The organism is Hymenobacter sp. R533113 (assembly GCF_056835965.1).
In genome coordinates this window covers 111521-166827 of record NZ_JAKWBD010000013.1, presented here as the reverse complement: position 1 = coordinate 166827, position 55307 = coordinate 111521, and the positions used below count along the sequence as shown (strand labels likewise).

General features: G+C 56.0%; 54 protein-coding genes and 4 pseudogenes (1 of these 58 cut by a window edge). 25 read left to right on the top strand and 33 right to left on the bottom strand.

What is annotated here, in order from left to right:
* Nucleotides 1-207, bottom strand: a pseudogene (locus MKZ35_RS09645) (metallophosphoesterase family protein) (it extends 287 nt beyond the left edge of the window).
* Nucleotides 208-438: 231 nt separating this feature from the next.
* On the opposite strand from MKZ35_RS09645, the gene MKZ35_RS09640 reads away from it, so the two are divergent.
* Genes MKZ35_RS09640 through MKZ35_RS09630 form a run of 3 tightly spaced genes read left to right on the top strand, consistent with a single transcriptional unit; the run spans nt 439 to nt 1644 of the window.
* Nucleotides 439-681 (top strand): hypothetical protein, encoded by a 243-nt coding sequence (locus tag MKZ35_RS09640; RefSeq protein ID WP_482513037.1) that lies wholly within the window; start codon nt 439-441, stop codon nt 679-681.
* Nucleotides 682-710: 29 nt separating this feature from the next.
* Nucleotides 711-1139, top strand: a complete 429-nt coding sequence (locus MKZ35_RS09635) for an NUDIX hydrolase (protein WP_482513036.1) — start codon at nt 711-713, stop codon at nt 1137-1139.
* A 22-nt stretch (nt 1140-1161) separates the two neighbouring features.
* Nucleotides 1162-1644, top strand: coding sequence for a hypothetical protein (locus MKZ35_RS09630; RefSeq protein ID WP_482513034.1), 483 nt, complete (start codon nt 1162-1164; stop codon nt 1642-1644).
* Here the strand turns inward: MKZ35_RS09630 and coaD are convergent.
* The 4 genes from coaD to MKZ35_RS09610 all read right to left on the bottom strand — a co-directional run bounded on the left by coaD (nt 1641) and on the right by MKZ35_RS09610 (nt 3787).
* A complete protein-coding gene (coaD, locus tag MKZ35_RS09625; protein WP_482513032.1) occupies nt 1641-2123 on the bottom strand; it encodes a pantetheine-phosphate adenylyltransferase in 483 nt (160 codons plus the stop codon). The genes MKZ35_RS09630 and coaD overlap by 4 nt on opposite strands.
* A 111-nt stretch (nt 2124-2234) precedes the next feature.
* Nucleotides 2235-2816 (bottom strand): DUF3822 family protein, encoded by a 582-nt coding sequence (locus MKZ35_RS09620; RefSeq protein WP_482514729.1) that lies wholly within the window; start codon nt 2814-2816, stop codon nt 2235-2237.
* Nucleotides 2699-3121, bottom strand: a complete 423-nt coding sequence (locus MKZ35_RS09615; protein ID WP_482513031.1) for a DUF3822 family protein — start codon at nt 3119-3121, stop codon at nt 2699-2701. The genes MKZ35_RS09620 and MKZ35_RS09615 overlap by 118 nt, the downstream gene beginning before the upstream one ends.
* A gap of 168 nt (nt 3122-3289) precedes the next feature.
* Nucleotides 3290-3787: an NUDIX domain-containing protein gene (locus MKZ35_RS09610; protein ID WP_482513030.1), complete on the bottom strand. Its 498-nt coding sequence runs from the start codon at nt 3785-3787 to the stop codon at nt 3290-3292.
* A gap of 46 nt (nt 3788-3833) precedes the next feature.
* On the opposite strand from MKZ35_RS09610, the gene MKZ35_RS09605 reads away from it, so the two are divergent.
* The 3 genes from MKZ35_RS09605 to MKZ35_RS09595 all read left to right on the top strand — a co-directional run bounded on the left by MKZ35_RS09605 (nt 3834) and on the right by MKZ35_RS09595 (nt 6482).
* On the top strand, nt 3834-4145 hold the full coding sequence (locus tag MKZ35_RS09605; protein WP_482513029.1) for a PaaI family thioesterase: 312 nt from the start codon (nt 3834-3836) through the stop codon (nt 4143-4145).
* Nucleotides 4146-4422: 277 nt separating this feature from the next.
* Nucleotides 4423-5835: an ATP-dependent DNA helicase gene (locus MKZ35_RS09600; protein WP_482513028.1), complete on the top strand. Its 1413-nt coding sequence runs from the start codon at nt 4423-4425 to the stop codon at nt 5833-5835.
* Between the two features lie 110 nt (nt 5836-5945).
* Nucleotides 5946-6482 carry a DUF1573 domain-containing protein gene (locus MKZ35_RS09595; RefSeq protein ID WP_482513027.1) on the top strand — a complete coding sequence of 179 codons (537 nt, stop codon included), beginning with the start codon at nt 5946-5948 and terminating at the stop codon, nt 6480-6482.
* 87 nt (nt 6483-6569) lie between these two features.
* Here the strand turns inward: MKZ35_RS09595 and MKZ35_RS09590 are convergent, their stop codons facing one another.
* The 5 genes from MKZ35_RS09590 to MKZ35_RS09570 form a co-directional block, all read right to left on the bottom strand.
* Entirely contained in the window at nt 6570-6947 is a 378-nt protein-coding gene (locus MKZ35_RS09590; protein ID WP_133272186.1) for a DUF423 domain-containing protein, read from the bottom strand.
* 115 nt (nt 6948-7062) lie between these two features.
* Complete coding sequence (locus MKZ35_RS09585) at nt 7063-7728, bottom strand: YggS family pyridoxal phosphate-dependent enzyme (protein ID WP_482513026.1); 666 nt, start codon at nt 7726-7728, stop codon at nt 7063-7065.
* A gap of 168 nt (nt 7729-7896) precedes the next feature.
* Entirely contained in the window at nt 7897-8949 is a 1053-nt protein-coding gene (locus tag MKZ35_RS09580) for a vWA domain-containing protein (RefSeq protein ID WP_482513025.1), read from the bottom strand.
* Nucleotides 8950-9026: 77 nt separating this feature from the next.
* Entirely contained in the window at nt 9027-9902 is an 876-nt protein-coding gene (locus MKZ35_RS09575) for a hypothetical protein (protein WP_482513024.1), read from the bottom strand.
* Nucleotides 9903-9999: 97 nt separating this feature from the next.
* The gene (locus MKZ35_RS09570; RefSeq protein ID WP_482513023.1) at nt 10000-10902 is read right to left on the bottom strand and encodes a DUF58 domain-containing protein; all 903 of its coding nucleotides are present in this window, start codon (nt 10900-10902) and stop codon (nt 10000-10002) included.
* A 37-nt stretch (nt 10903-10939) separates the two neighbouring features.
* Between MKZ35_RS09570 and MKZ35_RS09565 the strand changes: the two genes are divergently transcribed.
* Nucleotides 10940-11338 (top strand): DUF4296 domain-containing protein, encoded by a 399-nt coding sequence (locus MKZ35_RS09565; RefSeq protein WP_482513022.1) that lies wholly within the window; start codon nt 10940-10942, stop codon nt 11336-11338.
* Between the two features lie 130 nt (nt 11339-11468).
* Here the strand turns inward: MKZ35_RS09565 and MKZ35_RS09560 are convergent, their stop codons facing one another.
* The 6 genes from MKZ35_RS09560 to egtB form a co-directional block, all read right to left on the bottom strand.
* Nucleotides 11469-11819, bottom strand: a complete 351-nt coding sequence (locus tag MKZ35_RS09560) for a tRNA-binding protein (protein WP_482513021.1) — start codon at nt 11817-11819, stop codon at nt 11469-11471.
* Between the two features lie 21 nt (nt 11820-11840).
* On the bottom strand, nt 11841-12422 hold the full coding sequence (locus MKZ35_RS09555; RefSeq protein WP_482513020.1) for a DUF922 domain-containing protein: 582 nt from the start codon (nt 12420-12422) through the stop codon (nt 11841-11843).
* 113 nt (nt 12423-12535) lie between these two features.
* Complete coding sequence (locus MKZ35_RS09550) at nt 12536-13897, bottom strand: MATE family efflux transporter (protein WP_482513019.1); 1362 nt, start codon at nt 13895-13897, stop codon at nt 12536-12538.
* Between the two features lie 72 nt (nt 13898-13969).
* Nucleotides 13970-15136: a pyridoxal phosphate-dependent aminotransferase gene (locus MKZ35_RS09545; protein ID WP_482513018.1), complete on the bottom strand. Its 1167-nt coding sequence runs from the start codon at nt 15134-15136 to the stop codon at nt 13970-13972.
* Nucleotides 15137-15140: 4 nt separating this feature from the next.
* Complete coding sequence (gene egtD, locus MKZ35_RS09540) at nt 15141-16109, bottom strand: L-histidine N(alpha)-methyltransferase (protein WP_482513017.1); 969 nt, start codon at nt 16107-16109, stop codon at nt 15141-15143.
* Nucleotides 16110-16200: 91 nt separating this feature from the next.
* A complete protein-coding gene (gene egtB / locus MKZ35_RS09535; protein ID WP_482513016.1) occupies nt 16201-17505 on the bottom strand; it encodes an ergothioneine biosynthesis protein EgtB in 1305 nt (434 codons plus the stop codon).
* 389 nt (nt 17506-17894) lie between these two features.
* Here egtB and MKZ35_RS09530 point away from each other — a divergent pair, with 389 nt between their 5' ends.
* From MKZ35_RS09530 to MKZ35_RS09500, 7 genes are all read left to right on the top strand, one after another.
* Entirely contained in the window at nt 17895-18179 is a 285-nt protein-coding gene (locus MKZ35_RS09530) for a KGG domain-containing protein (protein WP_482513015.1), read from the top strand.
* 179 nt (nt 18180-18358) lie between these two features.
* Complete coding sequence (locus MKZ35_RS09525) at nt 18359-19441, top strand: o-succinylbenzoate synthase (RefSeq protein WP_482513013.1); 1083 nt, start codon at nt 18359-18361, stop codon at nt 19439-19441.
* A 69-nt stretch (nt 19442-19510) separates the two neighbouring features.
* Entirely contained in the window at nt 19511-20806 is a 1296-nt protein-coding gene (locus MKZ35_RS09520) for an aspartyl protease family protein (RefSeq protein ID WP_482513011.1), read from the top strand.
* Between the two features lie 128 nt (nt 20807-20934).
* Nucleotides 20935-22095, top strand: a complete 1161-nt coding sequence (locus MKZ35_RS09515) for a lysophospholipid acyltransferase family protein (protein WP_482513010.1) — start codon at nt 20935-20937, stop codon at nt 22093-22095.
* A 122-nt stretch (nt 22096-22217) separates the two neighbouring features.
* Nucleotides 22218-23210 (top strand): alpha/beta hydrolase, encoded by a 993-nt coding sequence (locus tag MKZ35_RS09510; RefSeq protein ID WP_482513008.1) that lies wholly within the window; start codon nt 22218-22220, stop codon nt 23208-23210.
* Between the two features lie 236 nt (nt 23211-23446).
* On the top strand, nt 23447-23977 hold the full coding sequence (locus tag MKZ35_RS09505; protein WP_482513006.1) for a phasin family protein: 531 nt from the start codon (nt 23447-23449) through the stop codon (nt 23975-23977).
* 188 nt (nt 23978-24165) lie between these two features.
* The gene (locus MKZ35_RS09500) at nt 24166-25851 is read left to right on the top strand and encodes an ABC1 kinase family protein (protein ID WP_482513004.1); all 1686 of its coding nucleotides are present in this window, start codon (nt 24166-24168) and stop codon (nt 25849-25851) included.
* Nucleotides 25852-26437: 586 nt separating this feature from the next.
* Here the strand turns inward: MKZ35_RS09500 and MKZ35_RS09495 are convergent.
* Together MKZ35_RS09495 and hppD are read right to left on the bottom strand one after the other, a co-directional pair.
* Nucleotides 26438-28174, bottom strand: coding sequence for a phospho-sugar mutase (locus tag MKZ35_RS09495; RefSeq protein WP_482513002.1), 1737 nt, complete (start codon nt 28172-28174; stop codon nt 26438-26440).
* A 154-nt stretch (nt 28175-28328) separates the two neighbouring features.
* Nucleotides 28329-29462 (bottom strand): 4-hydroxyphenylpyruvate dioxygenase, encoded by a 1134-nt coding sequence (gene hppD, locus MKZ35_RS09490; RefSeq protein WP_482513001.1) that lies wholly within the window; start codon nt 29460-29462, stop codon nt 28329-28331.
* A 180-nt stretch (nt 29463-29642) separates the two neighbouring features.
* Here hppD and MKZ35_RS09485 point away from each other — a divergent pair, with 180 nt between their 5' ends.
* From MKZ35_RS09485 to MKZ35_RS09475, 3 genes are all read left to right on the top strand, one after another.
* Nucleotides 29643-30041 carry a hypothetical protein gene (locus MKZ35_RS09485; RefSeq protein WP_482512999.1) on the top strand — a complete coding sequence of 133 codons (399 nt, stop codon included), beginning with the start codon at nt 29643-29645 and terminating at the stop codon, nt 30039-30041.
* Between the two features lie 130 nt (nt 30042-30171).
* Nucleotides 30172-30528 carry a DUF952 domain-containing protein gene (locus MKZ35_RS09480; protein ID WP_482512997.1) on the top strand — a complete coding sequence of 119 codons (357 nt, stop codon included), beginning with the start codon at nt 30172-30174 and terminating at the stop codon, nt 30526-30528.
* Between the two features lie 77 nt (nt 30529-30605).
* Nucleotides 30606-31349, top strand: coding sequence for a hypothetical protein (locus MKZ35_RS09475; protein WP_482512995.1), 744 nt, complete (start codon nt 30606-30608; stop codon nt 31347-31349).
* Between the two features lie 72 nt (nt 31350-31421).
* On the opposite strand, the gene MKZ35_RS09470 is transcribed toward MKZ35_RS09475, so the two are convergent.
* The 4 genes from MKZ35_RS09470 to MKZ35_RS09455 all read right to left on the bottom strand — a co-directional run bounded on the left by MKZ35_RS09470 (nt 31422) and on the right by MKZ35_RS09455 (nt 37481).
* Complete coding sequence (locus MKZ35_RS09470; RefSeq protein WP_482512994.1) at nt 31422-33113, bottom strand: ABC-F family ATP-binding cassette domain-containing protein; 1692 nt, start codon at nt 33111-33113, stop codon at nt 31422-31424.
* Nucleotides 33091-33321 carry an ATP-binding cassette domain-containing protein gene (locus MKZ35_RS09465; RefSeq protein ID WP_482512993.1) on the bottom strand — a complete coding sequence of 77 codons (231 nt, stop codon included), beginning with the start codon at nt 33319-33321 and terminating at the stop codon, nt 33091-33093. Before MKZ35_RS09465 ends, MKZ35_RS09470 begins: the two co-directional genes overlap by 23 nt.
* A complete protein-coding gene (locus MKZ35_RS09460; protein ID WP_482512992.1) occupies nt 33318-36977 on the bottom strand; it encodes a PAS domain-containing hybrid sensor histidine kinase/response regulator in 3660 nt (1219 codons plus the stop codon). The genes MKZ35_RS09465 and MKZ35_RS09460 overlap by 4 nt, the downstream gene beginning before the upstream one ends.
* 270 nt (nt 36978-37247) lie before the next feature.
* On the bottom strand, nt 37248-37481 hold the full coding sequence (locus MKZ35_RS09455) for a hypothetical protein (RefSeq protein ID WP_482512991.1): 234 nt from the start codon (nt 37479-37481) through the stop codon (nt 37248-37250).
* Nucleotides 37482-37644: 163 nt separating this feature from the next.
* On the opposite strand from MKZ35_RS09455, the pseudogene murI reads away from it, so the two are divergent.
* The 4 genes and pseudogenes from murI (at nt 37645) to MKZ35_RS09435 (ending at nt 41338) form a co-directional block, all read left to right on the top strand.
* Nucleotides 37645-38431: pseudogene (gene murI, locus MKZ35_RS09450) on the top strand (glutamate racemase).
* Nucleotides 38432-38624: 193 nt separating this feature from the next.
* Nucleotides 38625-39284, top strand: coding sequence for a Cj0371 family chemotaxis-regulating polar lipoprotein (locus MKZ35_RS09445; RefSeq protein WP_482512990.1), 660 nt, complete (start codon nt 38625-38627; stop codon nt 39282-39284).
* A gap of 85 nt (nt 39285-39369) precedes the next feature.
* Nucleotides 39370-40548: a glutathionylspermidine synthase family protein gene (locus MKZ35_RS09440; RefSeq protein ID WP_482512989.1), complete on the top strand. Its 1179-nt coding sequence runs from the start codon at nt 39370-39372 to the stop codon at nt 40546-40548.
* A 382-nt stretch (nt 40549-40930) separates the two neighbouring features.
* Complete coding sequence (locus MKZ35_RS09435; protein ID WP_482512988.1) at nt 40931-41338, top strand: TolB family protein; 408 nt, start codon at nt 40931-40933, stop codon at nt 41336-41338.
* 408 nt (nt 41339-41746) lie between these two features.
* Here the strand turns inward: MKZ35_RS09435 and MKZ35_RS09430 are convergent.
* The 9 genes and pseudogenes from MKZ35_RS09430 to MKZ35_RS09390 form a co-directional block, all read right to left on the bottom strand.
* Nucleotides 41747-41956, bottom strand: a pseudogene (locus MKZ35_RS09430) (integrase core domain-containing protein); the annotation flags it as partial.
* Nucleotides 41957-42046: 90 nt separating this feature from the next.
* Complete coding sequence (locus MKZ35_RS09425; protein WP_482514728.1) at nt 42047-42292, bottom strand: DDE-type integrase/transposase/recombinase; 246 nt, start codon at nt 42290-42292, stop codon at nt 42047-42049.
* 412 nt (nt 42293-42704) lie between these two features.
* Nucleotides 42705-42842: a hypothetical protein gene (locus MKZ35_RS09420; protein ID WP_482512987.1), complete on the bottom strand. Its 138-nt coding sequence runs from the start codon at nt 42840-42842 to the stop codon at nt 42705-42707.
* Nucleotides 42843-43461: 619 nt separating this feature from the next.
* Nucleotides 43462-44310 carry an alpha/beta hydrolase gene (locus MKZ35_RS09415; RefSeq protein ID WP_482512986.1) on the bottom strand — a complete coding sequence of 283 codons (849 nt, stop codon included), beginning with the start codon at nt 44308-44310 and terminating at the stop codon, nt 43462-43464.
* 94 nt (nt 44311-44404) lie between these two features.
* Nucleotides 44405-45175 carry a LytR/AlgR family response regulator transcription factor gene (locus tag MKZ35_RS09410; protein WP_482512985.1) on the bottom strand — a complete coding sequence of 257 codons (771 nt, stop codon included), beginning with the start codon at nt 45173-45175 and terminating at the stop codon, nt 44405-44407.
* Nucleotides 45172-46386, bottom strand: coding sequence for a sensor histidine kinase (locus MKZ35_RS09405; protein WP_482512984.1), 1215 nt, complete (start codon nt 46384-46386; stop codon nt 45172-45174). The genes MKZ35_RS09410 and MKZ35_RS09405 overlap by 4 nt, the downstream gene beginning before the upstream one ends.
* Nucleotides 46387-46475: 89 nt before the next feature.
* Nucleotides 46476-46991, bottom strand: coding sequence for a hypothetical protein (locus MKZ35_RS09400; protein ID WP_482512983.1), 516 nt, complete (start codon nt 46989-46991; stop codon nt 46476-46478).
* A gap of 12 nt (nt 46992-47003) precedes the next feature.
* Nucleotides 47004-47618, bottom strand: coding sequence for a hypothetical protein (locus MKZ35_RS09395; RefSeq protein ID WP_482512982.1), 615 nt, complete (start codon nt 47616-47618; stop codon nt 47004-47006).
* Nucleotides 47619-47742: 124 nt separating this feature from the next.
* Nucleotides 47743-49014 (bottom strand): acetyltransferase domain-containing protein, encoded by a 1272-nt coding sequence (locus tag MKZ35_RS09390; RefSeq protein WP_482512981.1) that lies wholly within the window; start codon nt 49012-49014, stop codon nt 47743-47745.
* 320 nt (nt 49015-49334) lie between these two features.
* On the opposite strand from MKZ35_RS09390, the gene MKZ35_RS09385 reads away from it, so the two are divergent.
* From MKZ35_RS09385 to MKZ35_RS09375, 3 genes are all read left to right on the top strand, one after another.
* Nucleotides 49335-50105, top strand: coding sequence for an IS5 family transposase (locus tag MKZ35_RS09385; protein ID WP_482512980.1), 771 nt, complete (start codon nt 49335-49337; stop codon nt 50103-50105).
* A gap of 103 nt (nt 50106-50208) precedes the next feature.
* Nucleotides 50209-51048: a DUF418 domain-containing protein gene (locus tag MKZ35_RS09380; protein WP_482512979.1), complete on the top strand. Its 840-nt coding sequence runs from the start codon at nt 50209-50211 to the stop codon at nt 51046-51048.
* Nucleotides 51049-51213: 165 nt separating this feature from the next.
* Entirely contained in the window at nt 51214-51453 is a 240-nt protein-coding gene (locus MKZ35_RS09375) for an integrase core domain-containing protein (RefSeq protein ID WP_482512978.1), read from the top strand.
* A gap of 50 nt (nt 51454-51503) precedes the next feature.
* On the opposite strand, the gene MKZ35_RS09370 is transcribed toward MKZ35_RS09375, so the two are convergent.
* Nucleotides 51504-52451 (bottom strand): IS630 family transposase, encoded by a 948-nt coding sequence (locus MKZ35_RS09370; RefSeq protein ID WP_482512977.1) that lies wholly within the window; start codon nt 52449-52451, stop codon nt 51504-51506.
* 397 nt (nt 52452-52848) lie between these two features.
* Here MKZ35_RS09370 and MKZ35_RS09365 point away from each other — a divergent pair.
* Nucleotides 52849-53861 (top strand): annotated as a pseudogene (locus tag MKZ35_RS09365) (IS701 family transposase).
* Between the two features lie 24 nt (nt 53862-53885).
* Here the strand turns inward: MKZ35_RS09365 and MKZ35_RS09360 are convergent.
* Complete coding sequence (locus MKZ35_RS09360; protein WP_482512976.1) at nt 53886-54716, bottom strand: IS5 family transposase; 831 nt, start codon at nt 54714-54716, stop codon at nt 53886-53888.
* Nucleotides 54717-55307 lie beyond the last annotated feature (591 nt).

The window sequence follows — 55307 nt, the reverse complement described above, 5'->3', positions numbered from 1 at the left end:
ACTGTACCAGCGGCTGGGTGCGTCGTACATCCTGGCCATCAATGTTGCCGTAAACGCCGCGCAGGGGGCAATTTCCGCCAGCTCCTCGGCTACAGTGGCGGTTCCAAAGTCGCCGGCGTGCCATATTTCGTCGCGGTCGGTAAGGTGGTGGCAAATGCGCTCGTCGAGGTAGCTGTGGGTATCCGAGAGTAAGCCGATTTTCTTCATTCAGAGTAGGGACCGGGTAGGAACGTAGCGGTGTATAGAACGCATAAAACGTTGAATACGGCTCAGAAGTAAACTATAACAGTTGAAACAGCCGGATTCACTAACTCTTAAACATACTACCTCGTATCTTGCCCATCCGTTAAGTAATTTTCGTTTGCGAATATTTATCCGGTGTTTTACGGCAAGCTTTGCCTGATTTTCTCCTTCCGCCCTCTCTTCATATTGCCCCCGATGAATGTGTTCATCAACGACATTCCGCTGATCATCAAGAAGAACAGCGAGAAAGTATACAAGCACCGCTACGACCTGATCCTGAACGCGGAGGATGAATTTATCTCCAAGGATCTGGTAGGCGACGTACTGGTACGTGACGTAACCGACGTGTTCGTCGACCGGTTATTGCGACTGATGGAGGTGAAAAAGCTGAAAAAGCTGACTTCCCTCACCTTACTAGCTCGCAAAAAAAGCGCCTGATTCTGCATCTTAAAGATCAGTTTCGCATCGTGAAAGCAGCCGGGGGCTTGGTGGTAAAGGACGGCATGGTGCTGATGATCTATCGGCTTGGTAAGTGGGATTTGCCTAAGGGTAAACTTAAAAAAGAGGAAGATCCAGCTCTGGGTGCCCTGCGCGAAGTAGAGGAGGAGTGCAACATCAAAATAGAACTGGGCGAGGTGCTACCCAGCACTTGGCACTCGTACGCCTACAATGGCAATAAAATTCTGAAGAAGACGAATTGGTACGTGATGAACTGCCTCGACGATTCGCTCATTAAGCCCCAGGCCGAGGAATATATTGAGGAAGTGCGCTGGATGACACCCCAGGAGGCACTGGCGGTACTATCCGAATCTTACGCTTCTATTACTTTAGTCGTGCGCCACTACCTAAGCGAAAAGGTTGGCACGACCTCTGCCGAGGAAGCTCCCGCGAAGTAGCATCTTCGCTCCGTGGGAGCCTATGCGTATATTTTACCTGTTTATTTTTGCAGTACTGATAATGGGCGCGGGGGCATGTACCCGCTCGCAGCCACCGAGTGAGATAAAGCCCCCCGCCGCACCCCCCGTTACGGTTCCAGTAGCCGTAGACCTGCCTTCTTTGGTCGGCTATTCAATTGAAGAAGTTCGCGAACAGCTTGGCGCACCCCGCGAAACGCAGGTGGAGCCGCCCGTTACGCAACCCAAGCCACGGAATAGCAGGTCGCTTCGTATGAAAGACGAGGGTTGGGTAAATACATTTGAAATCAGCGGCGCTACACTCGTTGTTACTTTCAACGCCCGCACCCGTAAAGTGCGCGATATCGTGATGACCGGTAACAATGAGGAAGAACTCATGCAGCGTGGTAATCTGACCCTGATAGCGCCCGCTTACATCGTGCTGCCGGTATTTGCCCCTGAAGCAGCCACCCAATTGTTGGGCATACGGGTGATAAAACGCCGCTAGGCGCCGGTGGGTGCTGCGTAGGCCGGTAATTTGAAGGGCACAAAGCTGTCTACATTGCCGCCAAAGCGGTGAACCTCCCGAATGATCGTGCTGCTGATGGCTGCTAAGGCAGGTGCCGTAATCAGAAAAACGGTTTCCAGCTCCGGATTCAGGTGGCGATTGGCCTGCGCGATGGTATTCTCATACTCAAAGTCCGTGGTGTTGCGCAGCCCCCGCAATAAGTAGCGGGCACCTGTCTCGCGGGCAAAATCGGCGGTCAAGCCTTTGTAAGAGCACACGGACACGCGTGGCTCATCCCGAAAAATCTCCTCTATGAAAGCCACCATTTGCTCTACGGGCAGGTAGCGACTTTTGCTGCTGTTGTTGCCAATGGCAATAATCACCTCGTCGAATAAATTTGCCCCCCGGCGCACCACATCAAGGTGACCATTGGTAAACGGATCGAAAGAACCGGGAAACAAAGCAATTCGGGTTTTCATGGGGGGCTTATTCAGAGATTTCTCAGATGACGTTTAGCCCGCAGAGGGCGCAGAACTCAGCGCCTTCTGCGAAAACTTCTGCGCCCTCTGCGGGAACCCAACACCTGCGTTTTATTCGCAAAGGTGCAGGCTGTACAACTCGAAGTAGCGGTACTCAAACACTTCATTCAGCCGGTAGCTGTACGACAAATCCAGGGGGCGATTTCCGAACTTGAGGTGGCGAATGTACTTGCGCAAAATAGTAAACAGCTCGGAGTGGTGCATTAAATCGCCCCACAGCACTACTGGGTCCTGATCGGGGTTGAGCTGGAGCTCCTGCATTACCAGAATTGTATAGTAAATCAGGTCTTCAGCTGTGGTGAAGGCAAACGTATTGCAAAACTCGGGGCGCTTACCGCGCACGGCCACAATGGTTACCTCCTGGTGGCCGATACTCAGATACAGGCGCCGGGGAGCGGCTTGCTGACTCTGGTGTACCACTCCTTCGAGCAAAGCGCTCGTCTGATGGATCAGGCGGCCGGTTGGATAAACGCTGCGGAACCATTCAGCCAGAGCTTTTTCGACCGCAAACACGCTCACCATCTCCAACCCCGGATGCGTGTAGTGATGCACGGTTTCGTGGCCAGGATCGAAGGCGTGATGCAATTGTAGGTAACGGCTCTCGTCGCCGGCCCGGAAAAGGGGTTGGGGCAGCTGCGTAAAATGACGGTTCTGCACCGCCAGCCGAACGTGGTTCCAACCCCCTGACCTACTAAATCGTGTTGGGCAGCCAAGGTGCGAAATTGTCCGGCTAGTGACGTGGCTGAGGGCGCGGAGTATTCTTCCAACACCACGAATTTATTGCGGCGCACATCGGCTACGCCCACGCGCAACCCCGCGGGGCTTGCTGTAAGGTAAAGGTTGTAAGTGCCTGGTTGGGCAGCATCGAACGTTTCGTCGCGCAGATCAAGCAGAGAGGTAGGCGACGACGAAGAAAATGTAGAAGAGGAAGCGGACACAGCAGAAAGGGCAGTAAGTGCCAGGTAGGCCGCTAAAGGTAAGAAGGTAAATGATTGAATGGTTAAACTGTCAAATGGCTAAATAGCTAAATAACTGTAGGTAAAATAGTTGATTGCCCAATGCGCTCCCAGAACGACCAGCCATTTAACCCACAGCCATCTAGCCATTTACTTAAATTGGATATGCGGAATGTAAATATCGTCGGGACTGATGATTTGGTGGAGGATGGGGTGAATTTGGGGGAGGGGCATGCCTACCAGCTGCCGGGGCGCGTGGAAAGCCAGCTGCGTAAGCAGCTGCGCGTCAGCGGCATGTTCTGGGTCCGCGCCAAGCCTGGGAATAGCCGCAGCATCAACGGCCTTTACCTCAAAGAATAGCTCCAACGCCTGTAGGTCGTCGCGCCGAAACTCGTGCAGGTGTAAGAAACGGCCTACTTTAATATCCAGCCCGGTTTCTTCCCGAAACTCCCGAACCAAGCATTCCTTTACCGACTCGCCAAAATTCCAGCCGCCGCCCGGCGGTGACCAAAAGGGAGCATTATTGGGCAGCATACCGCGGTGGGCAGTAAGCAGTATGGCACCCTGGTGTATGAGCAGGCCGCAAACGCGCACGCGCACTTGGCCAGTATAGGCGTTGAGCAAATCGGGGTGAAGTTCGGGGGGCATAAATGGATTGGCAGGGCCGCACAAAACGCGGTATCTTTGACTATTGATGCCTCCTACGCAAAACTCCGCCCCAGCGCCCGATTTAGTCGCCCGAATCCGGCAAAAGCTCACCCGCCAACAGTTTATGCACCACATCGGTGCCGACCTTACGCTCATTGAACCCGGCCGTGTCGAAGCCGAACTACCCCTCGAACTTAAGCATCAGCAGCAGCGCGGCTTCGCCCACGGCGGCCTCATCGCCACCATGGCCGATCTGGTAGCCGGCTTTGCCGGCGTCACGCTCATTCCGGACGACTACGGCATGGTGACGGCCGAGCTGAAAGTGTCTTACCTCAATCCGGGTATAGGGAAAAAATAGTAGCCAAAGGCTGGGTGCTGAAAGCCGGCCGCCGCCTGCATTTTTGCGAAGCCGAAGTGTGGTGCGATGACGTGCTGATAGCCAAGGCTAGCGCGACAATGGCGGTGATTGAACCTCAGTGAAGAGTTGTTCTATTATTGAAGCCTTAAAAGGCGGTCATGCAGAGCAGAGCGAAACATCTCGCGCGTTTAGCGGGATTACTAACCTCACGTCAGCACGCGAGATGCTTCGACAAGCTCAGCATGACGTTCTACTTTATCTAGTAACTTATTTACGTATGCTCACCGTCCGCACGCCTTCTGTCCGCGATTATTTTCCTTACGAGCCTACTCAGGACCAGGCGCAGCTTTTCCGGCAACTCGATGAGTTTCTGAAGGACGACCTGCCGGGCCGCAAGGTGTTTGTGTTGCGCGGCTATGCGGGTACAGGCAAAACCACCGTGGTCAGTGCCTTGGTGCAATGGCTGCACCAGCTGGGTCGCAAATACACGCTGATGGCTCCTACGGGCCGCGCGGCGAAGGTGATGAGCGCCTACTCGGGCGTGGCCGCCAGCACCATTCACAAGAAAATCTACCGCCAGACCTCCGGCTCTCCCTCTGAAAGCCTGAGCTTCCAGCGCCAGCCCAACCGCACCGCCGACACGCTCTACATCGTGGATGAGGCCTCCATGATTTCCGACGAGAAAGCCTTCGGGGAAAATGGCTTGCTCGATGACCTGTTGGGCTACGTGTTCGAAAAGCCCACCAACCGCCTCCTGCTGATCGGCGACACGGCCCAGCTGCCACCCGTGGGCCAGCTGCTCAGCCCCGCCCTCGACCCGGAGCTGCTGGCCCACCGTTTCCGCGCCAAAGTAGACTCGGTAGAGCTGCGCCAGGTGATGCGCCAGGCCGAAGAATCAGGGATTCTGGTGAATGCGACCATTCTGCGGGAAGAGTTGCGGGAGGAAAAGCCGCATATCCAGTTTCACACCCGCGGCTACTCCGATATTTTTCCGGTGGGGGGCGAAAAGCTGGAGGACGGGCTGCGGTGGGCCTACAAAAACTTCGGCCACGAGAACACGACCATCATTTGCCGTTCCAACAAGAACGCCAATATGTATAATCAGCACATTCGGCACGCGCTGTTTGGGGCCGAAGAGGAAATTGAGGCTGGCGACTACCTGATGGTGGTGCGCAATAACTATTTCTGGCTGCCTAAAGACTCCGAAATGGGCTTTCTGGCCAACGGCGACTTCGTGCAGGTGAGCAAAATCGTGCGGCGGCAGGAGGAGTTCGGCTTCCGTTTCGCGGACGCCCGTATCCGCTTCGTGGATTACCCCGATGAGGAAGAAATAGAGGTAAAGCTGATGCTGGATACGCTCCACACCGAGTCGCCGGCCCTGCCCGCCGAGCGCAGCAACGCGCTGTATCAGACTATTTCGGCTGATTACGCGCACCTCGGCACCAAGCGTGAGAAAAGCGCCGCTTTACGCAAAGACCCGTATTTGAACGCTTTGCAGGTGAAATTTGCTTATGCCCTTACCTGCCACAAGGCGCAGGGCGGACAGTGGCAGGCCGTATTCGTCGACCACGGCTTTTTGAAAGATGACATGGTAAATGCCGAATTTGCTCGCTGGCTCTATACGGCCATCACGCGCGCTGCTGATCGGTTATTTTTGCTTAATTTCAATAGCAAGCTGCTGGCTGAATAAGGTAAAACCTTGTTAACTAACTTGGGGCAAGTAATTTGTGCTTAGCCTTCCTTTATCTGAAATCGATAACTCAACCTTTTGTACCTCTCAACTCTCTAAGCTTTTCTATCATGAAAAAAGCACTAGTCCTGGCCTTGTCGCTTTCGTTGGCTGGCTTCGCCGCCCAAGCCCAAACAGCGGCCGTAAAGCCCGCCAACGCCCAGCAGAAAGTAGCTGGCCCGCAGATTCAGTTTGAAGAAATGAAGTACGACTTCGGCAGCGTGAAGCAGGGCGACATCGTAGAGCACGTGTTCAAATTCAAGAACGTGGGTACTGCGCCGCTTGTCATTGCTAATATCGGTACTACCTGCGGCTGCACCGTGCCCGACTGGACCAAGGAGCCTATTATGCCCGGCAAATCAGGCACCGTGATAGCCAAGTTCAACAGCGCCGGCAAAATGGGTATGCAGAATAAAGTGCTCACCGTAGAGTCGAACTCAGCCAGTGGAAACACGATGATAGCGCTGGTAGGCGAAATAAAAGACGCTGCAACCGCGACAACCGAAGCTATACCTGCCAAAACCGACGTTTCGACTGGGGAAGGTGATGCCAAGCAGAAAACCAAGATTGGCGATAGCAAAATTAAAGCGAAGCGTAAGTCTTCGTAAGGATTAGCGCACAAAAAAGCCCCCCAGCTGCTTTCGAAAGCAGTTGGGGGCTTTTTTGTGCGCTAATGGCAGAGTGGAATTCCGACCTTATAGCTGGCGGGCTGCCCATAGCAGTCGCAACCAGCCGGCAATCAGCAGTAGGCCGCCAATAGGCGCTACGGCGCCCATTTTGGTGATGCCCGTAAAGCACAGCGTGTAAAGCGAGCCACTGAATAGCAAAATGCCCCCCAGAAACAACCAGGCCGTAAGGCTCAGCCCGCGAATGTCGGGGCGCATGGCCAGCAGAATACCTACGGCCAGCAGCGCCAGGGTATGATAAAACTGATAGCGCACGGCCGTTTCAAATGTATCGAAGCGGCCGGTTTCTTCCAGCATCTTGCGCAAGCCATGTGCCCCGAAGGCGCCGATACCTACGCCCAGAGCGCCAAGCAAAGCCGCGATTTGTAGAATTAAGCGAGCCGTCATACTAAAGGTGGAGTAGGGCGCGTGATACGCGCCCGTCGTTGTTTAAATGTTTTAATAAGCAATTACCGCCCGTCAGTTGTTCAATCAAACAACGATGGGCGCGTGCCACGCGCCCCTACCGGGCGCCGAAAATAGCGCTGCCCACCCGAATAAGCGTGCTGCCTTCTTCAATGGCCAGCTTGTAATCGGCGCTCATTCCCATCGAAATCTCCTTAAACGCGGGCTGGGGGGCAAAATACCGCTGCTTCAGCAACTCAAAGTAACCCCGAAGCTCCCGAAACTCCCGGCGGAGCTGGACCTCATCATTGGTGAAGGTCGCAACGCCCATCACGCCCGTCAGCTGCACGTGCTGTAAGGCGTGAAATGCGTCCGATTGCAGAATTTCTTCCGCTTCAGGCAAGCTCAGGCCTGACTTGGTTTCTTCGGCGGCAATATGAAACTGGAGCAGCCCGTAGATAACACGGTTGTGCTTGGCGGCTTGCTTTTCAATTTCGAGCAGCAGCTTCAGGCTGTCGATACTGTGAATGGTATGTACGAAAGGCGCGATATACTTCACCTTGTTCGTTTGCAGATGACCGATAAGATGCCACTCCACATCGGGGGGCAAATCGGGTTGCTTGGCGGCCATCTCCTGCACTTTATTCTCGCCGAAAAGCCGCGCGCCAGCATCATACACTTCGCGCAGGCGCTCTACCGGATGTGTTTTGGTGACGGCTACCAGGCGGCAGGTAGTGCCCTGCAACTCGCTTTGAACGGCGTGGAAATTATCAGCAATAGACATCTTAGAGAGTATGGTAATTAGCAATCAATGCTGTTTTCAAGACCGTCATGCAGAGCGGAGCGAAGCATCTCGCGTGTTTAGTAGGAGTAGTAATTATCATCAGCACGCGAGATGCTTCGTGACCTCAGCATGACGGCCTAATACTTAATAATGAATAGGCCCCGCGCCTTAGTCTTCTAAAGCATTGGTCAAAAACGTGTTTTTCAACCCCAACCAGACGAGCCACAAACCTATACAGCAAAACAGATACAAGCGGTAATAGTCTTTGGTATTGCGAAAACGGGTCTGTTTAATTTCTGATTTTTCGAACGTATCAATCTGGCGAAATACCCGGCGCAGGCCGGCGTTGTCGGTGGCGCGGAAAAACTGCCCCTCGCCCGCCTGAGCAATCTGGCGCATGGTGGTCTCGTCGAGGCGGGTTTCGACGTAGCGCACCCGGCCAGTTTCATCGGTGCCGTAGGGCACGGTGCCATCCTGACCCAACCCAACCGTATAGATTTTGAGGCCGAATGCGTGCGCCAACTGGGCGGCCGTCAGCGGGTCGAGGTTGCCGGCCGTGTTTTCGCCATCTGAAATAAGGATGATGACTTTCGTGCGGCTGCGGGAGTCGCGCAGGCGGTTGGTGGCTACGCCCAGGGCGGTGCCAATGGCCGTGCCGTCGTTGGCAATCATGCCCAGACGCAGGCCGTCGAGGCTTTCGCGCAGCAAATCGTAATCGGTAGTGAGGGGAGCGAGCGAGTAGGCATCACCGGCAAAAGCCACCAGGCCCAGCCGGTCGCCGATGCGTCCGGCTATAAACTCCCGACCTACCCGCTTGGCAGCCTCCAGCCGGTTGGGCAGCAAATCCTGCAACTCCATGGAGCCCGATACATCCATAACCAGCAGTATATCAATACCCTCGCCAGTTTGCACGACGCGCTCATCCGTACGTTGAGGTCGGGCTAAGGCAACTATCCCGAATGCCAAGCTGAACAGCAGCACGATATCCGGCAGAAAGCGTAGTAAAGCGCTCCAGTCGCGCCGGGCCTGGCCCGCCACGAAAGCTACGTCAAGGCGCGGGCGCCGCCTGTGCACCAATAGCCAACGCACCCCCAACAGCAGCGGCAGGGCCGGAATAAGCAACAGCAGCCGCGGCTCCTGCCAGGTGTAGCTACTCAGCGTGGCATAGCGCAGCCCATCGATTAAAGGAGCCAGAAAGCGTTGCCAGAGCTGTTCAATCATGATTCGTTTTGATTCTTAAATACGGAGGAGATGTGCCAGCTTTATGTAACTCGCCTAAGAAAATCCTCTGGTTAACATCAACTTCTGGCGACCCCACTAAGCAAGGTATAACGCCTATCTGCAAAGTCGCGCAACAAGTCGAAGGCGGTGCTGGTTTCTGTATCGTCTTCGTTAAATTGGTTGCCATATATCAGCCGGTCAGTGATGCGCAGGGCCCGGCTCACCGATACATCGTTCTGATAATAAGCCACAATTTCCCGCGTGGTGAGGCTGTTGATGGTGTTATTTTCGAGAGTTGTGAGGTAGTTTTTCCAAAGCGTAATGGCGCGCTCCATATTTGTGAGGGAGCGCGACAACTCAAACCGCTCGATATGCCGCGCATATTGGGCCAGAAAATACGCGTGGTTTTTTCGCAACTTATACAGCTGATAGCGACGGCGCCAATAGCTGCCAAAGCCAAACCACAACCCTGCCCCCACAAGCGCTGCTATGCCCAGCCCCGCCAGCCAAAATGGGTAGTTGAACGCTTCGTCTACGGGCAGTAAGGTGGTATTCTGCTTCAATACAGGCGTAGTAGGCGGAATAACTTCCGGCACAGGCGCCGTGCGCACCAGCCGAATGCTTGCCACTGGCGTGTTAACAGTGAGCGTGTCGTGCCCGCGCAGAATCATAACCGGTAAGCTTAGACGCTGCACCGAGTCGAGGCTAAATGTGCGCAGTTGATACACGGTACGGTCGAAGCTACGGCCCCGGCGAGTGAGGGTAGGCTGGAAGGTTTTGCCCGCATACTCGAAAGGCTTAAACTCAGCCGTAGAGTCGGGGAATACTACCTCTAGCTTGGGGTCGTGACTGAAGGTCAGCTCGTAACTAATGACTTCGCCAACGCGCGTTGTTTGACTTAGAAAACGCCCAGTTGGCTGCTCGGGGGGCATTTCCTGGGCCTGAACAATCAAGGAAAAGAGTAACACCCAAACCATTCCTACGCTTAGCACACCCGACTTGATAAAGAAAAGTCGTCGGCAACTTGGGGGGCTTTTTTTGCTTAAAAACTTACGCACGGCCACCCCGTTGATTGCGCCGCCGAAATAAGCTGGCCAACTGCGTCACGTAGTCGGCGTCAGTGGCAATAGACAAAAACTCAGTGCGGTGGCGCCGGCAAATCTGCCCGATTTGCTCGCGGTTCTGCTCGTACGTGGCTCGGTACCGCGCCCGGAAAGACTCCGCCGACGTATTTACCCACATGGTGCGGCCAGTTTCCTGGTCGTGGAGTGGCACAATGCCCAAGGGCGGAAATTCCCGTTCGCGCTTGTCGAGCAGCTGCACCACGATCAGGTCGTGCTTGCGGGCCAGCATGGTTAGCTCCCGCTCGTAGTTAGTATCGATAAAATCTGAAATCAGGAGGACAATGCTGCGGCGCTTGAGCATGCCCAATGCCTGTTTGATGCCGAGCCCAACCGCTGTACGGGGTGAGCGGGGCGTCAATTCAAACAAGCGTTTGATGAGGGTATAGGCATGCCGAATGCCCTTGCCAGGCGCCAGATACAGTTCTTTCTGGTCTGAAAAAGCAAGAATACCGAGCTGAGCATCTTGGCGGGCAGCGGCCAAAGCCAGTAGGCCGCAGATTTCGCGGCCCACATCGAGCTTGCGTCGGCCGGCGGCGCCAACCTGCTGGGAGGCGCTCACGTCCAGCAGCAGCAGCACCGATTGCTCGCGTTCCTCCTTGTAGGTTTTGACGAAAGTACCGTGCCCTTTGCTCGATACGGCCCAGTCGATGGCCCGCACCTCGTCGCCGTACTGATAGAGGCGCACGTCGTCAAATTCAAGCCCCGTTCCTTTAAAGACGGAGTGAAAATTGCCCTGCAACTGCGCATCTACCGTCTTGATGATGCGTATCTCCATCTGCCGAAGCTTACGTATGAGTTGCTGGAGCGGAGTGAGGTCGGCGGTATTCATTGCCGCTAAACTACGGGTTCCTCCTAACTTTGCCTTTGTGAAAAAGCTCTCTGCATCCCTTTACTCTACCCTGAGCCTGCTGCTGGCACTGGCGTTTGCGCAGTGCCAGCGCCCCGAGGAGCCGTTGGTGCCCCAGCCGTTGCTGCCGAAAGCAAAAATGGTAGCCATGCTCATAGATGTGCACCTGAACGAAAGCCGCGTGGATGCCGCCGCCTTGCCCCCCGATTCGGCCCGCGCCGCCTTCAACTTACTGCAGCGTAAGCTGCTTGCTCGCTACAACGTCACCGATACCATTTTTCAGCGCAGCTACCGCTATTACGCCATCCACGACAAAGACCTGGATGACATTTACGGCGCCGTAATCGACAGCCTCTCAGCCCGCGAAGCTAAGTTTGGGGCGAAAGATCAGGCCGAGGAAGCGAAGCGTCGGCAATAAGCAGCATCCCGTCATGCAGAGCAGAGCGAAGCATCTCGCGTGCGGTAGTAGGGACAGTAATCCAACTAAACACGCGAGATGCTTCGCTCTGCTCTGCATGACGGGCTTTCTTTGTACACCATCCCAATACTTATATCAATCGGCTGCCATTGGGCACTACGCCAGCCAGCGAAGCCAGCACGATGTCGCCGTTTTCGTCGGCAGCACCAGTTACCAGCACTTCAGAGCGGAAAGGCCCAATCTGTTTAGCCGGAAAATTAACCACGCACAACACCTGGCGGCCAATAAGGTTCTCGGGCTGATAGTGACTAGTAATCTGAGCGCTAGAGCGCTTGGTGCCAATCTCGGGGCCTAAGTCAATCAACAGCTGGTAAGCGGGCTTGCGGGCTTCGGGAAAAGCGCGGGCTTCCAACACGGTGCCCACGCGTAAGTCCACGCGCTCAAAATCTGACCAGGTAAGGGGAACTGCGGATATTTCCATACCGGCAAAGTAGTAAAAAGGCTATTTGGTAGGTATAGGCTTCGACGCGTATTGCTCCAACAAAGCCATTCGCTGCTTTATTTGAATCTCCCACGTCTTCTGGCGGTCCAGGTTCAGGCCGTGGTTGGTTTCCTGGTCGTAGCGCGCTTCTTCTTTTTGCCACTCCGTAAAAATGGCGTTAGTCGCGTTCTTAAACGTGGGTTGCAGGCGTTTGCAGTCCAGCTTAAGCAGCGCTATTTTCTGGCGCATGCGCCGGGCGTGTAGCTCCGTTATGTTGAAGTGTATCTGCTCGTGCAACAGCAAGTTAGGCGTGGCCGTAGCCGCGTCGCGCACCCATGATTCGGTAGGCACGAATACAGCCTGCACACTAGACGTGAATTTGAAATCGACGCAGCCCGCCTTTACATCAATAGTGGCTGAGGTAAGGGCCGCAGGTCTGTCGGCGGGGGTAGGCTTGCTCTTAAAATCGGCCCAGGTAAGCGGCCGATTCGCCGACCACACGATAGTGTCAGGGGCAGCCGGTGGTGTATCCTGGGGAGGGCTAACGACCGTCAGGAAAGGCAGCAGGAAGGAAATAAAGGAAAGCAATATGCCATGCAACATAAGAGGGGAGGCTGGGGGGCTTTTTAGAGATGAAAAGCCGTTCTGGGGTATGAACGCAGCTACCAGTCGGTTGCGTGCAAACGTGCTTTCTAAAAAATAATGCCAGCCTCGCCTTAATGCACCGCCACCGCCGTCGGCACCGGCACCGCACTATGCTGTCGGAAGCGCCAGAGCAGCAGGCCCGCTACCAGTGTGAGGCCCGTGAGCAAGCCTACCCAGATACCAACAGAGCCCATATTCAGCTTAAAGCCAAGGAAGTAGCCCAGCGGCAACGCTACAGCCCAATAAGCCAGCAAGGCGACCAGCGAGGGAACTTTGACATCTTCCAATCCTCGTAGCGCGCCCAGCCCCACTACCTGCAAGCCATCCGAAATCTGAAACAGCGCCGCGATAAGCAGCAGCGTTGCTGCCTGCGCCACCACGGCCGCATCGTTGTTGTAGAAGTAAGGGATAGCTTCCCGAGCCATAATTAAAATCAGGGCCATGAGGCTCATAAACAGGAACGTGAGGCCGTAAGCGGTAAAACCAGCCTGCCGCGCCCCCTCCATGTCGCCGAGACCGCGCATATTGCCCACCCGAATGGTAGCCGCTGCCGCAATACCGCTGGCCGCCATGTAGGTAGCCGAAGCAACATTGATGGCAATCTGGTGGGCGGCAAGGCTGGTAGTGCCCAACCAGCCAATCATGATGGCCGAAAAGCTGAACGCGCCCATTTCAAACATCATCTGCACCCCAATAGGCGAGCCCAAACCCAGCAGGCGGCGTATTGTGGGGCCGTGGAAGCCAAGGTCAGTGGAAGCCGCCTCGCGGTGGGGCTGCAGGCGGGCAGCACGCAATACATAGGCAGCCATCAGGATGGCCATCAGAACACGGGCAATGAGCGTGGCCCAGGCGGCTCCAATCATGCCCATCTGCGGTGCGCCGAGGTTACCGAACACGAACGCGTAGCACAGCAGGGCGTTCAATAAATTGGCCCCCACTGATAGATACATGGCCTGACGCGTGAGCCCCAGACCTTCGGCAAACTGCTTGAAGCCCTGAAAAACCATCAGGGGCAGGAACGACAGAAAGATGAGGCGCACCCACGGCATCGCCAACGCCACTACCTCGGCAGGCTGATTCAGGTAACGAAGCTGGGGGGCAATTACTAACCCCAAACCAGCCAGCCCCAGCCCGGCCAGTGTGCTGAGCAGCACCCCATTTACCAGCAGCCGACCCAGCAAGGCCATATCACGCTTGCCATCGGCGGCCGCAACCAGAGGCGTAATGCCCATCGATAAGCCCAGCCCCAGCACCATCACCACCGTGCTCACGCTCACGCTCAGCGACACGGCTGCTAAGGCTACTTTGCCGGTCTGGCCGACTACCACGCTATCGACCACATTTACCATGACGTGGCCTAGCTGGCTTAGAATTACTGGATAAGCCAGCAGCAGCATGGGTTTGATATGCGGACGAACAGCGGTGAGCGGCATGATGCAACGGAAAAAGAGCCGCAAAGGTACGCTCCTAATTCGGGCTGTGGTATAGTAAAGTGCTCCCGGCTGCTAGCTCACCCGGCGTTCCTGACCTAAGATAACTGCTTGCAAACGCCGCAGCGCCTCGCGTAACTCCGGCTCCGGTAGGGCATAGGAGATACGCGCAAAGCCCGGTGCCCCGCAACTCGCGCCATCCACTATATCCACACCCCCAGCCCGCAGCTGCGCCACTAATGCGGCTGAGGCTTCAGCCGCTGAGTGCATGGAGGGCAAAAATTGGCGCAAATCAGCGAAAACGTAATAAGTGCCTTCCGGCTCCACAAAGCGTACGCCGGGTATCTCTGACAAGGTCGCCAGCAGCAAAGCACGGGTGGGGGCCAACTGTACGAGCAACTCTTGGGCAATAGCCGCGCTATGTTCCGTAGCGGCCAGGGCCGCGTGCTGATTCGGCACTGATACTGCCGCGCCGGTAGCAAATTGCCCCCCAGCCGCCGCCTGAGCCAAGGCTGGCGGCGCCACCAGATAGCCTACGCCCCAGCCGATCAGTGCCAACGATTTGGAGAAGCCATTCACTACCAGGTGCTGCCCGTGCGGATCGGGAAAGGCCAGCAGGGTGGGCACCGGAGCCGCGCCGAAATTGATAAGATTATATATCTCATCGGAAAGGACAAACAACTCCGGGTGACGGCGCGTGACGGTTAGCAGGGCCTCCATCTCAGCATGGTGATAGACTCGGCCCGTTGGGTTATTTGGATTTGAAAAGAGAAATAAACGAGTGCGTGGCTTAATGGCGGCCTCCAGTACCTCGGGCCGCAAGGCATAGCCATCGTCTGAGTTGAGGGGAAGAGGACACATGATACCGCCCGCTCTTGTGATTAAGTCACCAAACCCAAACCAATGGGGAGTGGGCACCAGCACCTCGTCGCCGGGGCGCAGAATAATTTGCAGCAAAGCAAACAGCGCCGCCTTTGCTCCGGGCGTGACCACGATATGGGCGGGCGTGACCTGGGGGGCATTTTGGCGGTGATAAGTAACCGCTATTGCCTCCCGTAGCGCTAGCAAGCCTTCCACCGGCCCCGGCACCAGGTGCTTAGCCTGGATAGCGGCTATGGCCCGCTCCGCTGCCACGGCCGGCGTCGCAAAATTGCCGTAGCCCGAAGCCAGGCTGATAACTGCGGGGAAAGTCTCCGCGGCCGGGGGCATTGGCACGAAGGAATCTGACAGCAAATCGGCCACGGGTTTAGGCTTGCGGAGCCAGGACTACATCGGCGAAATAGGCCTGCTCATCGGTGAAAAAATTCTGCACTTCCAGCCCCGCTTCCGTCGCTAGCTGACTGATAAGGGGCTGGGTAAATTTGTAGGAATTTTCGGTATGAATAATCTCCCAGGCTGCAAAATCAATGGTTTTGTCCAGCGCCTCCAAGTGCACTTGCTGCGCGCGGGTGCTGACCAAAAAGGAACGCACGACCCCGGCAATCGGGTCATAATCGGTGTAGTGCTGCCAATGAGCCAGGTCAAAATTGCCCCCCAGCTCCCGATTCAGGCGGGTAAGCAGGTTAAGGTTGAAGGCAGCCGTTACGCCCTGGGCGTCGTCGTAGGCGGTGCGGATAAGGCGGGGGGCTTTTTGCAGATCGAAGCCGATGAGCAGGCGGTCGTCGGGGGAGAGAGGCTGCGTGAGCGCGCGCAGAAACTCGCGCCGGTCGGAGGGGGAGAAGTTGCCAATATTGGACCCCAGAAACAGCACGACTTTGCGGCCGGGCCGGGCAGCCATCAGCGTTAGCGCCGCAGTGTACTCGGCTACTACCGGCTCTACCCGCAGGGTGGGCAGCTCGGTGCGCAGGCTGGCGGCCAACCCATCCAGGGCTCCCGACGAAATATCAACGGGCACATAGCTGAAATTGGCCCCCAGCTCCAGTAGTTCACGCAATAAAATCTTGGTTTTCAGCCCATCACCGGCACCTAGCTCTATGAGATAAAATGGCTCGTCAGAAGCTGGTCGCAGGGCGGTAGTGATAGCGGCTCGATGAGTGGCCAGCAAACCAAACTCTGTGCGGGTTGGGTAATACTCTGGCAGTGCCATAATTTGCTGAAACAGCTCACTACCTGCGTCGTCGTAGAAGTACTTGGAGGAAAGCGTTTTGGGGGTTTTCTGCAAACCCGCAGCTACGTGACGGGCAAGTTCGGTGGTGGCGGTGGCGAGGTGGAGCATGGTGAGCAGTTACAGATGAAACAGGGGATTTCCGGCCTTGCCCCGCAGCTAGGATAAGCTACCGACTTCGACCGGAAATGGCAGATAAATTTCAGCGTGCCAGGCGAATACCGGTGAACTGCCAGCGCTTATCCGCATGAAAGAAATTGCGATACGTAAGTCGGATATGGCTCGCGGAGGTAGCGCAGGAGCCCCCGCGCAACACCAACTGATTCAGCATAAACTTGCCGTTGTACTCGCCCAAAGCGCCGGCGGCGCGCTCGTAGCCGGGGTAGGGGTGATAGGCCGAGTACGTCCATTCCCACACGTCGCCAAAAAGCTGGTGGCACTGCTCAGGGTCAGCATCGGTGGGAAGGGGTTGGGGGTCGAACAGGTTGCTTTCCAGAAAATTACCGGCCGCAATCTGCGGCTGAAACTGGCGAGCGGCTATTTCCCATTCCTGCTCGGTGGGCAACCGATAGCCGGCCCAGTGGGCATACGCATCGGCCTCGTAGAAGCTGATATGCGTGACCGGCGCGGCCCAATCGACGGGTTGCAGGCCGTGGTGCGTAAAGCGGTGCCAGACGCTCCCTTTCTGCACCCAGTACAAAGGCGCTTCCCAACCGGCTTGTTCGGCCAGCTCCCAGCCTTCACCCAGCCAGTAGCGAAAGTCGCGGTAGCCGCCCGCTTCCATAAACTGACGGTACTCGCCGTTGGTAACTAAGCGGTTTTGAAGCGAAAAATCAGCTACGTAGGTGTCGTGGGGGGCTTTTTCATTATCGAAGCAAAAGCCTTGCTCCTCAAACCCAATCCGGTAGACGCCGCCTGCAATCGGCAGCCAGGTGGCCGGGGTGGGCTCGGGCGTGGGCGCTACTTTCGGGGCCGACTTATAGGCTGGAGCCAACGGACTGGTGCTCAGAATATACTTAATATCCGTGACGAGCAGCTCCTGGTGCTGCTGCTCATGCTGGAGGCCCAGCTCAAAGATTTCAGCGAAGCTGGGGGGCAATTCCTGGGCTGCCAGCGTGGTAAGCAAGCGCTGCATGTGCGCATCAACGTGGGCGCGGTAAGCATACACATCAGCGAGGGCAGGGCGGGAGATAGTGCCACGGTCGGCCCGGTTTACGCGGCTGCCCAGCGAGTTATAGTAGGAGTTAAACAGGTAAGCATAATCGGGATGAAATACCTGATAGCCAGGCAAGTATTCGCGCAGCAGGAAGGTTTCGAAAAACCAGGTAGTATGCGCCAAGTGCCACTTCGGCGGGCTAACATCGAGCATGGGCTGCACTACGGTATCCTCGGGCAGCAAGGGCCGACAGAGTTCCTCGGTTTGCTGCCGCACAGTGTGGTAGCGGACAGGAAGCTGCGCCAGCGCGGGCTCGGCGACGGTCTGGGGGGCAAATACGGAGGAAGACATAGACAAGGGAGTGGGGTTAACTACTTAGTAACCTTAACTGAAAAAACGGCGACGGGTTTTATTCATAGGGACTTTCAGCTTGCTAATAGAAGTCCAATAGTAGGCTGAATACCGAGTCAGAATGATTAAAAAATACCGGATCAGAGGCGCGTCGCGTGTTGTACGTAGCCCGACAGTAGCAGCGGGTACTTATCGCGTTTAAGGTAAGCTCGACTACGGAGTGAGGGTCGGTACAAAGTGGTATTTTGAGCTTTAAAGGCACTTTTTGCCTTCTAAACTTCTATCTTACAATAGTTATTCCGTTCAATAAAATGCGGTTTGAAGCCGATATTTTGCTTTCTAAGCCCCCTTCTACACGGCCAAAAAATCTTACCTAACCTCTCAACGCTATGATCTCGAACCAGCAAAACCAGCGCGACACCGCCGCCAACCAATCTTCCAGCCGCAGCAATGCTGCTAAGCAGACATCTTCTTCTGGCAAAAGCCTGCGCGGCTTCGCCGCTATGGACCCCGCCGAGCAGCGTCGCATCGCAAGCGAAGGCGGCAAAGCCTCCCACGAAAGTGGCCGCGGCCATCGGTTTACATCAGAGGAAGCCCGTGCCGCCGGCCGTAAGGGGGGCAGGCGAGCCGTGGACGGAGCAACCAGGGCGGTACTACCCGATAATTTCCAGTGATGTAATGATGGCACTGCTCCCGTAGTGGTACCGCCGACTTTATGAAACCAGCCTCCACGCTCAGCGCGGAGGCTGGTTTTTTTGTTAGTTACTGGTCGAGTTGAGAATGTTCCAACGCGTCTGTCATGCTTCGTTCTGCATTACGTTTAAAGACCAAGTACATCGTTTCCTGCCCTCGAATGCTCCAGCTCACTTATTCCCAGCGCGCCTTGCGCTTCAACTTTCCGGCCCGCACCTCCCGCGGCGCGCTCACGGAGCACATAGCCTATTACCTACACCTGCGCGATACGGCGCAGCCGGAGCGCCTGGGCTTGGGAGAAGCAGCGCCATTGGCTGGCCTCAGCCCCGATTTTGGGTCTGATTTTGAGCCGCAAATAGTCACGTTATGCGCCGCTTTCAACCGCCGCCAGCTCACCGATTTGCCCCCCAGTACTATCAACGAGCTAATTGGTGAGCTAATAGAGCCAACCTGGCCCGCGCTCCGATTTGCTCTTGAAACGGCCCTACTCGACTGGCAGCACGGCGGGCAACGCCAGCTTTTCGACAACGCATTCAGCCGAGGTGAGGCGGGAATTCCTATCAACGGGCTGGTTTGGATGGGGGAGGCCAGCTTCATGCAAACCCAGATTCAGAAGAAGCTGGCCGATGGCTACTCGTGTTTGAAGATGAAAATCGGGGGAATTGACTTCGCTACCGAACTGCAGCTCTTGGCTGAAATAAGAGCGGTAGCCGGCCCCGCGCAACTGACGTTGCGCGTGGATGCCAACGGCGCATTTGCCCCCCACGAGGCCATGAGCAAGCTGGCGCAGCTGGCCCGCTTCGATCTGCATTCCATTGAGCAGCCCATTGCCGCCGGGCAAGTGGCACAGATGGCCGATCTATGTAAACAGTCGCCCATACCAATTGCGTTGGATGAGGAATTGATTGGTATAACGCAACCCGAGCAGCAACAGGCGCTGCTGGCCCAAATTCAGCCCGCCTACCTTATTATCAAGCCTACGCTGGTGGGCGGACTGCATGCTACCCGACAGTGGTTGCGCACGGCCGAGGCAAATAATGCCGCCTGGTGGCTGACGTCGGCCTTGGAGTCGAATGTGGGGCTGAACGCTGTGAGTCAGCTGGCCGGCGAGTACGCCCGCCCCAATTTTCCGCAGGGGCTGGGTACAGGCCAACTTTATCATAACAACGTGGTTGCCCCGCTACGAATAGCGGCTGGCCACCTGCACTATGACCCGGCGGGGGAGTGGGAAATTCCGAGCTGATATGCGACGTAGAGAAGTGGTGGTAAGGCGGTTTTTTCAGTAACTTACCCAACCCACCGCCCTCCCCGCATGATTGCCTCTTGGCTCCTCACCCTGCTGCTTTTAGGTAGAACCCTACGGGACTGGGGGGCTTTTTTGGGGTTATTGCTGAGCCTGGAAGCCAATGGCCAGCCAGCGGAGCCCAAACCCGCTCCGTTTGCTTTCAGAAACGCCCGTACGCGCAGCCTTACGATGCCCGTAGAGATGCAGCGCAACCTGCTAATTATCAGCGCTTCCCTGAATGGGCAGGGACCTTTTAATTTTCTGCTTGATACCGGCGTGAGTACTTCCATCCTCACCGACCCAACCCTGCGCACCGCCCTGGGACTCCGGTTGGGGCAGCGCTTCCGCGTAGCCGGCGCCGGCCAGGATGAGGCCCTGGAAGCCTTCCAGACGGATAGTGTGCATGTGACCCTGGGCGATGGAAAGGTGGTGGGCCCAGCGCTTACGTTCCTGATTCTTTCCAGCGACGTGCTCAACCTGTCGGGCTACGTGGGCATGCCTATCCACGGCATTCTGGGCTATGATGTCTTTCGCAGCTTTGTGGTGCGCGTTCATCCCACCGAATCCCGGATAATACTGATTAACCCCGCCACATTCCGGGCACCCAAAGGGCAGCGCTGGACTACTATGGGCATCGACCTGGAGGGCAGTAAAGCCTACCTGCGCACCGAAGCCGTGGTGCGTGACTCTCTGAAACTGCCGCTCAAACTCGTGCTCGACACCGGGGCGGGCCATGCCTTGTCGCTCGAAACCACCTCCGATCCACGCCTGACCCTGCCGCCCCGCCGCGTAAGGTCCCAGCTCGGTCGGGGACTCAATGGTCTTATTAATGGGTATTTGGGGCGGGTAACATCTTTGCAGCTTGGCAAATACAAAGTCAAATCCCTGGTCACCTCATTCCCCGATGCGGCCGACGTGAGCCATCGGGCCGAGACGTTTCGCAACGGCAACGTGGGCCTGGAATTGCTCAAGCGTTTTGATATTATCATCGACTACACCCGCAATCAGCTCTGGCTGCGGCCGAACGCCCTCTACCGCGACCCCTTCGAGCACGACATGAGCGGCCTGGATTTGCTGGCCACCGGCTCGGACTATCGTCACTACATCATTCTCAAAGTAGAGGAAGGCTCCCCGGCTGATGACGCCGGCCTGCTGCCCACCGACGAGATTCTGGCCATCAACCTGATGCCCGTAGCGGGCCTCTCGCTTACCCAGATCAGCCGGATTCTGCACTCCGATGATGGTCGCCAGCTCCTGCTCATTGTGCGCCGCGCCACTGGTGAGCTGATTACGACCAACGTGCGCCTGAGGCGTCAGATTTAAACGCTGCCTTCAATAACCAATGAGCAATGAAGAATGAGCAGTTGACTTCAATTGCTCGTTGCTCACAGCGTCGAGGATTGCCCGTAAAAGCACTACATTAGAAGCCCACCTACTTTGCTTTTCACCTGATGCCAACGGCCCCTCCGCCCGCGCTGCCGCTACCGTCGCCTGCCATCCTGGCTAATCAGCACATCTACTCCGATTATTTCGACGAAGAATACGTTCGCGCCGTCGATAAGCACATTTTGCAGTTACTCGATCGGGTGTGGTTCCGCTCCAGGCTGGTAGGTTTCGAGAACTATCCGCAGCGCAATAACCCCGAGCGTCCGCTGCTTTTTGCCAGCAATCATTCGGGCATGGCTTTCCCCTGGGATGCCATGGTGGCCCTATCGCACTTGCTGCGCGTGCTGCCCAGCATATATCACTTACCACGGCCACTTTCAGCCCCCATGCTCTCGCAGTCGGTGCTGATGAACCCGTATCTGATTCCGCATTTTTGGAAGAAATGCGGCTGCGTCGATGCTACCACGCTCAATTTTGAAACGATGATGTATTGCAACGACCATAACCTGATGCTTTACCCGGAGGGCGTGCCGGGCATTGGCAAGGGTTTCAACCGTAAGTATCAGTTGCAGCGCCTGGCTACCAGTATTATTCGGCTGGGCATCGAGCACCGCACCGATATTGTGCCCTACTATACCGTGAATGGTGAATATCTAAATCCGTATGCTTATAGCTGGGACTGGCTGAATAACTGGACTAAAAAGATCGGTATTCCCTTCATTCCCGTGGGCCCCATTATCCTTATGGTGCTGCTCCAGCCCTGGTTTTTTTACCTCGCTTATCCGGCCAAGCTTACTTTCGTTATGGGTACGCGCATCAAGCCCTACGAACTCACCGAAAAGCCCCCCAGCCAGCTTACGCGCGACGATTATGCAGCCTTGTCGGAGCAGGTGCGCCAACAAATGCAGACCGAGCTAGACGCCGCCGTGCGTGACCACGGCCAGCATCCTTACCGCTGGGGCGAGCTTTGGCAGCGCATTAAGGCCACTTGGAGTTACTTCCCATTCTTCCTGCCCTTTGCCTGGCCTGAACTCTTCCGGGAGTTTGAGCGCCAGTATACTAAGGGCGGCCCCGAGGGTGTAAACCTGCAATTAACAAAGCAAGGCTCCTGGCTGCGCATGATCTGGCGCAACCCCTTCACCCTCACTTTCTTCATTCCCGTACTAGGATGGATACCCATTGCTATTCGGGGCTATAAAGGCCATCGGATAGGAAAAAAACCATGACTGTTGATTGGTAAGGATCAGCCAATTCTTGCCGCCAGCAATAGTCCTGCGAGTAAATGCCTCCGCACTACTACTCGCAGTTAGCCCCGCCCCCGCCTCCCTTCCCACCCAATAGTGTAAAAATGCCCTCCACCCAGCATTTACTGCTCAAACAAATCCTGACGGCGGCAACCGGGCCACTTGCCCGCAAGCGGCCCGGCCTTGGGTCTATGCGGCTAGCCCTGGAAATCAGCTCGTTGTTTCAGTTTATGCCGTGGGGCGTTCACCTCGAAAAAACCACTATTAACGGGATGAGCGCCGAATGGGCCCGCCCCGCCACTGCCGATCCGCGCCGGGTAATGCTGTATTTGCATGGCGGCGGCTATGTACTAGGCTCCCTGAATACGCACCGAAGCCTCGTGGGCACTTTAGCTAAGCGCTGCAATACCAATGCCTTAGCTATCAACTATCGTAAAGCGCCCGATTATCCTTTCCCCGGTGCCCTCGACGACGCTCTATTAGCATACCACTGGCTTCTGAAGCAAGGATTTGCCCCCCACAGCATTATTGTAGCCGGCGACTCGGCTGGCGGCGGCCTGGCGCTGGCGCTGCTTATTGCCTTGCGCGAAGAAGGCCAACCACTGCCCGCCGCCGCTGTCGGCCTCTCCCCCTGGACCGACCTTGAGATGCCCAATTCGCTGTTGCGCCGGGTTGCGCGGGAGGAAACTCAGTTGCTGGAGGCACTTGAAATGCGTGGCTGGGGACCTCATTACGCCGGCGAAACTCCATTAACCCACCCTTTGGTATCGCCGGCCCGCGCCGCAGTGCACGGCCTGCCGCCGCTGCTTATTCAAATATCTGATTCCGAGGTGCTTTGCGAAAGCGTCCTATGCTTCGCCGATAAAGCCCGAACCGCCGGCGTATCGGTTACTTTGCAGTCATTCACAGGGTTAGTACACTGGTGGCACTTATTCTGGCGATTATTGCCCGAAGCCCGCGAAGCCTTAGATAGTGTGGCTGCGTTCGTCAATAGCATCTGGGCCGCTGAGGTGCCTATGCTGCCATTGCCCACCATTAAGCCTATTGATTCAGCGGGTTTTGTAAGTATGTCGCGTCCACGCAAAAAAGCGGCGTAAAATAGAAACGAAAAAAGCCTTTGGGGCGCTTGGCTTAGGTAAAAAAGCCCATAAAACACGATTGTATAGTGACGCTATGACTAAGGACTTGAAAAATTTCTGCCTCAGCACCAACTATATAGCTATGTTTTCGTAGGTTTGCCAAAAGTAGTCGGCTTGCATACTATTTTTTCCTGCGGGCAAAACCGCAGCGCCGTTTTTCGTTTCATTTCACCTCCTCTAACTAATTCAGCAACATGGAAGATCTGTTTAAAAAATTCATCAACGCCGGCGTTGGGTTTGTATCGCTCACCAACGACCGTGTCCAGTCCACCATTGATAAACTGGTGAAGGAAAGCAAGTTGTCGGAGAAGGAAGGGCAGAAAATCATGGACGATCTGAAGAAGAACACTGACACCAAGCGTAAGGAGTTGGAGGAGCAGATCACCGGCATTGCTAATCGGCTGATGAAAGGGGTAGGCGTAGCCACCAACGCCGACGTAGAAGAGCTAAAGCGCAGTGTACGTGGCACTAAAGCTTCCACTGGTGCCACTACTGGCAGCAAAAGCAGCGCTAAGCCAGCTTCCAGCACTACGGCCAAAGCCGCAGGTGCTACCAAAAAGGCTGCCGACAGTGTAAGCAGCGCTGCTGGCACCGCGCAGAAATCGGCAGCCGCCAAAGCTGGCGCTGCCAAGCCAGCGTCTAAACCAGCCGCTAAGCCAGCTGCCAAAAAGGAAGCACCAAAGCCTGCTGATAATGGCAACGGCGGCGCTTCCAGCGCTTCGTAATTCTGCTGTTAGAGCACATCATGCGAAAAGCCAGCGCCGCTTCTGCGGACGCTGGCTTTTTCATAAACCGGCGTCGGGCATTACACGCTTGGGCGTTAGATTTTGATTTTTACTTTACCGGGGGGCATTTTGCCTACCTTTCTTGTCGAGGCTAGTAGCGGCCTTTTCACTGGCTTCTTTTTTCGCGCATGTTCAAAAACACGATTTCTAATCTGGGCCGCATCCGGCAGGTAATGGAAGTGCTGGTGCGCTATGGATTTGAGGATGTAGTCACCAGCACCGCCCTGCGGCGACTGGTACCATCGGGGCGGCGGGTGTCGTGGCAGCACGCCGACAAAACGGTGTTCGACACGAATCGGTGGGAGCGGATTCGTATGATTATCGAGGAGCTTGGCCCCACGTTTATCAAACTGGCGCAAGCGCTAAGCAACCGACCCGATTTGCTTCCGGAGGCGCTGATTGATGAGTTTCAGAAGCTGCAAAGCGACGTACCACCTTTTCCGGTGGTCACGGCCCGCCGCCTGATTGAGGAAGAGCTGGGTCGGCCAATTTCGGAGGTGTTTAGTGAGTTTGATGACGTGACGCTGGGTTCAGCCAGCATTGGCCAGGTGCACCGGGCGCGCCTGCTCACGGGCGAGGAAGTGGTGGTGAAAGTGCAGCGCCCCGGCGTGCAGGAGAAAGTGCGCACCGACCTGAGCTTGCTGCGCGAGCTGGTGCGCCTCACAGCCGGTTTTCTGCGTAAGCAGGGCCTGAGCAACCCGCAGGATATCGTGGATGCCTTCGAGCGCAGCATGACCAAGGAGCTGGACTACAACTCCGAAGCCCGGAGCATGGATCAATTTCGGAAGCTCTATGCCGACTACGAAACGTTTTATATTCCGAAGCCCTACCGTGAGTTTTCGACCAGTAGAATTCTGATAATTGAGTTTGTGAGCGGTTGTAAAATAACCGACAAGCCGCAGCTGCTGGCGTGGGGTCTCGATCCGGCGAAGGTGGCCGAAACGGGCATGGATATCTACCTGACTCAGATTTTTGAGTTTGGAGCTTTCCACGCCGACCCGCACCCCGGCAACGTGCTGGTGCGGCCCGATGGCACCATTGTGCTCATCGACTTCGGCATGGTAGGTAAGCTGACTAAGCAGCAGAAATACGCTTTTGCGGGCGTGTTTATCGGGATGGCGCGGCAAGATGCGCGCAGCATGGCGCTCAACTTCCGCCGCCTCGCTCTCCGCGCCGATATTCCCGACATGCGCCGCTTTGAGGCCGACCTCAACGAGCTAATTGAGGAATTCACGGTGCTTGATGTGAAGGAGATGAGCATGTCGGATCTGGCCGACCGCCTGCAAGTCATCATCTACGACTACAAGCTGCAAGTGCCGGGGGCCGTTTTTCTGATTCTGCGGGCGCTGGTGATTCTGGAAGGTATTGGCAAGGTGCTGCACCCAAATTTCAATACGTTTGAGTTTGTGCGGCCCTATGGCGCCCGCATTATGGCGGAGCAGTATTCGCCCGAAAACCTGATGAGTGAAGCCCAATACACGGGCGTACAGCTCCTGTCCTTGCTAAGTACGCTGCCTACGGATGTGCGGCAAATCATGCGCAAAATTTCCCGCGGCGATTTGCGCGTAAAAGTGGAATTGAGTGGTTATCAGGCCTTATTACATAAGGCCGACCAATTGGTAAGCCGGACCATTATTGCCTTATTGGCGGTAGCTTTTTTGCTGTTTTCGGGCCTCAGTTTAATGGGTAGATATTCGCCTGAAATGGCGTACCACCGCGGCATCCCGATGCTGACGTGGTTCAGTCTGGGCGTGACTGGTTTTCTGTTGTTGGTGCTGGTGATTATGGGGCTGAAAAAGGAGCCGCGGGAATAGAATAGTAAAAATTATTCGCCTGCGCACCCTTTGCACTCGCTCGGCTGTGCCGAGTGAGTGCTATGCCAGAGCAGCTGTGCTGCGAATTACAGCGCGCCGTTCGCGCATCAGCCCATACAAAACAGCCGCACGCAGCGCAGCTGCTTGAGCATAAAACTCACTCGGCATAGCCGAGCGAGTGCGGGGTCGATCTAGTACTTATGATCACGGCCCCATCCATACCCCGCACACCAAATTTCCTGACTGCTTTTTTTGGCTGAATAATTCTTAGCTTTTGAATCTGTATTCCATTCGACTCTAGTGAATCGAACGGTGCGTGAGATAAGCTAATACCGTCCACAATAAAAACAGAGGACTTTTTAGCGGTTGCTATTTTCGATAATTTTTGAGGTAATGAGCTTTGTGCTTAAACAGAAAGCGCTGAAATAAGCAACAAGATGATCAGATTCAATTTCATGCAACTAGGATTTGGTATGGAAGGAAACTGAATATTGTTTTATGGCATAAGAGAGTCAAGATAGTTAAAATGGGAGAGAGTCAAACTGTATGCAGTTTGACTCTCTCCCATTTTAAACAAAACTAAGTTCTACTTCAACTGCATATCCTCAATTATGCGGGCAATTTTGCCCCCCAGCGCTTCGTAGCCTTGGTCAAATTCGCTGGCGGAATTTAACGGCTGTTTTACGCTGAAGTAAAACTTGATTTTGGGCTCCGTGCCGGAGGGACGAGCGGAAATCTTGCTGCCATCTTCGGTTAGGAATTGTAACACGTTGGAGGACTCTAAGCCCGTCGGCGTTTCCTCACCGGTTTGCAAATTGCGGATTATACCGGTTTGATAATCGCGCAACTCTACTACCGGTGAGCCGGCGATAGTCTGGGGCGGCTGGGCGCGCAAGTCGCGCATCATTTCCTGAATTTCTTCGGCGCCGCGCTGGCCTTTTTTGGTCAGCGAAATCAGGTCTTCGCGGTAGAGGCCGTAGGTGGCGTACATCTGCACCATTTCCTCGTAGAGCGTGCGCCCGTTGTCTTTGGCTACGGCGGCCATTTCGGCAATCATGGCGCAGGCCGACACGGCGTCCTTATCGCGCACAAAGTCGCCAATCATGTAGCCGTAGCTTTCCTCGCCGCCGCCGATATACGTTTCCTTGCCTTCCAGGTCGCGGATGAGGCCAGCAATGTACTTGAAACCGGTCAGGGTCTGATACGACTTTACGCCGTGGGCTTTGGCAATATCGCCCAGCACTTCGCTAGTCACGATGGTGTAAACGATGAAGTCCTGCTCGGTCATTTTGCCGGCGTTTTTGCGCGCCGACAGCAGATAATACGTCAGCAAGGCGGCCGTTTGATTGCCGTTTACCAGTACCCATTCGCCCTGCGTATTTTTCACGGCAATACCCACGCGGTCGGCGTCGGGGTCGGTGGCAATAACCAGGTCGGCGTCGAGTTGGCGGGCCTGGTCGAGGGCCATTTGCATGGCGGCCTTCTCCTCGGGGTTAGGCGAGACGACGGTGGGGAAGTTGCCGTCGGGCGTGGCCTGGGCTTCTACGACGCTGACATTGGTGAAGCCGAAACGCTCCAGGGCTTTAGGTACCAGCGTGATGCCGGTGCCGTGAATGGGCGTGTACACGATTTTCAGATCGTGCTGGCGTTGGATGGCTTCGGGGTTGATGCTGAGCTTTTTGACTTCGCTCAGATACGCATCATCAAATTGCCCCCCAATGACGTGAATGCGCGACTCATCAGCTTGAAACTTCACGGCGTCCACGCTCTGAATAGCGCTTACTTCCTTGATAATATTCTTGTCGTGCGGGGCTACCACTTGGGCGCCGTCGTTCCAATACACTTTGTAGCCGTTGTACTCCTTAGGGTTGTGCGAAGCGGTAATTACTACGCCGCTCTGGCAGCCCAGATGACGGATGGTAAACGATAACTCCGGCGTGGGACGCAGGGCTTCAAACAGGTAAACGGTTATGCCATTAGCGGAAAAAATGCCCCCCGCAATGCGGGCAAACTCCGCGCTATTGTTGCGCGAGTCGTGGGCCACGGCCACCTTTATCTCCTGGTTCGGAAATGATTGCAGCAAATAATTGCACAAACCCTGCGTCGCCATGCCTAAGGTGTAGCGGTTCATGCGGTTGGAGCCCGTGCCCATCACCCCGCGCAGGCCGCCCGTCCCAAATTCCAGGTCGCGGTAGAAGGCGTCACTCAGGGCTTCTTCCTGATTGCTATCGAGCAACTGTTGGATGTCGGCCTGGGTTTCGGCGTCGTAGTTGCCGGTGAGCCAGGTGTTTATTTTCTGCTGAACGTCGGAGGTTAAGGCCATTTAATAGAAGTGAGAAGCTAGAGGTGAGAAGTGAGATTTTCGTGTGCGTACGAAAAAAGGGAGAAATGAGAAATTAGAGGTAAGAAGTGAGACCTGAGATTGTGGGGCAGGAGAACAAAGTCTTACTTCTCACCTCTCACAGTCTCATGTCTCACTAAAGATTTCCCCGTAGTGCCTGCTCGCGCTCGATAGATTCAAACAACGCCTTAAAATTGCCTTTGCCGAAGCTCTTGGCGCCTTTGCGTTGGATGATTTCATAGAACACCGTGGGGCGGTCTTCTACGGGCTTGGTGAAAATTTGCAGTAAGTAGCCCTCCTCGTCGCGGTCCACCAGGATGTTCAGGTCCTTCAGCGTTTGCAGATCCTCGTCGATGCTGCCGATGCGCTCCAGCAGGTCGTCGTAGTACACCGAGGGTACGCTCAAGAATTCGACGCCGCGGCGGCGCAGCTCCGTGACGGTGTGGCGAATATCCTTGGTGGCAATAGCAATGTGCTGTACGCCGGGCGAATGATAAAAGTCGAGGTACTCTTCAATCTGCGACTTTTTCTTGCCCTCGGCCGGCTCGTTGATGGGGAATTTCACGTAGCCATTGCCGTTGCTTACCACCTTGCTCATGAGGGCCGAGTACTCGGTGGAAATGTCTTCGTCGTCGAAGGTGAGCAGGAGCTTAAAGCCCATCACGTCTTCGTAGAATTTTACCCACTGGTTCATCTCACCCCAGCCCACATTACCCACGCAGTGGTCAACGTGCAAGAGGCCCACGGGCGTAGGCTGAGGCACGAGGCTCTTTTTAGCCACAAAGCCGGGCATAAATGCCCCCCGATAGTTGCGGCGCTCCACGAAAGTGTGAATGGTTTCGCCATAAGTGTAGATGCCCGACAGCGTTACTTCACCATCCTCATCCGTAATAGTGTAAGGCTCGAAAGCAGCCTTAGCGCCGCGCTTGGTGGTCTCCTCGAAAGACTTGCGGGCATCATCTACCCAGAGGGCCATTACTTTTACGCCGTCGCCATGCCGGCGCACGTGCTCCGAAATGTCGGAGTCGGGGAGGAGGGAGGTGGTGAGTACCAGCCGAATTTTGCCCTGCTGCAATACGTAGCTGGCACGGTCGCGCAGGCCGGTTTCGGGGCCCGCGTAGGCCACTAGCTCATAGCCAAATGCCGCTTGATAATAATAAGCCGATTGCTTAGCGTTGCCGACGTAAAACTCAACGTAATCGGTACCGTTCAGGGGGAGGAAGTCGTGGGCGGGGTGGGCCTGCACGGCCGGCGAGGTCATCGTCTGCATAGCGGATGGGTAGAAATCGGGTGGAAGAAATGTTAGTTGGGTAAAAATACGGGTTTGACTTAAATAGCCCATTTGCTTCGGTCAGTTCAATAGGCTGGGGATAAAAGCTTGAAGGTTGGGACCTGCAACAGAATTCACGAATCCTACGCACCTTTGTAACACACTTATGCACGAGTAGCTATGAATAAAGAGGAATTAAACCAAGCCCTGGTCGCCCTGATCGAGAAAAAGCAGGAATTGCACAAGCTGCCCTACAACCACGACAGCTACGACGATATCGAGGAAGAGCTGCACGACCTGGAGGATGACTTCAACGAGGAGTACGGCGCTTACCTGGAAGAGGTGCTGGAAAAAGTACACCAACAGCTTTGCCCCGACACCGACGTGCTGCTGCCCACCGCCTATCTGCCCAACGACGTAGGCGGCGACACCGGCTACGAGCCTTCGCATAAGGAAGGCGTTTGGGTCGATTCAGACGAATTTCCGGGCAAAGAAGCCCGCCTCGTGCTCGTGCCCAACCCAACCCGCCTGATTCTGTCGGTAGGCAAGAAGGTGCGCAAAGAAGTGTGGCAGGCGTAGGCTAGTTGCCATTTTAGTATAAAACGTCTGCTCTCTGGTGCCTGCCAAGGACCTCTCTGGCAATGGTAATTACCGTTGCCAGAGAGGTCCTTGGCGTTGTGCTGGGGGGCAAATGTTTGCTTTCTCCTGTATGATCTACCGCATCGCCGAGCTTGCCGATTGGCAAACTGCCCAGAAAACCGGCTTTTTTGCCAGCGCCGACTTGGCGGCGGAAGGCTTTATTCACGCCTCCGAACTATATCAGGTAGAAGCCACCGCGAATCGCTACTACGCCGGCCGCGCTGATATTGTATTGTTGGAAATCGATGAATCGGAGCTGTGGGTGGCGGCGGTGCCCGTGAAGCGGGAGTACGCGGAAGCCCGCAATGACTATTTTCCCCACATCTTCGCGCCCATTCCGCTGGCTGCCGTAGTTCGCGCTTTGCCCTTCCGAACCGGTTCGGAAGGCCGGCACGAGTTGCCGTCAGAAATGGAAGATGAAGCCTGACGAATAGTCAATGAGCCTTTAGAATGCAACATTTCATGCCGTTGTATATCTTGATTTCGGTAATCAACCAATCCTTTATGAAAGCAAGATCTTTTATCGGGCTTAAGGCTTGGCTGGTACTGGTGCTTGGAGGTTTACTCACTGCCTGCGGGCCGTCGTATTATCTGGCCATGCAGCCCAGTGAGCTGGAAGGTGAAACAATAAATGCCCCCCAGACACTTTTTGCGGAGCTTGATGGGGTAGAGGTAGAGCTAACCTTTTCTCATTTCCGAATTAAAGACTTAGCATTTGAAGCCGAAATCCGCAATGGATCAACCGAGCCTGTACTCGTTGATCCGGCCCGGTTTTATTACCAGCCCAGTGCCGCCCAGGCAGCGGCTCCCACGGCTGATACAGTGACTTTGGCGGCCCGCGTACCGGCTTACGATCCGGAGGCGGAGGTGCAGCCGCTTACCACCCGGCTTAGCATCCAGGAAGGGGCTGTTTTTGGCGTTAGTGAGGTGGAATGGCTCGTCATCATGGCCTATGTTACCAAGGAAGCCATGGGCAAAGTGCGAAGGGCGGCCAATAAGCCCCAGGGAGATACCAAAACGCAACCCCTCAACGAAGCACAAGAGCGAGGCGCCGGCGATAAGATTGCCCAGGAGCTGGAGCTATGGCAGGGTAAAATGCTACGCAAATACACCCTGCAGCCCGGCGAGTTGATTCGCGGCTATGTTATATTTCCTAAACTCGACCAAACCGCGATGCTACGCGTCACCACACCCGTTGGCCCGCATGTTTTCACCTTCGACTTCAATCAAAAACGGCTGAGATATTAAATGTGGCCGACTTTAAACTAAAAAGCCCTCCAGACAGTATCTGGGGGGCTTTTTTTGCGATTTTATCAACGCCTATATAAATTCAGCCAGCTCTAGCCACCGCTCGCCTTTGCTGTCCAAAGCCGCATCGGTGCGCTTGAGTTCGGCGGCCCAATCAGCCAGGTCTTTATGGGAGCCCGTGCTTGCGTTGAGCTTGTCGATGAGCGTTTGTTTCAACTTTTCGAGCTGGTCAATTTCGTTTTCTAACGCTTCATACTCTTTTTTCTCGGCGTAGCTTGCCTTGCGCTTGGCGCCAGTAGCTGTGGCAACTGGTGCGGCGGCTGGGGCCACGCCAGCGGCTGCTTTGGCCGTTTTGGCTTGCTCTTTCGCGTATTCCTCGGCGTTGTTTTCCTTCTGCCACTCGCGGTAGTCGGTGTAGTTGCCGGGGAAGTGGCGAATTTGCCCCCCAGGCTCCAACACAAACACATGCTCGACCAGCGCATCCATAAAGTAGCGGTCGTGGGAAACGATGAGCAAGCAGCCGCCGAAATTCAGCAGGAAATCCTCCAGAATATTGAGCGTGATGATGTCCAGATCATTCGTCGGCTCGTCAAGAATGAGGAAGTTGGGGTTTTTGATAAGCACGCGCAGCAATTGTAAACGGCGCTTTTCGCCCCCCGACAGCTTATTAACCAGCGTGTACTGCTGGGCCGGCGGAAACTGGAAGTGCTGCAAGAACTGCGACGCCGTGACCACTTCGCCGTTGGCCATTTCCACCACTTCGGCCACTTCCTTCACAATGTCAATGACGCGCTGCGTGGGGTCAAACTCCAGCTCCGTTTGGGTGTAGTAGCCGAAAACGGTGGTCTGGCCCTTGTCGATGGTGCCGCTGTCCGGCTCCTGGCTGCCGGTGAGCATATTGAGCAGCGTAGACTTGCCCGCGCCATTCGGACCAATCAGGCCAATCCGGTCCTTTTTCTTGAACACGTAGCTGAAGTCATCCAGCACTACTTTGTCGCCGAAGTGCTTGTGCAGGTGCTCTACCTCAATGATTTTGCCCCCCTGACGCGTGGTTTTCACGGAAAGCTCCAGTTGCGGGCCGTCAATTCGGGTTTTGGCTTTCTCCTGGGTTTCGTAGAAGGCATCGACGCGCGCTTTTTGCTTGGTGCCGCGGGCGCGCGGCTGGCGGCGCATCCAGTCCAGCTCCTTGCGTAGCAGATTGCGGGCCTTTTCTACTTCAGCCACTTCTATCTGCTCGCGGTCAGCCTTTTTCTCTACGAAGTAGGAATAATTGCCCTGGTAGCGGTGCACGCGACCCTGGTCCAGCTCCACGATTTCGTTGGCCACCTTATCAAGGAAGTAGCGGTCGTGAGTCACCATCAATAAGGTGAGATTAGGCGAGGCCAGCCGGTTTTCGAGCCACTCAATCGTGTCAAGATCCAAGTGGTTGGTGGGTTCATCGAGAATGAGTACTTCCGGTTCCTCGATGAGGACGCGGGCTAGCGCCACGCGCTTGCGCTGCCCACCCGATAATTTGCTGACTGGTCGCTCCAGCAAGTCGCCCAGAATGCCCAGACGCCCTAATATCTGCTTTACCTGCGACTCGTAGTCCCAGGCATTCAGCGCGTCCATGCGCTCCATCACGCGCTGCAAATCGTCGGATTTGTGGTTGGCGTCATTCACCACGTGCTCGTAGTCGCGGATGGCGGCCAGGGTATCATTTTGGCTGGCAAAAATGGTTTCCTCTACGGTCAGGGCCTCATCAAAAATGGGCTGCTGACCCAAAAGCCACACGAGTGTCTTTGCGAACACTCACCGAGCCCGTATCGCCGGGCTCCAGACTGGCCAGAATACGAAGCAGAGTCGTTTTGCCCGACCCATTAATGCCGACCAGCGCCACCCGCTGACCCTGGCTCAAGCCAAAGGAAAGGTCGCGGAACAGCCAGCGGTCGGCGTAGTTTTTAGAGATATTCTCAGCTGATAACAGATTCATGCCACAAAGGTAGCCAAGGCAACCCAGCCAGGAAGCAGAAGAGCTAATTCCTGGAGCGGTAATCTGACGAGTAATGCAGGAACATTGAGATTTGCGCTACCGAAAAACCTGTTAGGGGGCTTTTTTGCGGCTAACGCATTTACGTCGAGGTGCATCTGCTCAATTATCTGCAATAGCAGACTGTTCACGATGTCAATGTGGGGTTGCAGCGCCTCCGGGTCAAAAGCACCTTCCCACGAATCAAGATGTTCTACCAAGGGCAGAGCTTGGTGCACCGATAGATGATCGAGGCTGGGCTTGAGCTTATGGGTAGCAGCTTTCATAAGCTTGATATCGTGGGTTTGCGACGCTTGCGTGAGGTCGCGCACCGCCTCTTCACAGCTCTCAATAAAGCTGTCGAGCATAAGCGTTACAAAACTGTCGTCGCCCTGACCTATTTGATGCAGCAGGTCAAGCTTGTAGAGGGGCGCGGGGGCATTGGAATTAACCGGTTCACCGGAGGCGCTTCGAAAAGCGTTCGGGCCAGAATTAGTGGGCCCCAATACCCAGTCACCAATCAACTTCAAGAGCTCATCTTCCTGAAATGGCTTAGCCAGGTAGTCATTCATGCCCGCGGCCAGGCATTTTTCCCGCTCGCCCTTAATGGCATTGGCCGTCAGCGCGATAATTGGAGTTTGTAAGTCTAGCTGCTCGCGCAGTATGGCAGTCGCTTCCAGGCCATTCATAACGGGCATTTGCATGTCCATCAAAATCAAGTCGAAGCGGCGGGTTTGCAGGAGCTCTACGGCCAAGGCACCATTCTCTGCCTCCGTCACCTGGATATGGGCATTGGCGAGTAAGGCCTTCGCAATCTGACGGTTGAACTTGTTGTCTTCGACCAGCAGCACTTCTTTGCCGCCCAGCCTTTCGCGTAGGCTTTGGTCGGTCATTTCCTTGCGCGGCAGGTCGCTTTCGGAGCCTACCTGCAACAGGAGAGAAAAGGAGCTAACCGTGCCTTGGTGCTTTTCGCTTTCAATATGCAACTCGCCGCCCATCAGGTTTACCAGGCTTTTGCTGATGCTGAGCCCGAGGCCGGTGCCGCCAAATTTGCGGGTTACGGAGGAGTCTTCCTGACTAAACTCCTTAAAGATATGTTTCAGGTATGCGGGGTCGATGCCAATACCGGTATCGACCACCGAAAACTTGATTTCTACGGCGTCACCAACTTGTTGAATCAGCTCGCATGAAATCGAGACGCTGCCTTTCTCCGTGAATTTGATGGCGTTGCCAGCCAGATTCAGCAGTACCTGGGTGATGCGGTAGGGGTCGCCGAGCAGCACCGGCGGCAGTTCCGGCGATACTTTCGTTTCGAAGCACAGGCCTCTCTCTTCCGCTTTATAATGCAGGGTTTGCTCGATCTGGGCCATAAACTGGCTGGCACTAAAACCAATCTTCTCGACTTGCAGCTGGCCCGCTTCAATCTTGGAGAGGTCCAGAATATCATTGATAATCACCAGCAGGTTTTCGCCCGAGATGGTAATGGCGCGCAGGTATTCGTCCTGATCTGGGGTAAGCGGCGTTTTAGCTAAGAGCTGTGCCATGCCCAGAATAGCGTTCATGGGCGTCCGGATTTCGTGGCTCATATTGGCCAGAAACAGCTCCTTGGCTTTCGACGAGTCCTCGGCGTGGGCAGCGGCCGTACGCAGCTTGTTTTCCAGCTTTTTCTGGTGGGTAATATCAAGCGTAATATGGATGGAGCCGATGGCCTGACGATCATCGTCATAAACGGGGGCGCGGCTCACCAATAGCCACTTCTGACTTCCATCTTTGCTTAACACCATGCGCTCGTAGGCATCCATGTCATCGGGCGCGACCATGAAACTCTCTTGGGCCAGCAGCGGACGCAAGAGCTCCTGCTCCATAATTTCGGTGCTGGAAAACCCGAGCATATCGCAGAAAGCTTGGTTGATATACAGCACCTGATCAGTTAAATCGGTTTCGATGAGGCCCAGATTCATTCGCTCGATGATTCGCCGGTACTTTTCTTCGCGCCGCTTCAGAATCTCCTCCGCATTCTTCTGCTCCGTAACGTCCTGAAATTTCCACAGGTAGCCCAACGAAGCATTGTGGCTACGTATGGGAATGAAGTCGCGCTGGAACACTTTGCCGTTTTTGCGCGGAAGCAGCTCGCCAATAATTGCCTGCTGCTCCAGAACGCGGCCGTTGAAACTTCCTAACCAGCTCAGCTCTGAAAGTTCGCCCGCCGCCAGCAGCGCCGCCGTTTCCACGCCTACCAGTTGTTCGGGCAAAACCTGCGTATTCAGCATCCGGCAGAACGCCTCATTTACCAACACTACTCGGCGGTCTTCATCCTCAATTAAAATACCCTCCTGAAAGTTGGCAATGGTAGTGGACAAGCGACGAGTAGAAGCCTCAATAACGAGGTTGGCTTGCTTTATAGCCGAAATATCGGTGTGTACGCCGGTCATAATGAGTGGGTCACCGTTGGCGTCACGTTTGGTTACGAGGCCACGGGTCAGCACCCACTTGTACTCACCGTTTTTGCATAGCAGCCGGCGCTCAACGGAATAAATAGGCACATCACCGCGTAAGTAGGCGTCGGAGGCCTGCATACTGGGGATATGGTCGTCGGGATGAACGTGATTCTGCCAGGCATGAAAGCCCATAGGAAAGTCTTCCTGCGGGTAGCCGAGCATGGTTCGGTATGCGTTGGAGAAGTACTCGTCGCCGGTTTGGTAGTTGAATTCCCACGCCCCGTCGCCAAACCGCTCGATGGCTAAGTGCCAGCGCTGTTCGCTGTCCTGCACGGCTTCCTCCGCTTCTTTCAGAGGAGTAATGTCTTGTATAATACCACTGTACAGAATGCCATCCGCATCCGTGGCCGAGGGCTGGCAATCGATTTGAAACCAGCGCAGCGGCTGGTTGGGCGCCAGTAGGCGGCCCTCAAACGGGACAGTTCGGGCGCCCTTGGAACGCGTCCAAAACTTAACCCACGCTGCTTGGTCTTCGGGATGAATAAGCTCACCAAGGTCGGCTAACTGGGCTGGCTCAAACCCGAGTATTTCCGGCGCATTCGCGCTCAGGTAAGTGAGGTGCGCGGTGCCGTCATACTTATTGTGCCACTGAAACAGGACGCCCGGAACCTGTTCCAACAAGTGCCGCTGCTGCGTCTGGAAAGCCTGTGTAGCTACCTGTTCAGCTTTCCAACTGGTGATATCTTCTAACAATACAAAAAGCCGGGCCGGCTCGTGCGTAGCTGGCAGCGGGCTGGGTTGCAACCTGGCCCGCATCCAACGAGCCGTACCGTTGGGGGCAACCGCCTGCCCCTCGTATTGCATAGCAGTCTGCGCGTCAATGTTTATCGTGGGGGGCAAATAGGGCGCTGTATCACTAGGCTCGGGGGGCAAAATTCGCCACAATGCCTGGCCTGATAACGTGCTGGTCGTACCACCAAAAAGTGTAGTGAAACCCTCATTCATCCACTTCAGGTGGCCTTGGTCGTCGATGATGGCCACGGCCGCGAAGGCGTGCTGAATCAGCAGCAGCGCCTGTATCAATTGAGGCGGTACACTCTCAGGTAGTGTAGTGTCCTCAAGCGGGTTGGTGGGTGTCACCCGCGCTGGTATCGAGGACGAGTGAACACCACTTTGCTCCATAGCATTAACAGCACGTTGGTCTGCTTTTTAAAGATAAAAACCCCGGCTTCTTTATTAGTAATACACTAAAACAGTAATTTCAATAAGCCGGTATATACCAACTAATATACAGGTAAAAGGAGAATCTCTTGGCTAGCTTCTGTTGCCAGCTAAGCGTGGCTGCTTATTCTGATAGGGGAACGAAAGGAAAGTTAGAGAAGATATAAGCCCGACAGTTCGCGACAAAGCACTGCCGTTTTGCAACTGCAGACAGGCGAATTTTGCAGGATTCTAGATTACCCGCACGCGGTCTACATGTAGCTCGTCGCGCAGAATTTCGAGGCCTTTGTAGGCTAAAGGGCGGCCGGTATTAGTGGTCAGCTCGTCGCCGTCGCGGTACAGATGAGCTACATCGAGCACGAGCTGCGTGTATTTCAGCTCACCCAACTCAATAGCCACCGGCCGACCTTGGCTAAGATCGAAGGCGGCAAGGGCGTGGTCTATTTCATTCAGAATCTTACTCATGGAAAAGAAGAGCTTGAGCGAGAGAAGAGCCAAGATAGGACATTACTAAAAATTACATATTTCCGAAGGCCCTAATTTACCAAAGGGGTTGCCTAAAGCCCGTACCTTCGCTGCTATGGCATCTTCTTCTGCATCCGTCGATTTGCGGACCCGGCCCATTGGTATGTTCGATAGCGGCATTGGTGGCCTTACCGTCGCGCGGGCTGTCAGCCGCCTGTTGCCCCACGAGCAGCTGATTTACTTTGGCGACACGGCCCACCTGCCCTACGGCGACAAAAGTACGGCGGCTATTCAGGCTTACTCGGTCAAAATCTGCGACTTACTGCTCAAGCAGCAATGCAAGGTGATTATGATTGCCTGCAACTCAGCGTCGGCGGCAGCCTACGAACTCGTGCGTGAGTATGTAGGCTCGAAAGCACGGGTACTCAACGTGATTGACCCAATTGTAGCGCATGTGGGCAAGGCTTATGCCGGGCGCGCCGTGGGACTCATCGGTACCAAGCAGACGGTCAACTCCAATGTGTACAAAAAAGCTGGACGACCTCGACGCTGGTGTACAGCTGCACTCGCTAGCTACGCCGCTGCTAGCCCCCATGATTGAGGAAGGCTTTTTTAATAATAGTGTCAGCGATAATATTATCCGAAACTACCTCACCAATCCGGCCCTCGATAGTATTGAGGCATTGGTGCTGGCCTGCACGCATTACCCCATGATTAAGGAGCAGATTGCCCACTTCTATGAGGGAAAAGTACAAGTATTGGATGCTTCCGACGCAGTAGCCACCCACGCGCGCGCGTACCTAGAAGAGCACAACCTAGCTGCGCAGCCCGGAAAAAAGCCCCCCACGCATCATTTTTACGTTTCTGACTTCACCCGATCTTTCGAGGAAAGCACCCGCATCTTCTTCGGGCAGGAGGTTCATCTGGAGCACTATCCGCTCTGGGAGTAGCCTGTATACCTGAGGTAGAAGACCTAAGTGCAATGACCTCTTCTGAAAACGATCGTACCTGTCTGTGAGACAATTAACAAGAGTAAGTGAATTCGACCTTTTCCCGAGTTATTCACGTTTAAGTAGTCTGATCAGTTTACCTTTTGTAAGGCGTACCAAGTCTGAGATATAAATTGTCAAGGAGTTAAAAACCATGAAAAAGACCTATCACCGTCTCGGCGACTGGCGCCGCAATACATTACTGGTAGCGGCAGCCGCTACTCTGGGCTTGTCGGTGTTGCCGGCTTGCTCAGGCAATAGCGGCTCCGAAGCCAGCCAGGAACAGTGGAGTGGGGGCGAAACCTATTCGCAGGGTGTTATCACAGAAATGACCGAGGTGCAGCCCGGTGAGTGGAAAGTAACCGCTGAACGTCCTGCCGGTAAAGAAGAAGTAGCTGCCATTCTTAAGCACTTTGATGGCCAGGTAGATACATTGCAGGGTCAGGCTTTACAGCAGCAAATGCAGGACTATACCCGTCAACATCCTGAAAACCGGATAGCTGGCACTGGCATGATGGATATTTTGATGTGGAGCGGCATTGGCTACATGGCCGGCCGCTTCCTAACGCCTAATCGGGGGGCGTATGCTAACCCCGGCTTGCTCCAGCAAAATGCGGGCTGGCGTCAGAATGTGGCGCGGGAGCAACAGCAAGGCCGTAGTTTCTTCGGGCGTGGATTTGCTGGCAACCGCACTTCGGGCGCGGCTGGCATTCGCCCCAGCACATCCGTATCACGGTCGGGAGTTCGTAGCACCGCCCCAGGGGCTGGCCGCAGCAGTGGCTTTTCAAATCGGGGCGGCGGCTTTGGCGGCTAAATAGAAGACTTGCTTTACAAATTTGCCCCCCAGCACCTTGTACGGGACGTTGGGGGGCAAATACATAGTATATAGTTGCCGACGTATGATAAAGCTGTTACCTCTGGCCGGTGATATTGCGCCTGCCGTACGTGGCTTAGGCTGGGATTGGGCCATTGAAGAAGCCTGCGCTGCCTATGTAGCTCGCGAAGCTATCATATTGACTGAGGCCGAAGCGGATGCATTGCTTCAGGCTGCTGATACGCTCTACGAAATGCTCGTGGAGTCTATTCCCGACCCGATTCCGGATGATCTTCTCCAATTGCTGGCTATTCCTGCGAACTTATGGGCGGCGGTGCGTCACTCCTGGAACGATGAGCGACACTGGCATATATATGGTCGGTTTGATCTGGCCTCCACGCCCGATGGTCCTAAGCTACTTGAGTTCAATGCTGATACGGCAACCAGCCTGCCCGAAACGGCCGTAGTGCAGTGGGCTAGTCTGGTAGCTGCCGGCACTGCCGACGAAAGCCGGCAGGCCAATGGGTTGTTTGAGGGGCTAAGTGCGCAGTTTCGCCAGTGGCTGGAAATCAACCCGGATCTGGAGCCTAGCCTATTATTAGTGTATTTGCCCGGTAGCCCGGAAGACGAAGCCAACTGCACCGTACTGGCCGAAGCCGCCCGCGAGGCTGGCTTTGAACAGGTGCAGTTGTGTCCGGTAGATGATATGCAAGTGTCGGTGGCAGGAGAGGAGCGGGGCGTGTGGGCACCAGTAGAGTCAGATCAATGGCAACGCTTTGGCTTTTTGTTTAAGCTAGTGCCGTGGGAGATTCTGGCCCAAGAAGAGCCTACCCTTACTGCTGATCTATGCGAGCTACTATTAAGCCGCGACGTAATCATTGCTAATCCGGCCTATTCCCTCTTGTTTCAGAGCAAAGGCATTCTGGCGTGGCTCTGGCAAGTGTACCCACACCATCCATTGCTGCTAGAAGCTTCCTTGCAGGACCTGCCAGGCCATTACGTGCGCAAACCGCTTTTCGGCCGTGAGGGCCAGAACGTAGCCGAAATGCAAAATGCGCAGGTTACGCGCGAAGTGCCCGGCGAATTTGCCCCCCAGCCCCAAGTGCGCCAGCGCTGGGCTGAGTTGCCAGTTGACGGCCAGCAACGGCAATACCAAGCTGGCGTATTTTGGGCTGGTGAAGGGTGCGCTTTAGGTTTTCGGCGCGATAAGTCGTTTATAACCAATCTATCAGAGTTTGTACCGCATATTATAGAGCAAAAGTAATGTTGTCTGTATGTGGCATGAAATAATTTGTATTTATGCTGTTTAATATTATTTTATTAATATAATTCATATTTTATATTGTATTATTTTATTAAACTATTGTGTTTATAGCGTCAAACTAGTAGCCTTGCATATGCTTAGTGCAAAAAGATGCTTTTGACACTTCTAATCTGCCGACAACCGCTGGTCGCCGGATGGCTCTCAGCTGATCTATGCTCATTATAACGAGTTGTATCGTGTTAACCGTGATGGAACGGGTCTGGCATTAATAGCTACGGCACCCGCTGATCGGCATTTTCGCGAGTGTGACTAGACGGCCCGAGGAAATCGTATTGTTGCGCAAACGATAGGGGCTAACATTTTCGACTCCGAGCTTTATCTGATGAATGCCGACGGATCAAACCAGACGCAACTCATTGGCAACGTACCCGGCCAACTCAACTCTCCATCATTCAGTATTGATGGCCGCGAAATACTCTACACCCGAGACGTGGCTGGCTTCGACGATGTCACCGGGCGGCAGCTGAACGCGCACATTTTTCAGCAGCGCTTAGATGGTACAGGCTTGATAGATATTTCAGTCGGAGTGCGCAGTGGCAGCACTACGGATGTAGGTAAGCCAGTGGGCACCAACGATTTAAATCCTCGCTACTCGCCTGATGGCTCTAAGGTAATTTTTGTTAATACCATAAACGATGGTTTGAGCCCCCTTGAAGTATGGACCGCTGACCTAGAGGGCCGTAGTCGTGCCAGGTTATTTCAGAACGCTTCACTACCTGATTGGAAGTAATAGCTCTAGCGTTGTGCCCAACGTTCAAATCGATTCAGAGTCGGAACCTGTTCACCCTTACCAGATAAAGGGAAGGCTGTTAGTTACGGCCGCACGCCAGCTTCCCCCTTATCTGGTGCCTGGAATACTGCTAAGTTCAACCCTGACTCAGCTACCAGGCCGTGTTCTGGCCTGCGGGCCTTAGTGCATCTGCTTACTCAGGTATTATTCGTGCATATAGTTACGCTGCTGAATATAGGCCGTTGATTCCTAAACTCAGCGGTAATGTACATGGATATCGAAGGGCCGTTACTGCTTTCTGTTTCTTACTATGGGTCGAGTACTTCAACTCACACAGAGTAAGAAACATAATTTGCACGTTGTCTTTTAAGCTCTAGGCATGGCATACGTAATTCTGAGGTGGTCCAGTTACGCTGGACAGTTTAGGGTAGTTTTTGGAATAAGTTGATGATGAGCATTATACGACGTCTGGTAGCCGATGCTAGAGTGCAGGCGCTCGTGGTTATAGTAGTCAAAATAGGTGGCGATGCTGGCTTGCGCCTCAACTAGGTCGGTAAAAGCCAGCCACTCGCGGGCTTCGAGTGCTTCGGTTTTGAGGCGCGACCACAGACTTTCTGCTTGGGCGTTGTCTTAGCACTCGCCGCGCCGATTTCGCGAGCGTAAACAGTCATGGCGGTGCAGTAGCGCCCGATAGCCGTTGCCGCCGTACTACCCGCCACGGTCGGGATGGACTACCAGGCCTGGTGGTGGCGGTTGTGCCCAAAAGCCTCGCTGTAATGCAGTTGTAATCAGTTTTCCAGGCAGGGACGCGCCGACCTGCCAGCCCAGTACGCGCTTGCTGATCATGTCCTGATACGCCCACAGATACGCCCAGGAACCGTCGGCTAGGGCCAGATACGTAATATCGCTGACCCAGACTTGGTTCGCCTGGGTAGGCGGTAGTTGGTCAAGCAGCCGGTTGGAGGCGCAGCGCAGGCCTTGGGTTGTAACGCCCGCAGGCCCTGTAGCCGCTGGCGGCCGATGCGGTAGCCCTTCTGGCGCAAGGCGACCTGAAGCCGCCGGGTACCATAGCGCCGCTTATAGACGCTAAACAACTGTACAAGAGCTATTTACCAGGATGGCGTACCCTGCTATACTACTGGTTGCTAAATTTGTTGCCACGCATAGTAACCACTGGCTGGCACACTAAGTACCTGGCAAGGCTGACGCACCGGATAGTGAGCCTACTGCGCCTCGATAAAGTGGTAACGGCTCATTGGTCCGGTGTCTGGGATAATGCGGCTAGAGCATTCCGATGGCGATGGCTTTTTTAAAATGTTTAGCTCCTGTGCCTGCCGCCGAGCCAAGGCCCGCAGTTGGCGCAGCTCTATGGCAGTGCTGGGTCCAGTTCTGCGCCCCGGGCGGCGGCTTGCGTCGAGCGGCTTTCTCCGGCCCGGCGCAAGGCTTCGGCGCGGAAGGCGGCGTCGTAGCGCCGACGTTTGGCAGGTTGGGAACTGTCTTTCATGACAATGGAAAGATAAGACCCTATTCTGTCTAGATTTACTAGACCACCTCACTATTCCAGGACAAGACAGGTGTCGGAGGTGATGGTCCGTGTGCTTATAAGCGTGGAGTTTAACCTACTGGGGAGACATTTCCCCAAAAAACGGATAAACGAAGCTGTGGTCGGGGAAGGAATACTAGGTGTGGTCGTAGAGCAGTCCTATCACCTTGATTTGTTCCACGTCGAACGTCATTTAGTTTACCTGAAGGGCAGAAATGGTCGGGCTTTTTTGCTACATGAGCCGGTCGTCTTTGGTTTCGTTTTGCAGCAGGATTCTGCCTAACAAACGTCCGATGAACACGCGGGGGTATGTGCGGTTGTGCAGGACTATTTTGTGCAATAACCCGCAGTATTTGAGTATCTAATACGCGTTCATGCGGCCCCATTGGGCTACGCGGCCCTCGTGCAGGGCTTGCACTCGGCTAATCAGTTCTGCCCGGGTTGATTCCTCGAATAGCGTCTTCATTTCACGGTTGGTGCGGTAATACAGGTGATGGTTCCAGGCGGAAGGTTTTCAAATTCGGGAGCATGGCGCGACGACCTCATCAAGCACTACCTCGCTGGACATGAGGTGTCCCGGTCATTTACTGGTGGGCAGTGGCTTCGGCTTGAAGACGGTTCGAAAAGCTTGAAGCGCCGCGGGATGGTAAATGGTGGCGTGCGTCTCCTCCGGCATCATTTTATAGTACCAGGTGAGGTTGTTCTTCGGGGCGCCTCGCAGCGCCGACGCCAAGCGGCGCGACTCAGGTATTTTCTCATTGTCGCGGCTCGACCCTATGTACAGCGTTTTAATTGAGCCTTTGTACGTGCGCAGCATCTTCTCTGCCTGGCCCACCAGCTGGCCCTGGTTCCACCACACGCTGGGGTCAAAGGCCACGTAGGTATCAAACAGAGCCGGCTCCAGCACCAAGGTTTCCACGACAAACAAGCCGGCCAGCGACTCCCCGACAATCCCCGTCTCGGCAGTGGTGCGGTAGCGTTGCCGGATGAGGGGCATCAGCTCCGTGCGGATAAAGGTGCGGTAGGCAGCCGACCCGCCGACGCGGGGGGCTATTTTCCGGTCTTCCGGGTTGGTGGTCGGGCCGGTGAGGTCGCGCCGACGCTGGGTGTTTTCGATGCCCACCAGGATAAAGGGGCGCATGGTACCGTTGCCGGTCAGCACCTGCACCAACCCGGCCACGTGCAAAAAGTCTTCGGCCATGCCGCCATCGGGCATATATAGAACCGGGAGGCGGGCAGTGCCGGAAGAGTCGGTGTAGGTGGCTGGCAGGTACACGTTGATGCGGCGGGTTTCCCCAAGGGCCGCCGAGGCGAGCGTAAAGGTTTGGCCCAGGGCCAGGGGAGCGGGGCTTTCCTGGGCCCGCACCGGCGCGCAGGCGGCCAGGCAGAGCGCAACCAGGGCTGCTAAAGGCGCGTAAGTTGCTTTCAAATTCATAAGGGGTAAGGGCCAAATCTGCCGAACTAGGGCATCTGGAAAGGCAGTTGGTGCTTGGGAAGGATGGGAAGGAGTGAGTTAACAGTGGCTAACGCGGTAGGCCGTGAAAGGCGGCCAGGTTGTCGCGGTAGTTGCGGGTCCACTTGAGCGTTTCGCCGTTGTTCATTTTCACTAGGTATTCGCCGTTGAAGTAGGTTTCCAGCTCCGCCACGTGGTTCAGGCCCACGATGCAGGAGCGGTTGATGCGCGTGAAGTCCAGCGGCGCCAGCTGCGGTTCAAGCTGGGTCAGGCTCTGGTAAATGAGGTGGGTTTTGGTGGCCGTATGCACACTGATGTAGTTGCGGTCGGCCTCGAAATATAGGATGTCCACCGTCTTCACAAAGAACAGGCGGCGCTGTTCTTTCACCAGGATGCGTTGCAGGAAAGCGGGCGTGGGCGGGCCCACTTCCGCCAGCAAGGCCTGCAGTGTGAGGCTGGATTCGGCGCTACTGCGCGCGGCCAGGTGCTGCTTGACGCGCTCCACAGCCTGCTGAAAGCGGAGCCGGTCAAACGGCTTGAGCAGGTAGTCGGTGGCGCTGACCTCGAAGGCGCGCAGGGCGTACTGGTCAAAGGCGGTGGTGAAGACGACGAAGGGCTGGTGGTAGGGCCAGATTTCTCGCAGCACCTCGAAGCCGTCGAGCTCGGGCATCTGCACGTCCAGGAACACGAGGTCCGGCCGCAGCTGCAGGATTTGCAGCACCGCCTCGCTGCCGTTGGCGGCCTCGCCCACCACGTCAATGGCTGGCTCCTCCCGGAGAAAGGTGTGGATAATGCGCCGAGAAATCTGCTCGTCGTCGATGACCAGGGCCCGGTAGCTCATAGGGCGGCAGGTTCAGGGGTAGCGAAGGCCTGAGCCAGCGCGAGCTTGCCTTCATAAGGCACCCGCACCACTACCACGGTGCCGCCGGTGGCGGGCTGGCTGAACTCGAGGTGCGCGCGGCCGTCGTAGAGCTTTTCCAGGCGGGCCCGAGTGTTGCTCAGGCCGATGCCTTCGGCCGGTACGGGGCCGGGGCGTCGCGTCCCGGGGTGCCTAGTGGCTCCCCGGCCGTTGTCGCGCACTTCCACCCGCAGCTGCTCGCCCTCGCGGCGGGCCTCGATGCGCACCAGGGCGTCGCCGGCTAGCTGCTCGATGCCGTGCACCATGGCGTTTTCCACCAGGGGCTGCAGCAGAAACTGCGGAAACAGGCAGTCCCGGGTGTCCGGGGCGATGGCCAGCTCAATGCGCAGGCGGTCCTGAAAGCGAATCTGCTGGATGTGCAGGTATTTGGTGACGAACTGGAGCTCCTCCCGCAGGGGGATGAGTTGGGCGTCGCCATTGGCGATGACGGCCCGCAGCAAGTCGCTCAGCGAGGTGACCATGTCGATGGCGCGGTCATTCTCCTGCTCCAGAATCAGGCCCACAATGGCGTGGTGGGTATTAAAGAGGAAGTGGGGGTTGAGCTGCATTTTCAGGGCCTGCAGCTGGGCCCCGGAGAGCTGCGCCTTGAGCTGCTCGTTGGCCAGCTCGTAGCGGGCGTTTTGGTGGTGCAGGGCCTGGTTGCGGTAAGCATACGCCACTACGCTGTACACAAACACCAGCAGCATGTACATGGCCAGGGAATTGCTGAGCCGCAGGAGCGTGCTGGCCCACACCCCGTCGGGCCCCCAGGAGCGGCCGGTGTGCAGCCCCATCACTTTATAAAGCAAGCCGTAGACTACGCCTGCAATAAGCAGGTTGAGGGCGAATTGAGCTACCAGATGCACAGCCAGGTTGCGGGCCAGCTTGCCCGGCTGCCGCAGAGCCGTGAGGGGCGCGCGGTGCACCAGATACAGGATGAGCGGAGTGCTTAAAAACCAGAGCGAACTGCGCAGCAGCATATCCAGCGTCTCCGTGCGGGTGAGGCCATGGCCGGCTTGCAGCGACCAGTAGGCGTTGGTTTGCAGGTAGCCCAGCAGGGCAAAGCTGCTCCAGAATAAGGCAGCCATTCCCCAGAACAGCCGGGGGCGCACGGGAATGCCAGCAGCCTGAAACACGGTTTGCAAAAGGTTCATGATGCTGAATGTACGCTTAGAACAGCAGTGTTGTCTGTGATGGTGAACAATCGGTTGCCGAAGCCCCCGAACTCCTGCCGAGGGCATACTCACGACTTCGAATTGAAATGGCGACCGGCCAGAAAAGCCAGCGGCACCCCAATCATGAGCACAAGTATCAGGGCCTCTCTAAGGGCGTGGAACGGTTGGAAGGGCCTGACCGGGACGTGGCTCAGCGGCAGCACCAGCAAATTCATCACTGCCCAAATCAACAAGCCATATAATACCCCGGCCGCCACCTTATTTCGAGAAATAAAACCCACCCTCCAATACAACCAAAAAAACAAAGCCGTAAAGGTAAGGGCAATTAAAAAGTGCAGGCTCAGGCCCAACAGCATGGTGCCCCCAGCCCCCGAAAAGGCGGCGCGCCCCAAGACACCGCTGGCAATAGCCTTCAGGATTAGCAGGGGATTATTTCCCGTGGAAAGGAAGAAGCTCGTAAAAGCTGCTAGGATGTCAAACGTGCCGACCAGCAGGCCGGCGTATAGCACTATCCGGGGCGTGGAGAGGGCCGGGAAAGTCCGTTGGTTAGCTGCCTGGCCCGGGAGTGTTGCGGCGTGCTTCATGGCAGGTTGGGGTTAGGGTTTCGGGGTCTTAATTCGGGTGTCGGTGGCAATCCAGTTTACTTCCCAGGTTTTGCCACCGTCGGCTGAAAAGGCTTGTTCGAAATGGCAGGCATTCGCGGTAATGCCCGAGATGACGAAACGGACCCGGATTTTTTGTCCATTTAGCACGTCATCGTTGTAGAATTCTCCCCGGCCGTTGTTGAAGCTGCCCATGGCGGGCACGGTCAGAACACCGTCCCGGACATTGGCGAAATGGAGGCTCCATTGCCGGGTCTGGAGATTATATAAGCGCAAACTCATACCTTCCATGCGGCCGGCCGGGCCTTCAACCGCCAACTCCGCCAGGTTGGCGCGGCCATTCAGTACTTTGCTCACCACCGTGGTGCCCTGGTACTTTACCCAGGTAGTTGCACCCGTTAGGGGCGCTTGCAGCCGGGAAAGCTGCGTTTGCCAAGTGCCTATCTCAAAATCAAAGTCCGTTTGTCCCGTCGGGGCGAAGGGCGAATTGGGCGCCGCCTTCGGGGAATCCGGCTGCCCCTGCGCCAGGCTGTGGAGCAGAGCGAGGTAGCTGACCAATAAGGAACTCACCAGAAAGGTACAGGAGAGCAGCTGGTGGGGTGATTTCATAACCAATTCATGTCGTCAGGATTTTCGCTGGCAGAATCAGCCCCCCCACACGGTTGTAGGCCGTCCACAGCGGCTTCCGCTGGCTCATACATGGTGCATCTTCAGGAGGCGCTGCTGGCTTCCCTTATAGGTAGGACAGCCACCAGTAGGAATGGCGCTGCTTGTAGCGCTGGTACCAGCGACAGGGCCAGTACAGCGTCAGGATTACCAGGGCCCACACGGCGTAAGCTCGCAGCAGGCTGGGATGGTAGGCGGCGGGCCACTCCTCAACGGAAACAAAGGAGAAGTTCACCGGCTGGCCAAACGCAATCCGGGTCCAGACCCAGGCGGCGCCGCTGATGAGCACCAGGTGCGCCACGAAGTAGAAAAATGGCACCTGCCCAAAAGTGCGCAGCCAGCGGGCAGGCCGGCTAGTCACCTGTTCCGCCACGCTGAGCAGCAGTAGCGCCCCACCCAGTGTAAGGCACAGAAACAGCAGTGATGGCGGGTACTTCGTCACGTTCAGAAAGGAAAGCACCGTGTAGCCGAGGCCACGCGGCTGCACACTCCAGGGCGCGGGGTCGCCGTACCAGTTGGTGGCGCGCAAAGCCACAAACAGCCCCAAAGCCAACCAGCCCGCCCAGCGCAGGCGGCGGTTGCGCTGCGGCAGCGGCAGGGCAAACCAAGGCCCCAACACGTAGCCCGCCAGCATCACGCCCAGCCAGGGCCCCACAGAATACGCCACCAGCACCGGGGGTAGAGCCCCGAGCGGGAGTAAAAAGGGAGGGTTGTGCAGCAGCGCCCAGCCGGCATTGCTGGCCGTGACGGGCTGGATAACCGGGAGGGCATTGTGCCCTGCAATGATGACAACAGCCAAGGCTGCGAGTACACCTCTAGGCAGCCAGATAAGGGCGGCCAGCAGCACCATGCTCCCCCCAATGGCCCAGATGACTTCCAGCAGAATCATGTTGGTCTGCCATTGCAGCACGAAGCTGATGAACACTACTTCCACCGCTACCAGCCACAGGCCCCGCGAAAGCAAAAAACCGCTCGTGCGGGCTCGCGAGCGGTGCTTTCGTGCGGACAGCCAGATGCTCACGCCCGAGAGAAACACGAAGGTGGGCGCGCAGAAGTGCGTGACCCAACGCGTGAAAAACAGGGCTGCCGAGGCTTGCGCAGCGTCCTCGGCCCGCATCACCATGGGGGTCCAGAACTCGCGGATGTGATCCAACGCCATAATGACCATCACGAGCCCCCGCACCACATCGACGGCCTGCACGCGGGTTCGCTCAATTCCTAAGGAGAGGCTAGCAGGTGCGTCCGCCGGAGAGGGGGCAACCAATGGGCTGGGGCTGAGAAAGACTTGCTGATTCATCGCCACTTCGTTCAGCGTGTAGTTGAGCAGCGAAGTAACCAATAAACTCCATAAGCCAACACCCGGAAATTTCAGACAGGGGGCTTTTTTATTCCAGCAGCACTTTTCTCAGGACAAAGACGATAAATGGGCGCAGTTGCAACTCAGGAGTCCGTCTTCAAAGGCTTCTACTGACGCTGGTTTGAATTAGGTGCAATCCGAAGAAAATACGCGGGGCTGCGTGCCAAGCTGAAAAGAGGTGCAGCACAAAATGCTCCGTTCATTTTAACGGTGGCAGCTAATGCAGAGCCCTGGACTGAAGTACCGCTCAGCATTCCGCTGAATGTTAGAGAGGGTTTACAGTTAAGAACGAGCTTTGACGGATGAACAAAGACCGAAGTTTATTGACGGATACGCAGTGGGAGCGGTTCTCGCCGCTGCTACCGGGACAGAAACGCTCGCCGGGTACGACGGCTAAAGACACGCGCTTATTCGTGGAGGCAGTACTCTGGCGGGCACGCTGCGGCGTGTCGTGGCGCGATCTGCCAATCGAACGCTTTGGCCCCTGGCACACGGTGTACGCCCGGTTTCGGCGCTGGCGCCAGGCCGGCGTGTGGCCGCAGGTGCTGCCCCAGGTGCAACACGACGCCGGCTTGCATCGCCTATGCGTGGACTCGACCACGGTGCGGGCGCACCAGGTGGCGGCCGGGGCCAAAAAAGACAGCCCGGTCGGGCAGGCGCTCGGCCGCAGCCGGGGCGGCTTCACCACCAAGCTGCACCTGAGCTGCGACACGCAGGGCCGCATTTGTGCGTTGGCCCTGACGGGTGGCCAAGTGGGGGACTGCCCACAGGCTCCCGCTTGGCCACCCGTCAGCCACTTGCGCCCTAGTCAAGCCGTGCTGGCCGACCGGGCATATGACGCCGACTATGTGCGGAATCAAATTCAGCAAGCCGGGGCCACGGCCGTGATTCCAAGCAAGAAAAACCGCACCGTACCCATTGCGCATGACGCCGAAATCTATAAAGAACGTAACCACAGCGAACGGGCCATCAACGGCTTAAAACGCTTTCGGGCCGTAGCCCCGCGCTTTGACAAACGCGCCGTAAACTACTTCGCCACCTGTTGCCTGATTGTGGCCTTAGCTTGGCTTTAACTGTAAACACTCCCTGGCGCGGGTGCGCCGCCGGCCTCACTTGGCCCCTCTTTTATACACGTACAGTCCAACTGGTATAGCACCCGTGTTAACTGAATCAGCCATGGGCATTTCTCGCCCCATCGTCCCCACCAATCATTTGGCCGTGCTGGATGCCTTGCGGGGCGTGGCCTTACTGGGCGTGTTCGTGGTGAACAGCTGGTCGTTTTCCGGCTACAGCTGGCTGCTGCCGGAGCAGCGGCAGGCCCTGGCTTCCTTTCCGGCTGACCAAGGCGTAGGATTCGTGCTGGGGGTGCTAATCGACACCAAATTCGTCACCATTTTCTCCATCCTGTTCGGGGTAGGGTGTCACCTGCAATGGGAACGGGCTGGCCAGCAGACCCGCGTCTTTCGGGGGTATTTTGTCCGGCGTATGCTCTTGCTCGGGCTCATTGGGTGTGCGCACGCCTACTTGCTCTGGATGGGCGACATTTTGTGCTATTACGCCCTGGTGGGTCTGTTGCTGCTACTCCTAACTCAATGGCCGACGCGCCGGCTGTTGCAAACGGGCGTTTTATTTGCCGTCGTTCTGACGGCGGTCGCCTTTATCCTGCCAGCGGCATTTCCTCGGCCCATTGCGGGTTTTCTGGCCCCGCAACAGATAGCACAGGTGTTTGCGCACGGTACTTATGCCCAAGTACTGGCCATGAACTGGCGGATTGATGAGCTGCATAACTTCCTCGAAGCCTCCCCCTTGACTCTGGTGGCCCTGGTGGGCCGCATCACGCTGGGTTTTTGGATGGGACGTATCAGGCTGTTCGAGCAGCCGCAGCAGCATCGGGAGATGCGGAAAAAATGGTTCTGGTGGGGCTTGGCCCTGGGGCCGGCCGGCAGCGTGGGGTTGTGGGCGCTGCGGCATGACGCGCTAGCGTTTGGGCTTTGGTGCCGCTGGGACGGCACGTAGGACGTGCGTGACACGATGCCGGAAGCCCTCGTGAGCAAGGCGCTGCGGCGCGCCCTGGCCGTGCGCTGACCCCCGGCTGGGCTGATTGTACACTCTGACCAAGGCAGCCAGTACACGGCCACCCGCTGTAAAGACCTGGTAGCGCAACACGGCGCGCTGCAAAGCATGAGTCGGCGCGGCAACTGCTACGGCAACGCCCATGCCGAATCGTTTTGGAGTCGATTTAAAGCGGAGTTGCTCGACGGCGGTAGTTTCCCTGGTCTGGTCTGGTCTGGTCTGGCCGAAGCCAAGCTCGAAATCAGCTGCCATATCGCCTATTATAATACCGAAAGGCGTCATTCTACGCTCGGCTATTACTCATCCAACTGCTTCGAAACGCAACTTCAAACCACGTCCCAATTGTAGCCGGCATAGCTAGACCACCTCACATGTCCTGACTTAGAGCAATTTTCAGGTTAGTGTACGTGGTAGCCACAATGGTCAAACCAGTTTTTCGCGTCGGCTTCGGTCACCCATTCGATGGCCGTTTGGATGACCGTCTCCAAGGCGTCGCGGGTGCGGGCCTGGGCCGTGCGGAGCCAGGTTTTGAGCTTGCTGAAGGCGAGCTCAATGGGGTTGAAATCGGGTGAGTACGGCGGCAAATACAACAGGCGGGCCCCGCGGGCTTCGACGCGTTCGGCCAGGCCAGCCACTTTGTGGGCCGGCAGGTTGTCGAGCACGACCACGTCGCCGGGCACGAGCGTGGGGCCGAGCACCTGGTCGAGATAGGCGGCAAACACGTCGCCGTTGAGGGCCCCGCTCACGGTCATGGCCGCTTGCAACCCGTTCGGAGTCAGCGCCGCCACGAGCGTCACGTTCGGTCCGCCGTGCAGGGGCGTGGCTTGCGGGGCGCGCTGCCCGCCTTCGGCGCGGGCGTAGCGGCGGCAGTAGGTCAGGTTGGTGCTGGTTTCGTCCACAAATTTGAAACAGGCAAACTCTTCGGCTTGCACGTCTTCGAGAAAGGCCGCCCGCAAGGCCCTCACGCGCTCGGTATCACGCTCGGCGGCGTGGACGCTCTTTTTTCGCCGCCAGTCCAGCGCCTGCACGGCGCGGCCCATCGTGGCTGGGCTCACACTCGGGCCGCCCAGCGCGGCCACCCACACGCGCAACTCGTCCAGGGTCGCGTCGGGCTGCTGGCGCAAGCAGGCCGCCAACTCGGCGCGGGCTGCCGCGTCCAGCAACGGCGCGGGGCCGCTGCGGTGGGGCAGCGCGGCCACCGACCCACTCGCCCGCTGGCGCTGGCGCAGCTTTTCGACAAACGAGACCGAAACGCAGAACCGGGCGGCGACGGCGGTTTGCGTGGCACCGGGCGCGGCGCACGCCGCCGCCACCCGCTCCCGTAAATCATTCGAATACGCTTTCATATCCAAAAGATACGCCCAAACCCATACATCAACCTAAGAATCGCTCTAGGACCACAAATCAGAATTATCACACTTGTCAATTGCTCGCCTGTTCACCTAAGCCAAACTGCAGAGCAAAGGATGTTGCAGAAGTATAAAATAGTAATGTAACTCACGAAGTTCCGGGCGAATTTGCCCCCCAGTCTCAAGTGCGCCGACGCTGGGTCGGGCTTGATGCCACTGGCCAACAGCGGTTTTATCAGGTAGCGGTTCTTTGGTCTAGTAAAACTTCTTCGATAGTAATTTATAGGGATTTACTCTCCATATTTTAGAGCAATAAATGCCAATAACAAGATTCATCTAGAAGCTTTACTAGGACTTACGCACTTAGTAGTAACTTGAGAAAAAGCCTGGCTTTATGGTGACGCAAGCGACTTACATCGAGTACCTGCTTAGTACGCCCCGCAATTATACGTGTACGCACTTGGCCGAGCACCTGTCGCAGGTGAGCCACGATCAAGTGAACCGATTTCTGCGCCGCAGCTCGTTTTCGCCCACGCAGTTGCGCGAGTTGGTCTTGCCCTTGCTCCACGACTCGCCGGAGGCCTTTTTGCTGGTCGATGATAGCGTGCAGGACAAGCGCTACAGTCGCTTCATTGAAGTAGCCAAACGCCAGTATTCGGGCAACGAACATGGCCTGGTCACCGGCATCTGCCTGGTTAACCTGGTCCACAGCAGCGGACAGGCCGGGGATTTTCTGCCCCTGGACTACCGCGTCTATGCCCCGGAGCTGGATGGCCTGACCAAAAACGAGCATTTCCAGGCCATGTTCGCCCACGTCGTGGCGGAAAATAAAATTCAGGCCCGCACGCTCCTGTTCGATGCCTGGTACAGCGGCAGCGACAACCTGAAGCTGATTCAGCGGGCCGGTTGGACGTTTTTCACGACCCTGAAAAGCAACCGGTTAGTGAGTGCCAGCAAAGAGGGGGCTACCAGTCCCTGGCCGACGTAGCCCCGCCGCCGGGTGGGTGGAGCACCGGCTTGGAAGTACGCTTGCAGAAGGTGCCGTTTGCGGTGCGCTTGTTCCGGCTGGTCGCCCCAAACGGCGACATTGAATGGGTCGTGACCAACAACTTCGCCTTTACGCTTACCCAACCGCTGGTCGAGGCCACCACCCGCACCCGCTGGCAGGTGGAAGAGTTTCACCGCAGCTTCAAGCAGCTGACCGGGGCCGAGAAATGCCAGTGCCGCCGTGCCCAGGCCCAGCGCAACCATCTGGCCTGCTGCTACCTGGCGTGGGTGTCCCTGCGCGAGTTTGCCCGATCAACGGCCCAAACGATTTATCAGGCCCACCAGCACCAATGGGCTCCCTACTTGAGCCAGCTGCTCGCCAAGCCCCTCATTCCTGCCCTGCTCCCCGCAAGTGCGTAAGTCCTATTTACATTACGAAGCTGTTTAGAAAGTCTGTTTAGTGGTAATTTTTCGCAGAAAGAGGACGATAAACGCGAGCCAATGAAAGGCCAGCCAATTGCCGATGCTGGTTTCATAGCGCACGAGCAGGGTTTTGAAGCTGTCGAGCCAGGCGTTGGCGTGTTCGACCACGGCGCGTCGGCGGTAGAGTGCGGGGGCAAAAAACGTATCGTCGTCGGTCTGCCAATCGGCGGCGCGACGGTTACGGGCACTGTTAGCTTGAATGTCGCGCGCGGCGCATGCCTGCCGTAACTCGGTGGTATCAAAGGCACTATCGGCATTTAAAAACAGCCCGGCCACGGCAATGCCAGCGGCTTCGAGCAACACGCACAGTTCCTCAAACAGGGTGCTCAGCCGGAAGCTGTCGTGGTGGTTGCCCGCCTGCGGGGTCGCACAGGCCAGGGGTTGGCCCTGGTTGTCGGTCAGAAACAGGGCCGTGGTGGTGCGGGCCTTTTTGCGCCCCTGATAGCCCACGGCGGCCCCGCCGTTTTTGGCGGGTGTGTGGCTGCCGTCGAGTTGGACGCTGGAACAATCCAGCCAGTGCTTGTGGCGGCGTAAGACGTTGAGCCACGCCTTTTGCCCCGACCCGTCTTTGCGCCACTTGGTGAAGCGGGCGTACACGCCCTGCCAGGTCAGGGCCGCCCCGGTAAAGACCTGTTTGACGGGTAGATAGCGCCACTGGCAGCCGGTTTTGAGCTTGTAGAGCAGGGCTTCGAGCAACTCGACGGGGTCCACCCGGCGGGGGCGTCCGCCGCGGGACTGGGTCAGGTGGGGTAAAATCCAGGTACGGATAATATCTTTGGGCAGGACTTCCATGAAGCAAGTGAAAGGAGGTGGGTCGCACCCCAAATTTCGCCTGTATTGTGGGAGTCTTTTGCGTTTCTGTTGACCAACGACTACTTTTTAAACAGCTTCTACATTTGCATTAACCGCTATCGGCAGAGTTACTGTTTTGTTATGATTGGTACGTGAGGATATGCAAGTACATAGCCATGATTGGATTTTGCTCCTGTATGCTACATGCTGCCATGAGAATACTATGGGTGGCTTCCTAACCCTCGTCTAACTCAGGCGTGGGACAATAGGTCATGACCTACAAGGTGGGTGACTTATTATAAATTAGACAGCTTTGGCATAGCTAATGCACAAAGACGTGCCTTTTTCGGTGCGTCGCATGGTAGTTATTGTTGAATTTAAGGGACCGTAAATTTATATGCTAACCTTTTAAGCACTTATGCAAATGAACATGGAATAGTTCAATGACTTGACCTTTATAGAGTCTAATAGAAATGCTAAACACCAACATAGCATTAAACTAAATAAGTTCTTAATGATGCTCTAAAGGGCTTATTTAGCTGTAAGTACTATTCCGTCATCTTCTGCTAAGCTTATAAGTTTCGTATAGTA

What these genes read in the sequence shown, in the direction of transcription:
- MKZ35_RS09640 (WP_482513037.1), top strand. Translation starts at nt 439, where the DNA reads ATGAATGTGTTCATCAACGACATTCCGCTGATCATCAAGAAGAACAGC.
- MKZ35_RS09510 (WP_482513008.1), top strand. Translation starts at nt 22,218, where the DNA reads ATGCCCTCCACCCAGCATTTACTGCTCAAACAAATCCTGACGGCGGCA.
- MKZ35_RS09400 (WP_482512983.1), bottom strand. Translation starts at nt 46,991, where the DNA reads ATGAAGCACGCCGCAACACTCCCGGGCCAGGCAGCTAACCAACGGACT.
- MKZ35_RS09595 (WP_482513027.1), top strand. Translation starts at nt 5,946, where the DNA reads ATGAAAAAAGCACTAGTCCTGGCCTTGTCGCTTTCGTTGGCTGGCTTC.
- egtD (WP_482513017.1), bottom strand. Translation starts at nt 16,109, where the DNA reads ATGCTCCACCTCGCCACCGCCACCACCGAACTTGCCCGTCACGTAGCT.
- MKZ35_RS09590 (WP_133272186.1), bottom strand. Translation starts at nt 6,947, where the DNA reads ATGACGGCTCGCTTAATTCTACAAATCGCGGCTTTGCTTGGCGCTCTG.
- MKZ35_RS09520 (WP_482513011.1), top strand. Translation starts at nt 19,511, where the DNA reads ATGATTGCCTCTTGGCTCCTCACCCTGCTGCTTTTAGGTAGAACCCTA.
- MKZ35_RS09405 (WP_482512984.1), bottom strand. Translation starts at nt 46,386, where the DNA reads ATGAACCTTTTGCAAACCGTGTTTCAGGCTGCTGGCATTCCCGTGCGC.
- MKZ35_RS09465 (WP_482512993.1), bottom strand. Translation starts at nt 33,321, where the DNA reads ATGAATCTGTTATCAGCTGAGAATATCTCTAAAAACTACGCCGACCGC.
- MKZ35_RS09395 (WP_482512982.1), bottom strand. Translation starts at nt 47,618, where the DNA reads ATGAAATCACCCCACCAGCTGCTCTCCTGTACCTTTCTGGTGAGTTCC.
- MKZ35_RS09500 (WP_482513004.1), top strand. Translation starts at nt 24,166, where the DNA reads ATGTTCAAAAACACGATTTCTAATCTGGGCCGCATCCGGCAGGTAATG.
- MKZ35_RS09420 (WP_482512987.1), bottom strand. Translation starts at nt 42,842, where the DNA reads ATGAAAGACAGTTCCCAACCTGCCAAACGTCGGCGCTACGACGCCGCC.
- MKZ35_RS09610 (WP_482513030.1), bottom strand. Translation starts at nt 3,787, where the DNA reads ATGCCCCCCGAACTTCACCCCGATTTGCTCAACGCCTATACTGGCCAA.
- MKZ35_RS09550 (WP_482513019.1), bottom strand. Translation starts at nt 13,897, where the DNA reads ATGCCGCTCACCGCTGTTCGTCCGCATATCAAACCCATGCTGCTGCTG.
- MKZ35_RS09525 (WP_482513013.1), top strand. Translation starts at nt 18,359, where the DNA reads ATGCTCCAGCTCACTTATTCCCAGCGCGCCTTGCGCTTCAACTTTCCG.
- MKZ35_RS09600 (WP_482513028.1), top strand. Translation starts at nt 4,423, where the DNA reads ATGCTCACCGTCCGCACGCCTTCTGTCCGCGATTATTTTCCTTACGAG.
- MKZ35_RS09585 (WP_482513026.1), bottom strand. Translation starts at nt 7,728, where the DNA reads ATGTCTATTGCTGATAATTTCCACGCCGTTCAAAGCGAGTTGCAGGGC.
- MKZ35_RS09480 (WP_482512997.1), top strand. Translation starts at nt 30,172, where the DNA reads ATGATCTACCGCATCGCCGAGCTTGCCGATTGGCAAACTGCCCAGAAA.
- MKZ35_RS09570 (WP_482513023.1), bottom strand. Translation starts at nt 10,902, where the DNA reads ATGAATACCGCCGACCTCACTCCGCTCCAGCAACTCATACGTAAGCTT.
- MKZ35_RS09605 (WP_482513029.1), top strand. Translation starts at nt 3,834, where the DNA reads ATGCCTCCTACGCAAAACTCCGCCCCAGCGCCCGATTTAGTCGCCCGA.
- MKZ35_RS09495 (WP_482513002.1), bottom strand. Translation starts at nt 28,174, where the DNA reads ATGGCCTTAACCTCCGACGTTCAGCAGAAAATAAACACCTGGCTCACC.
- MKZ35_RS09460 (WP_482512992.1), bottom strand. Translation starts at nt 36,977, where the DNA reads ATGGAGCAAAGTGGTGTTCACTCGTCCTCGATACCAGCGCGGGTGACA.
- MKZ35_RS09555 (WP_482513020.1), bottom strand. Translation starts at nt 12,422, where the DNA reads ATGTTGCATGGCATATTGCTTTCCTTTATTTCCTTCCTGCTGCCTTTC.
- MKZ35_RS09505 (WP_482513006.1), top strand. Translation starts at nt 23,447, where the DNA reads ATGGAAGATCTGTTTAAAAAATTCATCAACGCCGGCGTTGGGTTTGTA.
- MKZ35_RS09440 (WP_482512989.1), top strand. Translation starts at nt 39,370, where the DNA reads ATGATAAAGCTGTTACCTCTGGCCGGTGATATTGCGCCTGCCGTACGT.
- MKZ35_RS09380 (WP_482512979.1), top strand. Translation starts at nt 50,209, where the DNA reads ATGGGCATTTCTCGCCCCATCGTCCCCACCAATCATTTGGCCGTGCTG.
- MKZ35_RS09485 (WP_482512999.1), top strand. Translation starts at nt 29,643, where the DNA reads ATGAATAAAGAGGAATTAAACCAAGCCCTGGTCGCCCTGATCGAGAAA.
- hppD (WP_482513001.1), bottom strand. Translation starts at nt 29,462, where the DNA reads ATGCAGACGATGACCTCGCCGGCCGTGCAGGCCCACCCCGCCCACGAC.
- MKZ35_RS09530 (WP_482513015.1), top strand. Translation starts at nt 17,895, where the DNA reads ATGATCTCGAACCAGCAAAACCAGCGCGACACCGCCGCCAACCAATCT.
- MKZ35_RS09445 (WP_482512990.1), top strand. Translation starts at nt 38,625, where the DNA reads ATGAAAAAGACCTATCACCGTCTCGGCGACTGGCGCCGCAATACATTA.
- MKZ35_RS09410 (WP_482512985.1), bottom strand. Translation starts at nt 45,175, where the DNA reads ATGAGCTACCGGGCCCTGGTCATCGACGACGAGCAGATTTCTCGGCGC.
- MKZ35_RS09435 (WP_482512988.1), top strand. Translation starts at nt 40,931, where the DNA reads ATGAATGCCGACGGATCAAACCAGACGCAACTCATTGGCAACGTACCC.
- MKZ35_RS09630 (WP_482513034.1), top strand. Translation starts at nt 1,162, where the DNA reads ATGCGTATATTTTACCTGTTTATTTTTGCAGTACTGATAATGGGCGCG.
- MKZ35_RS09580 (WP_482513025.1), bottom strand. Translation starts at nt 8,949, where the DNA reads ATGATTGAACAGCTCTGGCAACGCTTTCTGGCTCCTTTAATCGATGGG.
- MKZ35_RS09455 (WP_482512991.1), bottom strand. Translation starts at nt 37,481, where the DNA reads ATGAGTAAGATTCTGAATGAAATAGACCACGCCCTTGCCGCCTTCGAT.
- egtB (WP_482513016.1), bottom strand. Translation starts at nt 17,505, where the DNA reads ATGTCTTCCTCCGTATTTGCCCCCCAGACCGTCGCCGAGCCCGCGCTG.
- MKZ35_RS09360 (WP_482512976.1), bottom strand. Translation starts at nt 54,716, where the DNA reads ATGGAAGTCCTGCCCAAAGATATTATCCGTACCTGGATTTTACCCCAC.
- MKZ35_RS09375 (WP_482512978.1), top strand. Translation starts at nt 51,214, where the DNA reads ATGAGTCGGCGCGGCAACTGCTACGGCAACGCCCATGCCGAATCGTTT.
- MKZ35_RS09560 (WP_482513021.1), bottom strand. Translation starts at nt 11,819, where the DNA reads ATGGAAATATCCGCAGTTCCCCTTACCTGGTCAGATTTTGAGCGCGTG.
- MKZ35_RS09475 (WP_482512995.1), top strand. Translation starts at nt 30,606, where the DNA reads ATGAAAGCAAGATCTTTTATCGGGCTTAAGGCTTGGCTGGTACTGGTG.
- MKZ35_RS09515 (WP_482513010.1), top strand. Translation starts at nt 20,935, where the DNA reads ATGCCAACGGCCCCTCCGCCCGCGCTGCCGCTACCGTCGCCTGCCATC.
- coaD (WP_482513032.1), bottom strand. Translation starts at nt 2,123, where the DNA reads ATGAAAACCCGAATTGCTTTGTTTCCCGGTTCTTTCGATCCGTTTACC.
- MKZ35_RS09385 (WP_482512980.1), top strand. Translation starts at nt 49,335, where the DNA reads ATGAACAAAGACCGAAGTTTATTGACGGATACGCAGTGGGAGCGGTTC.
- MKZ35_RS09370 (WP_482512977.1), bottom strand. Translation starts at nt 52,451, where the DNA reads ATGAAAGCGTATTCGAATGATTTACGGGAGCGGGTGGCGGCGGCGTGC.